Consider the following 52,280-nt stretch of genomic DNA (forward strand, 5'->3'; position numbering starts at 1 on the left):
GTCAGCCAAGTTCGTCATCGTGTAGTTAATCGGACTGCTTAGTAAGTACTGGCAGTAATCCAGTTTGGTGAAGCTCATGCCTCTAGTTTATGTCTGTCTCTGCGTAAGTCCTGAGAATGCTACAACAGCCACAATCCCATTGCGATCGCCACCCCTACCAGCGTGATGTTGTCGATGTCTGAGAATGGTAGAGCTTCTACGAGAGTTGCCACAAACGCGATCGCTGCCACTGCACCTGTGGTACTCGCAAAATTGAGAGGTAGTTGAAAGTGGCCCAAGTGATTGAAGAGCATCAGAAATCCCAAGCCAAAACCAAAACTGCCCAAAAACATGGCTGTTGAGCCTGCCCAGCTTTTATGAGAGCTAAAGGGTAACTTGTGTTTGCCTAGTCGTCGCCCCACAATATCTGCTAAGCCATCACCGCCACACATCAGCATTAAAGCCAGAATTCCGATAGGGGAGTTGCGCCAGAACAACACTGTGCAGAGAATGAAAGCAATGCCGTAATACAGTGGTCCCCGCAAAATTTCGGCGGGCTTGCCCTCACGGGTCATGGCTTGAACAGCAGCAGGATCGGCAATCAATTGGGTGCCAATCGCTAAAAACTGAAGGGTGATTGCGAGGGGTACCAGAGCCGCAAAATACCGAGCGCTCGCCTGCTCGCTGTAGAGATGCCAGCAGAGGACAAACAACGGCCCTGTCCCAATATGAATAATTTTGCGGCTAAGTTTTTGTTCTAGCCAGCCTCGTTGGGCTAGCGTATTGACTAGCTTGAGCCAACTGAGGGCGATCGCAAAGGTGATTGCCGTAGCTGCAATATCTCGAACTAGGAAATTAGCTAATAAAGCACTTAATTCCATTCTTTAAATCAACAAACAACAACAGCACCCAGAATCGTTCCTTACAATAATCTCCTCCAATACGATGAGCTTGCCTAGAGTTGTGCTGAAAAAGATTTAAACTAAATCTTTCTGACAAAGGTGTCAGCAACAAGGCTCTCTTTTAATCCAGAAGGGAGATATGAGAAACAGAATTGGATGCTGTTGTAATTTCGGTCGATAAATTCACAAAGGAACTTACTTGTAATCTGCATCGATCGGAAACTGGACTACTTACGACCCAGAACGATTCTTGTGATTGACTTCCCCAAATAGGTTGAGGTTACTTGGAGTTGGGCTGATGCAAGACTTCATTGAAGCGTAAATTTCAGTGAAACTATCAGCAACAGAGCTCCCGATTAAAGTGGAGAGGAAATACCAAGAACCAGTTTAAATGTAGCGGTAATTTGGTCCAGCAAACAGGATGAGGAATTAATTTTTAACCTCCTCTTGACGTGCAACGTAACGATTTACTCGTCTCAGAAGCTAATTAGCTTCTATTAACAGAGTACTCGGATTTTATCGGTTTCATGACATTGAAACCAAAGTTTACGATCGCGCAATTACACACTCTTAAAACTGGACTAACCTGGGCTGGGTTAACTTGGGCGATCGCCAGTTGAGTTGGTAGCTGTCTCTGGTTTCAGCGGTAAGCCATCCCGAAAGACAAGTAGCTCTCCGGGTTGAAAAGGTGTCCAAACTTCATTATCGGTGAGCGGCACGGTGGCAATAATAGCAACGCGATCGCGGGGGGTAGTCAGTTCCTGAAAATCAACGGTGAGGTCAGCATCAATTAGATGGGCTGCGGCAAAGGGAGCCTGACGCACGATGTAGCAGAGCTTGGTAGAACAGTGGGCAAAGAAGTGTTCGCCATCAGAAAGCAAGTAGTTGAAGCTGCCTTGCTGGGCGATCGCGCGAGTGACTTCGGCCAAGACTGGATAAAGTTGTTCTAGGGGCGGTTTATCTTCTGGGAAGGCTTGCCGCAAAGTATTCATGATCAAGCAAAAAGCTCGTTCACTGTCGGTCTGTCCTACCGGACGGTAAAAGCCATTGCTTTCTGGGTAAAAGTCGGGCAAGTCGCCATTGTGGGCAAAGATCCAGTAGCGCCCCCACAGTTCCCGCCGGAAGGGATGGCAGTTTTCCAGCGCCACTCCCCCAAACGTTGCTTTGCGGATATGGGCAATCACATGAGTAGATTTGATCGGATATTGCCGCACTAGCTCGGCTATGGGGGAGGTGGAGGAGGGTTTTTCATCGAGAAATAAACGGCATCCTAACCCCTCAAAGAAGGCAATTCCCCAGCCATCTTGGTGTTCATCCGTTTTGCCACCCCGTGCCGAGAAGCCTTCAAATGAAAAGCAGATGTCGGTGGGTACGTTGCAGTTCATTCCCAACAGTTGGCACATGGAGGCAGTATCTCGATAGTCCTTCAAACCTTATGCCCATTGATTGTACGTGCGATCGCCCCCATTACTGAAACTGAGCCAGTAACCAAGCCCCTACTTGAGACTGGTCCATCTGCCGACTGCGTTGCAATGCCTCTTCTAAAACGGATATAGCTAAGCTCGGTAAAACTTGCGATTCGCGAATTCGCCGACTTCCTTGCTCAGCCATGCCACCTTGCGGATCGGCGGGCAGCATGGCAAAGGCGAGAATCTGCCCCTGCTGGACATCTACAATCCAGTATTCTTTTACGGCTAAGTCTTCGTAGAGTAAGCGCTTGGCTCCTTGATCGGCGAGTAAGGTAGTGCTCGAAACTTCGATGACTAAATCGGGGGCGGGATAGCGGTCTAGGTCAATGATGTTGGTACCCCAAGGAATTGCTTGAGCTTGTGGCCCAATGTAGTAAGAAATATCAGGCTGGCATTCTTGGTGGTGGGCTTTGCGATAGGTGCAGTTGTTGAGGCTCTTGAGGGCAATGTTTTTGGTAATCCCAAAGAGATTGACTACTAGGGCGATCGCGGAATCAGCAGCAGCGTGATCGTGACCGACTGGCAGCATTTCTATCCTCATGTGGCCGTTGTAGTAGTAACCTCTCCCTGTTGCGTAAGCAGGATCTGCGATCGCCTGCAAATAATCCTCCCAAGAGGCAGCAACCCAGGTATCGGTTGGCAGTTTGGTTTGTAGGTGACTCATCAATTTTCCCTACGTCTCGCGATCAGTACTTATTTTCTATATTCGCTTAATTGAAGAAAGGGCGATCGCTTGATACGGAACAAGGGCGATTGCTTCTTCATATATTCAGCCACTCTCTTCTTAAAAACTTTATCCAGAACCACCAGTTTTTTGAACTGATGAGGGGAACACTTAACTATGGCGCATATTTCTAATCGTGCAGAAATACAGATCGAGCTTCATCATCCAGACTACCAGTGTTATTGCGTAATGTTGGTTTGATTCCTTACAGGAATAAATACAATGGCCAAGAAACAACTCACCAAAAGAGTGGAATCCGAAATTCAACGGTTAGTTGAAAAGTACGGATACAGTGGGGCAGTTCTCAGAGAATTTGCTCTGTTTACACTTGAGAAGGAACCAGCAAAAGGCAAAAAAGAGCCAACTAAAGGCGAGAAAAAAGTCACCAAAACTAAAGGACTTTCTCTACCTGAACTCAAGCAAGCGATTTATCAACACTTCAGCGTTAAGGATACAACGGCTCTGAAGAAGTCTGGCACTTTTCAAATGGCGACAAGTGGTATGGATAAACTCGACCTCAGCAAAAAGGCAGGTTGGGAAGACCTTTACCGTAAGCTAATTGGAGTCTTACCAGGTGAGGAAAACGAGCAGGGATACGGATGTGTTAACGGGATTAATATCCTTAAGTATGACCTGCCGTGGAATGCTTTTGGTTTAGATCCTAAAACAGCCAAGACTGAAGAGATTAAGGCTTCTTATAGAGACCTAAGCAAGATTTACCACCCAGATAACACCAAAACTGGGGATGCTCAAATTTTTAATCGCTTGACTGTTTTTTACAAAAGCCTTACAGAGAAGTTTTAGAAGATGGCAGAAATCTATATTACATCCCAAGACCTGCTTAAAACGCTAAAGATTAGTGATCAAGAACTAATAGATACTGAAAGATTTTTTGATTCGATTCCAGATGACGAGTGGGAGTTGATCGAAGGTAAAGACTACAAAGTAGTCAACAAATCCAATGGCTTGCGAGACTACACTCTATCTGGTGCCTATACCCTAGCTCGCTATCTAGAGTTGACCAGAAAAAAGAGTTTTTGGGATATTCTCAAAGAGTGGTTTACGCATGCTAAAAAAGATTTGCGTAGAGCTTTTATTAGAAAAAAGATTTTAGATAACTGCTCATCCTTAGTTAAGCGTAGAGACCAGTTCTGGGTTTCAAAAGCTGATGTTGTGGCCATCTTCGGCACTCGGTTGGATTATTTGAGCAAGATGGCAGAATATGCCAAGCGTACCGAACACTCTCTAATCGAGGGTCAAGATTTTGATGATTTTCTCGATGGAGGTAGTCAGCATTTCTCCTTGTCAGGCATTTACAAATTAGCTCAAGCCTTCAAAGAGAATTTGTCGAAGAAAAATCGTCAGGAATGGTGTTGGGATGTGGGTGACGTAGTTAAGCCTCAAATAGAGGATATTGTCACTAAAATTCAACAACGGGATAAGCGTATCCAGACAACAATGGATAAGGTCAAAAAGCGGGATTCTCAAACATGTAGAGTCACTGGAGATAAGAAAACTCGTGTTAATAACTTAAAGTTAGCGGCTCATCACCTATATTCACAAAATGAATACCCCCACCTAGCAGATGTTGAGAACAACTTAGTTACTCTAGCCTGTGAAGTTCATGAGCAATTTCATCATAATTTCATGGGGGGGAAGTAATAAGCCTTGTACTATAGACGACTTCATTAACTTCGTACAGCAATATTATCCTAGTAAAACCCAGATTGTGATTGACCTAGAACAGCAGAGGCTAGTGCTTGGCGACCCTCAACCTGTGAACGCACGTAAACCTCATGTACTTTATCTTCCAGTAAACAGAGTTCAGTAACTGCGATCGCCCCCTTAGTAACTTTCCTGAAGCAATCAGCGCTACCCTGTAAGGGATGACATAACATGACGTAGCTTTTAGTCGAAACCTTATGAAATCAGTTTTAGGTTTGCCCTTCCCTTCCCTGATTTGCTTTGGTTTAGCGATCGCCCCCAGCATTTTGTTAGCTCAGTCTGCCAGCGCTCAGCCTCAAGGGATGCAGGGTAGCTACGTTGGTGTGACGGTTGATAGCAGCAAAACCAACGAAATGCTGCAATCCTTCATGGAGCCAGGAACCTGGGATGGTAGCCCTACTTGGTCTCCATCAGAGCTTTGGCAAGAGCCTACTGACAACTCCAACGTCGGGATCGAAAATCAGTTTCAAGGCCGCTTGGATTTGCCCAACAGCAAAATCTCGGCAAGAGGGTCCGTCTTTTTAGTAGATAAAGAAGTCAAGGCCGTGATGCCAATGCTCTCCTACGACCTCGCCGTGAGCGGCAACACCAACGTTTATGCAGGAGCAGGATATACCTTCGTCAAAACGCCAGAACAAGCCACACCTCTAGGCGATCGCAATGGCATCGTCCTGACTACAGGCGTAGAAGCAGCCGTGAGTGATGGCATTGTGATTTACGGAGATGCCAAATTGAGGCTCAACCGCGATCGCGCTGATACCAATCCTCCTGTGAGAGTGCAGGTAGGAGCGGGTTATCGTTTTTAGAGCATGAAACCCTTCCCCGACGCGAAGAGGAGCTGGGGAGGGGTCTCCCAAGTCAGCTAGAAAGCGCCAAATCTGCTTGCAAGAAGTCGATAAATTGTCGAGCGGTACGGCCAGAACGACCATTGTGGCGCGTCGCCCATTGCAAGGCTTGGAACTCCAACTCTTCGCGACTGATGGCAATTCCTGCCTGAACCGCGAGGTGTCGCACCATCTGCAAATACACATCCTGGTTAGCAGGCTCAAAGGTTAGAGTTAGGCCAAAGCGATCGCTAAAAGATAGCTTCTCCTGCACCGTATCCCAATTGTGGATTTCGTCACTATCCTTCGGTCGGGGGCGATCGCCAAAGAACTCGCGCACCAAATGCCGTCGGTTGGATGTGGCATAAACGACAACATTTTGTGCTCGAGCCGTCAAGTTGCCTTCCAGCACGACCTTTAAGGATTTGAAAGCATCATCATCTTCTTCAAACGACAGATCATCCACAAAAACAATGAACTTCTGAGGCAAATTCCGCAGTTGCTCCACGATCACAGGCAGCTCTTTTAGGTCAGACTTGGCGACTTCAATCAAGCGCAACCCCAAGTCACTGTACTCATTCAACAACGCCTTTACTAGGGACGACTTCCCAGAACCACGACTGCCATAGAGCAACACATGCAACGCTGGGTAACCAGACAACAAAAAGGCGGTGTTTTTCATTAAAGCTTCCCGTGCCGCCTCATAGCCCACTAGATCAGTGAGCCGAATGGGGTCAGGGTGAGCAATTCCTGCTAACTTTCCAGCTTGCCAGCGACAGGCGCAATATTCCGCGAAGAAGCCAGTGCCAAAACGTTGGTAATAGGCCGCCAAATCTTCCAAGGCATCCGACCAATCATCCATCGTTTGCAGCTTAGTGATCAGCAGTTGCTCCTGCATGGTTTCATCCGTATGCAGCGCGATCGCGGGGCTAAAGCAGGTCAAGTCATCTACCCAGGAAACTGGAGCCGCAGGCAGTTGGGCTATTACTTGCACCCATTGGCTCAAGCGATAGCTCGTGCAGCCATACAGCGTTTGCAGCACCCGCAAGTCATGCCGCGCCGCTGTGACTAAAGCCGGAGGTAGTTCGGTTAATTCCGTTTGCTGCACGCGCCGCGAGAAGGGATTATCAGCCTTGAGGAGTTGCATCAGCAGGTATTCTTGCCAGCCTTGATTGCTCGCGGCCAAAGATTGAAACCAGCGCCCATAAGCTTGCACGCAAGCCAACCCGTCTACATCCGTGTGGCGTAGGGCTTGCAACAGTTCCACAAACCGCCGACCGACTTCCTCCTCAAATAAAAATTGGTAGAGCAGGAGGGACGCGGCTTGACGTTGGATAAATTGAACTGAAGCAACAGTTTGGGCATCCATGAATGAATCAGGTAGTTTACTTGAGGAATGCGCGATCGTCCGTTAATCTCTGGACTAAGTGTACAAACTTCAGCCCTGATAGCCAGGGAATTGACCTTATGGAATCAGCTGTGATTAACCCAGGTATTTTGGCCGCGATCGCCTACGGAACTTTAGCTATTATCGGGGGAATCGTGGGCTTCCTCCAAGTTCAAAGTAAAGCATCCCTCATTTCTGGTAGCATCAGTGGCCTGTTGCTAATCGGTGCGGCAGTGCTACAACTGCAAGGATACGCTTGGGGCTTGCCTTTAGCCGCTGCGATTACTGCTCTACTCATCATTGTGTTTGTGGGACGCTGGACCAAAACTCGCAAATTTATGCCTGCGGGTCTAATGATTATTTTAGGGGTAGGAGCTTTGGCGGTGATGCTGTACACCCTCCGGGGCCAATAAAAAACCTAGCTTCTCACAGGAAGCTAGGCAAAGCTAGGAGAACGGCTTGATCTGGATTACAGCGATCGCTTACATACAGGCATAGCCACCAGAGATGAACTTTAACGTGGTGCCTGCTGGGCAATCTTGTTGAGTGATGCTGCCCTCCAGTGAATTAGTACTGGTAGTTGATGTGGTTGTTGTAGGGGTCAAATTAGCCATTGGTGAAACATTCAAGAAGTAGGGTAATGGCTTACCACCGTTAGCTCCCACCGCAGGGATATTGAGCAAGCTATCCGTTGCATTGCCAGTGCCATCATTAGTAACAGACTGAGTATCACCGGGATGACCATTGGGAATGAACAGTTGAGGATGATCAAAAGGTGCCTTGCGGTTGCGAACTCGCTCATCTGTCAGCGCTTTCATGAAAGCGACCAAATCATCCTTTTCTGTTTCAGTTAGACCCAGATTCACGATATCGGGATCCAAGTCATTGATATTGGCTTCGTGGAAGTCTCCGCCTCGGTTATAGAATTCTACCACTTGACGTAGAGTGAGCTGACCGCCGTTGTGGAAGTAAGGCCCAGTGAGTTCCACGTTACGCAGCGTTGGAGTTTTGAAGGCTCCATTCACGGCAGTTCGCTCATTCGGGTCTAGCGGTGCTGCCTCAATGTTTTCTTCAGGAATACCCTCCAAGACAGGAGCAGGCGCACCCGCAGCCACTTCTTGCTGAGTCAGCTTGCTAAACGATAGCGGCTTACCAAATGGATCGGTACCACCTACACCCAAGTCTTCCCCAGTGGGTCGCACAGCAATGTTGTAGAAGCCATTGTCATAGACAGCAACGTTGTTGTCGCCCATCCGCATCCGTTCGATTTTCTGGTTTTTGACGTTCGCTACAGAAGCGTTGGTAAACTCTGGACCACTATGACAGTTAATACACTTTGCCTTACCCTCGAAGAGTTCTAAGCCGTGCTTCTGTTGGGCAGTCAGAGCGCTAGTGGTTCCGACAGCATATTTGTCAAAAGGAGTTTGGTCAGAGACCAAAGTCGCTTCATAAGCTTGGACTGCCAAACCAAAGAAGAGGGGGAAGTTGTACTCCATTTGGGTAAATTGATTACTTGCCAAAGGAGTTCCAGGATGAGGTTTTAAGACTGGATTATTGTTGGCATCAAACTCTACGATCGTATTGGTGTTGTTCCACCACACATCTTGAAAGACATTGCGAATCAAGGTGGCGTAGGTAGAGGTCTTGAGGCCAGGTAAAGGATAGCGGCTAGAAGACCCTAGAGCACTATCTGTAGAACTGACTTGCTGCTTAGAGAGCGGACGCAGGGAGAGCATTTTTCGTGCCAATTGAGCGAATCCGCGCTTTTGGAAGGACATCTCAAATCCGCTCAGCGGTGGGCCAACTGCCTGAGAAGCCAAGCTGGAATTCTTAATGCTGATTCTTACCCAATCGGCACTTGATCCTGATGTTTTTAGAACTCGCGCATTGGGATCGCGATCGCCAAATGGATTTTGTCCGTTGAATTCATGCTGCGCTCGACCATCCCAGAAGTTACGGAAGTTAAAAACAGCATTGATGACGGTGGGGCTGTTGCGAGGCTCTACCCGACGTACATTAATGCCCTGTATTTCGAAGGAGTCGTTGTCTGTCTCAACGGTCCCTGCATCGGCTGATTTACGGGGCACCACCTCGGTTAGGAACCCATTGAATGCTCCCTGAGAAGAGGAAACATCGTTGGCATCCGCTAGCACCGTTGAGTTGCGGTCATCGGGGTTTGCCAGTTTGTGAAAGGGAAAGTCACTGACCTGCAATTGGTAGTTAGGTGCGCCACCAATTTGATAGGTTTTGTCCCCAGCAATTAAAGCAGGGTTGATTTGGTTTTTGGAGCGGTTGTCTGCGCCAGCGCTAAAGTGACAAGAGGCACAAGCTAACACGCCATCGCTTCCTACCTGCATATCCCAAAATAGAGATTTTCCTAAAGCGATCGCTGCTTTTTCGTTCTTGATGTATTCACTGATGTTAGGTGGTTTGGGGACTGGAACCGTACTCAGCGAAACTAGTGGTGGCAGCGAGTCAGAAACTGTTTGAGCCGATAAAGTAGATGAAACCGCCTGACCTGCAAAAATTGCCAGAGCAAATAGAATGGCAATCCGCAAGTGCTTAAACGGTTTCCCTTTAAATCTAGGCATCTTGGAAGTTAGCCGAAGGCAACTTCGCCAGATGCCTAGAGGGAAGTTAAACATATTCCTTTCTCTAGTCATATAGATCTGAATGGATGAGGTAAATACTTACGTCTTTAGGTAGAGGTCGATCACTTCTGATTGAAGCACTACGTAGAGGTAATAATGTAAGTACCTACGTAGTTTTCACTAAAACTTTGTACTAGTTGTCACTGAATTGCTTAGGCGATCGCCTGTTCCTCTTGGTATTACTAGGCCTTAGAAGCCCAGTAGCTTTGTGAAGTTACTATTAACACCTGTATCTTCAACGCTTACTGATATTGCTTCTACAGGCGATCGCTCCTTTGACCTAATCACAGTATTAGGTGAAGTTTAAGCAGCTTGGTCTAGACCAGTAGCTTTCTTTCGCTTGTGGATCGCTCTTGCACCTAGAGCACCTACACTGAGAAGCCCCAATCCAGAAGCAGGCTCAGGAACACTTGCAGGCACGTCTTCAGTCCGTAAGGAAACATGCAATGTGTAGTTACCTTCTATTCGGCCTGCTGTAGCGGGAGGAATAAAGTTGACACCTAAGTAGTAAGTGCCTGGGTTACTCAGGTTGAATCCCAAAAAAGAATCACAAGAGAAGTTGGGATCAAAAATTGAGCAACTTGCCTGACTACCCTTAGCTCCTAAACTGGCTAAAGCATCGTCGTTGAAAGCGAGTAAAGTCAAATCTGGTAGGCGATCGAACAAAAAGAGTTGAGTGTCTAGATCTCCAGTTGTGCGATCGATGTCAAAGAAGCTAAAAGTCCGCTTGCCTGTAGGAACTGTGAATGAGTAAAAGTCGAATTCATCTAGGCACTCATCTTGCGTGATGCACTCTGAAAAACCACTACCCCAAATAGAGGCATGGGGGATTTCCAAAGAATTCAAAATGTCTTCATCCCAATCGAGCGAAAACAAGGAATCCAGGCTCTGGGCTTCTGTAAACAAATCATTGTTGGGTTCTTGTTCCGGAGCATAGCTCGCGATCGCAGGTCGTACTACTAGTGGTAAGCCAGCCGAAAAAAGAGCACCAAGAGCTGCAACCGTTCCGGTTTTCCAAAGGTTAGATACGAAGTTCATTGCTCTCATTGGGTGAATGTTGATGATTGAGACCCCTTGAGAGACAGATCAATTTAGGTATCAAAAGTACCTTTTATCTACGTATTTCTCGGCTCATTTTTTTACTCTGAGCACTACTAAAGAGGTCTCTGTATGTAAATTGACATGACTTGTACGGAGGCAGTAGAGCATCTAAGTATGATTTATCAAAAAAATATACTAGGAAATTAATTTTAAAGTACTTATAAATACTTAGGCTTAGCCTAAATCCATCATTATCTAATGCTTGTGGAGCTGATTCCAAAAAGCTTGTATGAGCTACTTTGAAGTTTTAACGAGCCCAAAACTATTTTTTATACGACAATGTTCTGTAATCTAGAGCTGCTACTCTGGAAGTGGTACGACAGTGTTATTAATTATTCAGGCCAAGGTTAAGGAAATTTGGTGTAACTATTGTTATGCGTACCAACTCGTTCTGATGCGATCGCGCTTACCAAACTAGTTGATATCACTGAATAGCTAGAGGAAAATCACCTATCTCGAATTTCATCAAGCTTTGCTGCCAAAGAGATAGGGTTTGGTACTGTCAGGAACAGGAGCAAGTTTAAGGGATTCTAGATGTAGTAGTGCAGAAGATGTATATTCTGGCGCTAAACTCGTACCAATCTACGGCTCATAGATGCGCTAGCAATCGCTACCAGCCAGGCAGCTTGGGGGAAGTACTAATTTGGCTCTAGGCCGAGTGCAAATGAGTGTGCTTGGCCTGGGAAAAATATAAACCAGTCGCTGCATTTACATTGAGGTTACTGATGGTTTACACGACTGCTCGCTTCCCGGATATTCAAACTCATTGGGCCCGCGCTTTTATTGAGAATTTGGCGCACCGTAACATCATTAAAGGGTTTGAGGATGGTACCTTTCGGCCCAACCAATCCATCACGCGGGCCGAGTTTGCCGCATTGATGCAAGCGACCTTTCCAAAGCCCGCCATTCGTCCCTATGTGCCGTTTGTTGATGTGCCTACTACCCACTGGGCGCGAGCAGCCATCCAGAAAACTTACGAAACGGGGTTTCTGTCTGGCTATCCCAATAATCAGTTTCAACCGAACGAAAAGATTATTCGGGCTCAGGTTTTGGTTTCCCTAGTGAATGGCTTAGGCATCAACAAAATGGTTGTGGCCGATCTCAAAGGGGCTCTATCAACGGTGTATCAAGATGCAGCTCAAATTCCTGCCTATGCGACTGAGGCGATCGCAGCGGCTACCAGTGCGGGGATGATCGTCAACTACCCAGACCTGAAGCGGCTGAATCCTGCCCAAGCTGCCACCAGAGCAGAAGTTGCCGCCTTGCTCTATCAGACCCTGGTGTATTTGGGACAAGCACCCGTCATTTCATCCAACTACATTGTGAATTATCAGCGCACCGCCGCTGTGTCTCATACTAGGGAATTTCGCGGCGTGTGGGTAACATCAGTTTGGAACCGCGATTGGCCCTCTTCCTCAAAGCTATCTGTAGAGCAACAAAAGGCAGAGTTTGTCAGATTATTGGATCAGTTCCAAGCGTTGAACATCAATGCGGTGATTCTGCAAGTGCGACCAGAAGGAGATGCCCTATATGCTTCACAGCTAGAGCCTTGGAGTAGCTGGTTGACCGGGACGCAAGGAAAAGCTCCAGAGCCGTTCTACGATCCTTTGGAGTTTGCGATCGCGCAATGCCATCAGCGCAATATGGAGTTTCATGCTTGGTTCAATCCCTACCGCGCTAGAACCGATAGACAAGACAAATCTTTAGCTGCTCCCCATATTGCGGTAACGCATCCAGAAGCCGTTCTACCGTATGGAGATGAGCTGTGGATGGACCCAGGAGCAAAAGTAGTCCAAGATTTGTCTTACAACGTGATTTTGGACGTAGTTCGCCGCTATGACGTAGATGGGATACATTTGGATGACTATTTTTATCCTTATCCGATCGCAAACCAGCCATTTCCAGACGAGAAAACCTATCAGGCGTACCAAGCAAAAGGCGGTACACTCTCCTTGGGAGATTGGCGACGGGAGAATGTCAATCAACTGATTCAGCGCCTTGCCACCGGGATTCGAGCCACGAAACGTCATGTCAAATTTGGCATCAGCCCTTTTGGGATTTATCGCCCTGGACAGCCTCCCAAGGCTCAAGGATTAGATGCCTACGATCGCCTGTACGCCGATGCCTTAAAGTGGATGCAACAAGGTTGGGCCGACTATCTTGCCCCCCAACTGTATTGGCGCATTGATGCTCCCGCCCAGAGTTATCCAATGTTATTGCAGTGGTGGACTGAGCAAAATTCCCAACGTCGGCACATTTATATCGGCAACCACTTAAGTAAATTAGACAGCGTCAAGTGGCCTGTTGCAGAGGTAGAGCAGCAAATCGCCATCACTCGCAGCATGGCAGCTCAATTAGCCTTGGGCAATATCTTTTTCAGCGCTAAACCCTTGCTTGACAATCGTTTAGGCATTACAGACACTTTCAAGAATGCCCTCTATACCAAGCTTGCTTTAGCACCTGCAATGACCTGGTTGAGTAGCGATCGCCCCTCTCTCCCGATTAACCTGAAATTGCAAAACGGTACCCTCACTTGGAGCACCACAGCCAATAGTACAGTGCGATCTTGGACCCTCTATCAACAGTCAGGAGAAACTTGGACATTGCAGCGAATCCTACCTGCTGACACAAAAACTGTCATCCTTACAACTGGCACCTACGCTCTCTGTGCTGTCGATAGATTAGCCAACGAAAGTGCTGGAGTGTTAATTACAGTGAAGTAAATTAGGCAGAGCAATGGCGCTGAGGCAACTCAGGTTCTGTTCAGGTTATGTCTAAGGAGGGTGAACAATCTAAGCTCGGCTGCGACAAGATCAAACAATACTCCAGCTTATTTGATTGTTACAGTGCGAGTTTTATTGGCTTCAAGTGTGAGCTTGAAACAGCCCCTACCTACAACATGAGTGCTTAATATGCCTAGCAATATCAAAGAGAAAATTACCCAAGATTTGCAACAAGTCAAATCTACTGGACAAGTGCGATCGGACCGCATCCGAGACATTGTCAAGTCGGCAGTTTCCCAAGTTAGCTCTGAAGTAAAGCAAGGTTCTGGTGAACTTCGGGATATTGTCAGAGATGCCATTTCTGCGGTTGTGGAAACCTTTCAAGAAAAAGGTGGTGAGCTAAAGGAAGAAGTAACGGCTTCGCTGGAAGGCGCTATTGAGGGCGTGAGTGAGATAAGACGCCGCTCGATCGCTCAAACCCAATCGGAGATGAAGCAATTGGAAACCAGATTAGACAGCGAAGAGGCAGAACTGCAACAAGAAATCGATCGCCTCTTAGTTGATGTGGGTGAAGCAGACCACGGTGAGACTTCACCCAAGGTTAAGACAGCCATTACATCCGCAGTCGATAGCTTGCGAGATAGCGATGAAGTCTCCTTGATGAAAAAACGCTATGCTCAACTCCAAGCACAACTAGCAATTCTTCGAGCTAACTTAGCGGCTCGCTATGGTGGACGCACCGAAGATATCCAAGGATATTTAGACGAAGCCAAAAACTGGTATGACCGCTCTCGTCCTCAAGCTGAAGCGTTGGCCGAGCAAGTGGAGCAGAAGCGATCGCAGCTAGAGGAGCGCTTGGGAGATGCAGGGACAGCCGTAGCCAAAAAAGAGCGCCAAATTCGGCAAATTCTCAGTGAGCTACTGCACTCTGCGGGTGATGCTTTACGCGAGAAAGAGCGTTCTAATAAGCGCTAATTTTGGTTCAATTTCTTTGTTAGAGATTTGTTAGAGATTAGATAAAAAAGAGGGCGATCGCTTTTCTGTTGAACAGAGGCGATCGCCCTCTTTTTTCACACGAAACCCTGTAGGGGCGAACGGCCATTCGCCCCTATGAGTTGCTAACTAGCGTTAATCAACTGGAGCAATCGCTGTAAGGAGATCTCTACTTGGGCAGGGTAGTGGTTGAGGTCGTGGCCGAGGCTGTAGATTGCTTTCTCCAAAAGATACGCATTCAACAGCACCTGTAACTCTTGCTCGGTTTGAGGCACGAAAGGATGATGGGCCGCAGTTTCAAGGTAGGTGTTGAGGAATGTAGCACTGACAGAACCGTGCCAAAACTCCGTCCACTGCTCCATAAGAGCTAGGTTGTCGGCATGAATCAAGCCACCTTCAATTTCATTGCGGAGAGCTTGGTTAGCGGCGTAATAGAAGGACTGGAGTATCCCTGCCACATCTCGTAAAGGCGATCGCTTCATCCGGCGTTCGCTCAGAGTTCGATTCGGTTCTCCCTCAAAATCAATAATGATGAAATCCTTCCCGGTATACAGCACCTGCCCCAGATGATAATCTCCGTGGCAGCGAGTCCGCATCGCGGTAATTTTTTGGTTCAGAATGAGTTGGAAGCTATCCAGCGCTTTCTCCTGGAGATCACAAACAGACTGAGCCAGCGGTTGAACATCAGCGGATAAAGTGCCTAAGTTCTGCTTCAGCAACCGGAACACTTTCCCGGTCAAATTGCGCGCATATTGATAAATAGAGCGCTGATAGAATGTGGAGAAGGGTTCTGGTGCAAAGCTAGCATTTTCCAGATCGGAAGCTAAAGCACTGTGCAGTTCCGCGGTCCGCTGAGCCAAGAGCTGGACATTAGCCAGATAAGAACCAATCTTGCTGAGGTGAGAGTCAGGCACCGTAGCTTTTTGCCAATCAAACAGCGTTCCTGAAGGAATTGAAATTTCCGTGATTGCTTCTGGCTGAATCAGAGCATGATCGAAATAGTCCCGTAAGCTATCGAGGGTGTAATCCCAACCGCTTCTGGTATCCAGAACAAATTCTTGCAACCTGCCCAGAGTCATGGGTTCTTTATTGGGTTGGCGATACTCTAGAGCACCTGCAACCGAAGCAAAATGCTCTAGACATTTCTTTTCTTCCAAAAAGATCCCAATTTCTAAATCCGGGTTAATACCCTCTTCAACTTTACGGAATAGCTTCAGAATCAAGCGATCGCCATAAATGATCGAGGTATTGTTGTGCTCTCCTTTCATCAGCGTCGGCTCTAGGGGAGCAGCCTCAGCCGTTAAAGGAGAGAAGATATCGGTTGGTGTAGCCGCCAGTTCTCCGGCTGTCCCCTGATAGCGATGATTTTTTGCTACTGCATCTAAGAGAGCCGTGAGGAAGTTTTTGTCGGCTGTGGCATCAAATAAAACGCCAATGTCGTCTTTGCCAGTAATATGCAGGCGGGCTACCACTAGTTGCGGATTATCGGCCAATAAATGGATTGCTTGGTCTCCTTCTGCATAGCCCAGAGGAAGTAAGTAGGTTTCTGACTCTCCTTGGATATACTGCACTTGCAAGCAAAGGAGATGGGCTTCTCGGTCTTGGAAAGGAATCGCGATCGCCTCTTTAATGTGAACCGATTGCACCGTTTGTGCTTTACCAACAAACCAGCGGCAGGTATAGAGATAATTTGCTAGCACCGATTCCAAATAATCCCGTGAGTCGCGTTGGGATAACACCATCCGCCACTCACCCTGAACCGTCAATGTCGGTAGATCAGCTTGAGATTTTGGTGCTTGTAAGGCGCTGGGTTGGGGTTGCAAGGTGAACCAGTAGAAAGCGTAAGGCCCGACGCTGAGGAAGTAGGAGGACTCCGTAATTGGGGGGAACTGTGTGCGACCAAAGATCTCTACAGGCATCATGCCTTGAAAGGCAGAGAGATCGATTTCTACAGTTTGCACAAAGCGGGATAAATTGGCAATCACCAAAATTGATTCGTCTTCGTAGGTACGAATGAAAGCCAACACCTTCCGATTATCTGGGTGCAGCAGCTCAAAACCACCCCGCCCTAAGGCTTGGTAGCGCTTGCGAGTGGCAATTAAGCGCTTCATCCAATGCCAGAGGGAATTAGGGTTAGCCCGCTGAGCCTCAACGTTGATAGCTTCGTAGTGGTACTCCGATTCGACAATAATCGGCAAATACATCCGATGCGGATTGGCACGGCTAAAACCAGCATTGCGATCGGCGCTCCATTGCATCGGAGTTCGCACGCCATTGCGATCGCCTACATAGACGTTATCCCCCATGCCAATTTCGTCTCCGTAATATAGCACCGGAGTTCCGGGGAGGGCCAGAAGCAAGCTGTTGAGCAATTCGATTTGACGGCGATCGTTCCCCAGCAAAGGAGCCAAGCGGCGGCGAATGCCCAAATTCACTCGCATATCTCGATCTTGGGCATAGACGCGATACATATAGTCGCGATCTTCGTCCGTCACCATTTCCAGGGTTAGTTCATCATGGTTACGGAGAAATAATCCCCACTGACAGTTATCTGGAATCGGCGGCGTCTGATGCAAGATGTCGATAATTGGGAAGCTATCTTCCATCCGCAATGACATAAACAAGCGCGGCATCAGGGGGAAGTGGAAGTTCATATGGCACTCGTCCCCGTCGCCATAGTAAGCCGCCGCATCTTCTGGCCATTGATTGGCTTCCGCTAGCAGCATCCGGTTCGGATGTCTTTCGTCCACATACTGCCGCATTTGCTTCAGAAAGTCATGGGTTTCTGGCAAATTCTCACAGTTGGTACCTTCACGCTCGTAGAGATAGGGTACCGCATCCATCCGGAGGCCATCCACCCCCATACTGAGCCAGAAATCCAGCACCTCGAAAACGGCTTGCCGTACTGCTGGATTGTCGTAGTTTAAGTCAGGCTGGTGGGAGTAGAAACGATGCCAATAGTAAGATTTCGCGATCGGGTCCCAAGCCCAGTTAGAAGTTTCAAAATCCTGGAAAATAATCCGAGCTTCCTGGTATTTTTCTGGAGTATCGCTCCATACATAAAAGTCTCGCTCTACGCTACCTTTTGGAGAGCGACGCGCCCGCTGAAACCAAGGATGCTGATCAGAAGTATGATTAACAATTAGCTCAATAATGACCCGAATGCCCCGCTGATGGGCTGCGGCCAGAAACTCCTGAAAGTCTTCTAGCGTGCCATAAATCGGATTGACGTTGGTGTAGTCGGCAATGTCGTAGCCATCGTCTTTGAGTGGCGAGGGAAAGAACGGCAGCACCCAAAGGGCAGTAGTGCCCAAATCTTGTAAATAGTCTAATTTCTCCGTCAGACCTCGAAAGTCCCCGATGCCATCCCCGTTACTGTCAGCAAAAGCCCGAACTGGCACCTCATAGATGATCGCGTTCTTAAACCATAAAGGTTCATCTTTGATCACTGAACGTTGCATCTTTTCCACAGTTCAATTCCCTATCGCCACTGTAATAAGGTAGAGAGTCTATCCCTAGCTTGCCAATAGCCTACAGGCTGAAACTTAAGGGGTATACAGTGTCTTGCCCATCACTATTTGGCTTCAGCCTCCCCTGCTCTTGCTATGGTCGGCATACGATTACTCCTGAAGAAACAGATAGGTCTATGCCAGAAGAAATAAATTCACAAAAAAATGGGCGATCGCTAAGGACCACCCATTTCTATGACTCCCGGGTTACGTTGGTATTAGGCGGGATAAATGCGTAAGCGACGATGCGGTTCTGAGCCAAAGCTGCTGGACTGGAGTTGGTAATGCTCCACCAGCTCATGTTGCATCTTACGGATATGGGCTGCGCGAGGCAGCAACTCCACAGGCTGACCTTTCGGTAGCACAATTTGCTCTACTGCTAATCTGGCTTCCTCCAGCGCATCCATTTCATCGCCCTCATCATTTCTGTCAGCCGCTAGATCAAAATCCGGTTCAGCGATCGCTTCTAGCCCTGGCATCCCCAACACTTGGCGTAACGTGCGGGTAATTTGAGGAGTTGTGTTGGACTTAATGGCATAGATTGGGATGTCGTGCGCTTGGGCTAGGTGACGTAGGTTGGCATGCTTTCTCAGGTGCGATCGCAACGCTAAGATCGCTTCGGCTTCTGCCAACCCTTCAACCAGAACAACTGGTAAGTTCAGCATGCTGATCACCTGTTCCAACTGCTGACGACCTGTCCCGTAAAGGTAAAGCCGTAGCGGTTGAGGGCCCGATAGCTCTAGAGCCTCTGTTGGCGACAACTCACGATCAACTTCTGCTAAGTTCCTGCTTCTAGATAGATTTTGCGGAAAAGGCAGAAGCTGTCCTGTGCTTTGACGACTGGTTTTGCTAAATGAGTCATTTGCCGCAGGCGCATTGGGTCGTCTTACAGGCGATAGGCTGGGCACTTCTCGGGTAATGGTGACCTGACCTTCGTCACTGATAGTTCTGACTTGCGGGCTCGGTTGACGACCTCTGAGTAAAGCATCTACCGTATCTGCCACCGTTTCATGCACAACCCAACGCTGCCGCTCTAGCATCTCCACGGCAATGTCGAAAGTCGGGGGAGCTTTGCGCTCCAAGACGCTCTTTTGACTACCTCGACGCCTAGCTTCTTCATCTCCCAGCGTCACGGACTGAATCCCACCCACCAGATCGGAAAGGGTTGGGTTTTTGATCAAGTTCTCGATCTGATTACCGTGAGCAGTCCCTACGAGTTGCACGCCTCTTTCCGCGATCGTACGAGCAGCCAAAGCTTCGAGTTCTGTACCAATTTCATCAATGACGATCACCTCTGGCATGTGGTTTTCCACCGCCTCGATCATTACTTGATGTTGCAGTTCAGGACGAGCCACCTGCATGCGTCTAGCGCGACCGATCGCAGGGTGAGGAATATCTCCGTCTCCAGCAATCTCATTGGAGCTATCAATGATCACCACCCGCTTATTCAAGTCATCTGCCAGAACTCGCGCAATTTCTCGCAAGGCTGTGGTTTTGCCCACGCCTGGACGACCCAACATCAGAATTGACTGGCCTGTTTCCACCAGATCTCGAATCATCGCGATCGTACCGAAAATGGCACGACCTACCCGACAAGTGAGGCCAACAATCTCACCAGAGCGGTTTCTGATGGCGCTGATCCGGTGCAAGGTTTGCTCAATTCCGGCGCGGTTATCTCCCCCAAAGTCGCCTACGCGATCGATGCAGTCCTGAATTTGAGCCCGAGTCACTACCTGCTCAGAAAGATACTCGGCTTGGTGCGGAAACCGGGCTTCTGGTCGCCGCCCTAAGTCTAAAACGACTTCAACTAAGCGATCGCACTCTGAATGTTGTTCTAAAACCTGTTGAATCTCCGAAGGCAAAATATTTAACAGTTTCTGGAGATCATCTGTAGTTTGCATGCTTCTATGTCAGCGTTGCTAGACGCAAATAAAAGAGTTAGTAAAACCTGCTTGCCATCTCATCTAACATTGTGGCGATCGTCCACTTTATTATCAGCCAGAGAGTACGACTACCTAAGTAGGGATTCCACCCCTGAGTCTCAGTTCTACCAATCTACCTCCCCAGATCTAGGGTTAGCCTCTACCGCTAAGTAGACGAGTAGACGGCAGATAATCATTAGGATGGCACATACTCAATTGCGGAGAGCTAAATGCTCGCACGTTTAATCAGATCCCTTAAGAAACGGCTTGGTATGACCAAAACTCAACCTCTTGGTCGAGCCAACTTGTCTGAAACAGATTCGTTTGACACCTTACCTACCCCTTGGCCGATCGCCCAAGTTGAAGAGGAAGAAGATCCTAAGGTTGTATAGTTTCGCTCTAATAGTTTTTCTCTAAGCGGTAGGGTGACTGCTCAAATAAATCCTCTCCATCAGCCTGACGCTTCAAAGGCTAGGGAGATTGTGTTAATTTTCTACAAAGAAATAAAAGTAATTACCTAAAATTGATGAATCTGCTTCTAGGCGATTGCCTAGGGCACAAACTCTCTATTTCCCCACGACGGAGCGGAGTAAGCTGGGGTCGGTAAGAGCTTTGGGCTAGCCCCCTAGCGTACATTCCACGCAATACTTCCGGACCATCACGTAGTAGAGAATTGCGATAAATGCCTATTTTGTTACCGAGAAATAACAGTAGTAGGGGTATAATCGCGTTAAATTAACAAAACTACACACGTAAAATCCGGTTGTTCGGGTGAAGGAAAGGTGATAGAAGGAGTGGAACAATCTACCAGCAATTCCAAATTGCAACAACCCGATGGCACGGAAGAATCGGTAGGTTTCTCTCCGCCAGTCACTCCATTTGAATCGCCCATGTCCAACCCGGTCGTAACTGCACCTTTGTCCCAACGTACTACCCTGGCCAAACGCCTCTTTTGGAGTTTTGCCTTCGTTTTAACGACCACCGTCTCTGCGTCGATTGGTGCAAGTGTGGCTTTGCTGACTCCTTTAGCGCCGTCTTCGTCTCCAGAAGAGCAAAACGTATCTCTGAATAACCTGTGGCAGAAAGGGCTACAGTACAAAGTGTCTCGGCCAGTCAACATCTTGGTGATGGGGGTCGATCGCGTTCCTGGGGTGACGGGTAATTCCTCAGAAGTGTTTGACGGTCGTAGCGACACCATGCTGCTGCTGCATGTTGACCCCAAAGCTCAATCAGTCAGCATGCTCTCGATTCCCAGAGATACCCAGGTGGAGATTCCGGGAATTGGGATCACCAAAGTTAACCAAGCCAATGCTAGTGGTGGACCTGCTCTAACTGCGCGGGTGGTTAGTCGCACCTTAAATGATGTCCCAATTGATCGCTACGTTCGCGTCAGCACCGATGCTTTCCGCGAGATTGTGGATTTGCTGGGCGGTGTTGATGTCTTCGTGCCTACGCCAATGGCTTATGTAGACCAAACCCAAAAGCTAAAAATCGACTTGGCGCAGGGCTGGCAAACCTTAAATGGGGAACAAGCCGAGGGCTTTGCGCGTTTTCGCAACGATGCATATGGTGACATTGGCCGAGTTCAACGCCAGCAAGCCTTAATCAAAGCTCTACGCGATCGCCTCACCAGTCCTAGTGTGCTGCCGCGCCTCCCCAAGGCGATTCGCATCATGCGGAAGTACATTGACACCAACCTCAGCCTAGAGGAAATGCTATCTCTCATCGGCTTTGGTCTCAACTTAGAGCGCGACCAACTCAAGATGGTGATGCTACCCGGTCGCTTTAGCCAAGCCGATGAATACATTGCCAGCTACTGGCTCATGGACGATCGGGGGCGCGATCGCGTCATGCGAGAGTTTTTCAAAATCGACTCCAGCGGGTTAGCCCTAGACAACCAATATCGCTTGGCTTCCGATAGCGCTCCCCAAGGCCTAAGAATTGCTATCCAAAATGCCTCTGGCCAGCCCGACCTAGGTAGCCGTGTAGCTCAGCTGCTAGAAAACCAGGGTTTCCCTAACGTTTACATTGTGCAAGACTGGCCTGATCATCAACGCCAAACCCAAATCATTGTGCAGCAAGGTGACTTAGAAGGGGCAGCAGTCCTCAAAAAAGCGATCGGACTCGGTAATATTGAAGCCACTTCCACCGGAGATTTAGAATCTGACCTCACTATTCGCATCGGAGAAGATTGGCTGCAAAAGGGAATCTAGAACCGTGGGCTAGATTAGTCTAGATTAGTTTGGGTAGAGCTTCGCCTGAATTAATATCCAAGCGGTCTCGTGCTAGGTTGGGTGCAGAATGTCGGTGGCTGAAGTGGGATGAAAGTTGCAGATTTAATTACCTGGTTTGAAGCTTGGGCCAATCCAAGTTGGCAGGAAAGTTGGGATAACTGTGGCTGGCAAGTAGAGCCAGGAGTTCTCGATCAACCCGCCTACGTTTTAGTCTGCCTCACCCCCACGCTCAGCGTCATGCATGAGGCGATCGCCCTCCAACATGCCGGAATTCCAGTCAGCTTAATCTTTGCCCACCATCCGTTAATCTTTGGCCCCCTGAAATCGCTAAAAAAAGGCGACCCCATCGGGGATATGGCCCGCTTAGCCTTCACCCACCAAATTGGCATTTACACGGCCCATACTAACTTTGACCAAGTGAATCATGGTACGGCAGATGTCCTAGCCGAAGTTTTGGATTTGGCTCAGGTTGTCCCGATTGTGCCGACGCAAAATGGCTTTGGTTACGGACGAGTCGGCTTACTTGAACCAGCATTTTCCTTACAAGATTTGCTCGCCCGGATTCAAACTCAGCTTGCGCCCCCTGAGTTGATTTTTTCGCCCACGGCTGATCTGCATCAATCAATTCAAAAGGTAGCCGTTTTGGGAGGTTCTGGCGCGAGCTATATTTCCGCTGTGGTCAAGACGGGAGCGCAAGCCTACCTGACTTCGGACTGCAAGTTTCACCAGTTTCAAGAAAGTCGCGATCGCGGCCTAATTTTGATTGACGCTGGGCACTACGCCACCGAACGCCCTGCCTGTGCTCGCTTAGTCGAAAAATTGCGGGTACTAGGGCTGGAATGGGTGCAGCTCAGCAGCGAAGACGAAGACTTTCGGCAGTTTTACCATCATTAAATTAGTAATAATTTTGATGGTTGTGGGTTTTGCCTCCACTACTACAGCTCGTTAATTTACTTGCCAAACAACTTGTCAGCAGCTCGGCCAGTGGCATACTGTAACGGATACTCTGGTTATGAGGCTGTTTGGGAGAATTGTATTCATGGCTTATTTCTGGTTTAAAGCATTTCATATTATTGGCGTCGTAGTTTGGTTCGCCGGACTTTTCTATTTAGTGCGTTTATTCATCTACCACGTAGAAGCCGAAGAAAAGCCAGAACCCGCTCGTTCCATCTTGCAGGAGCAGTATGCCTTGATGGAAAAGCGCCTATATAACATCATCACCACGCCGGGAATGGCGGTGACAGTGGCAATGGCGCTCGGCATGCTCTATACCCAACCGGATCTGTTACACGATCGCTGGCTGCACTTCAAGTTGGGATTCGTCGCCATTCTGTTGGTCTATCACCATTACTGTGGTCGCTTGCTCAAACAATTGGGTAAGGGGGAATGCAAGTGGAACAGTCGGCAGTTGCGAGCCTTAAATGAAGCCCCAACGCTGCTGCTAGTCGTGATTGTGATGCTGGCAGTGTTCAAAAACAGCTTACCCACCGATGCTACAGCCTGGGTAGTGGTCGGCTTAGTGGTTACAATGGCTGCCACAATCCAGCTTTATGCCAAGATCCGCCGCAAAAACGAAGAGAAACTAGCTGCCGCTGCTACCCAAACAACGGACAACTCTTTACCCGCTAATTCTTAAAGAGAACGAAGCAAATACTTATCACAGTTTCCAACTTGAGTTGATCTCTCCGGTCCCTCTCCGCAACGGAGGGGGATTTTGAGTTTTGCTCCCCTTCTGTATGGCTCCCCTTCTTTACCAAAGAAGGGGAGCTATAGCTCTTTATTCTTGATCTACTTCGATTCGGGCGAGTCCTGTGCCTGGGTAGTAGGTGCCTAAAATTTGGCGATAATCATATCCTTCTTCCGCCAACTTCAAGGCTCCTAATTGGCTCATTCCTCGGCCCCCATGTGCATCAATCACAATGTCATCAGAAGCGGCATAGAGCGACTCTACAATCCCACCGCGATAACTAATAAATTCTCCCGCAGTTTCGTTCACCGCTTGATAAGTCCTGTTCGCTTCTTTTTCGGCACCCGCATAGACTTGGTACTGTTCATCATCTCCTATGTGATAGAAGTCGGTTGCAGGCTTGAAATAATAAGTCAAAGCATAGGAGCGGGCCGCGATCGCTTGAGCTTTCAGAGCCGCCATCGGCCAACTCGGAGAAACCTCAGCGCCAACCACACTGTAGAGATAATCTCGCAATAGAACATGGTTCACGGCTAACAAACCGCTAGGTCGCACCATCAGCAGCAAACGGCCCCGGTACCAGCGATCGCCAACATAAACCAAACCTCCTTCTGTGGGTTCAATATAAACCGCACTGGGAAGCTGCCATGAATTTAAGGTGATGCCTGATCCATCGAGCTGAGCAGTATAAGCAGATTCGGCAGGTAGCTCCCGGAGCACTTGACCATTGGTGTCTAGAATAACTCCAGGTGTTGAGGTGCCGACAGCTAAAGAGTTAGCTTCTACTGCGATCGCCACCTGGATCTCCAGCACACTATCGATTGCTGTGGAGGACTTAGCGGCTGCCAATCTCTCTGCGGCACTAGCACTGATGGGTGCTGCACTAGCCTGGCTAGAAGTGTTCTGTTGCTTGGCAGGAGCCGTAGACTTAGCTTTAGCTTGTGGTTTGGGATTTTTAGCGGCAGAGGCAGGACTAGTTTTGGCGGCTGACTTGGCAGGACTTACAGATTTCTGAGTAGGTTTTTTGGGAGAGGCAGTCGGCGTTTTTACGACACTCTTAGCAACAGTTGGCGTTGTAGTGGGAGATGGAACTGCAAGATTGGCAGTCGCTGAAGCCGAAACGACTGTTGAAGTTTCTTGAGCGACTGGGGCACTTTGGCGACTTTGGCTGATCAACAAAATGCTCACGAGCGGCACCATACCTAGCACAGGAATTAGGGGCCAAGGGCGGCGTTGGATCAAGCTAAAGATAGGCTTTACCATAGAACGGCTCAAGGTCTGGACTCCTATTTAACTGTTGGGCCTATAGCTATTTATTCCTACGGTTTTCAACTATAACTCGGCTTTTGAATCAGTTACACTAAGGCTCCGCCACAGCTAGATCCACTTCCAGCGGTACAACCATAACAGAAATTGGCAGTACGGACAGCTTCAATTACATCTAGAGTCCCAGCTTCCAGTAGCTTTGCGACGGTCAACATTTCTCCAGCGCCAGTTCTAGCAGGCAGGTTTTCCATTTGGTTAAAATCGCAGTCGTAAATATTGCCTAAATAATCAATTGAGAGTTCGTTGCGACACATTAAATTGGCTAAAGTAGCAGGGTTGAAGTTGTCTTCTAAAAACTGCAAATAAGGCTGATGCAGATGACGATGCTCTAGGTGAAACTTAGTTCGACCAATGGGCAGGTTGGTGATTGTGAATAGTTGGTTGAATTGAATTCCAAACTGCTCTTTGAGATAGGTTTTATAATCCTGCTCTAGTTTCTGTTGATTAGGTGTGAGCGAGAACTTCTCAGTGGTCGGAATTGGCGGGTTATAAACTAAATCCAGAATTAAGTTGGGGTTGTCGCCATATCCCAATTGATTGAGCTTTTGTAGAGCTTGAATAGAACGATCGAAAACCCCATTGCCCCGCATTTTATCTACGTTGTCTGCTTGATAGCAGGGTAGGGAAGCCACTATTCTGACTTGATGTTGAGCAAAATATTCAGGCAAATCTTCAAATCCTGGCTCAAAACAGATGGTCAGGTTAGAGCGCACAATCACCTCTTTGCCTGTCGCTCTTGCCGCTTCGACTAGAGGCCGAAAGCCATAGTTCATCTCTGGAGCCCCACCCGTCAGGTCAACGGTTTTAATTTGAGGGAAGCAGTGAATCACTTCAATTAATTGCTGACAAACTTCTGCTGTCAGTTCCTCTGTGCGTTTTGGCCCCGCTTCTACATGGCAATGACTACAAGCTAGATTGCAACGCCTGCCTAAATTAATTTGGAGGACGTTGATCGGTTGCTTAGTGAGGGGAGCACCCAGCTTTTGCGCGAAAGGAGTCACGGTTTTAGAACTTGATTGTGATTGAATCATCCTCTCTTCCTGTAAAGTTTCCTGAGCTAAGCGATCGCAACAGTAGACATACTCACAACCCGTCATTAGGGAGTGATTCGTCAAGCTATCGATGGAGCAGCAAATAACTTCCTGCACTAATAGAGGCTGCGATCGGTAAAGTTAAAATCCAAGACAGCAGAATTTGATAAAACACCCGCCAGTTCGCTTGGCGAGAAATTAAACCACCGCCAAAAATTGAACCCACTGAAACATGCGTCGTTGATACAGGTAAGCCATAGCGACTCGCAGCAATCACTAGGGCGGCTGTAACCAAATTGGCAGAGAAACCTTGTCCCGCATTCATGTTGGTAATTTTTTGGCTCATTGTGATGGCAACTTTTTTAGCGTTGATTAAGCCACCGATTGCCATTCCTAAGCCAACTGCCAGCATGCCCCATTGCACAGAGAAGGCTTGCCCGACCAACAGCAAGGAGACGATTTTAGGTGTATCATTCAAGCCCCTAGCAAAGCTAACCGTCCCAGCACTGACAAAGTGGAGGGCATTAATCAGTTGTTGACTTCTTACCCCTAGAAACTTACCTGTATAACGCTGCGTACAACGGTCCAAAGAATCTACCGCAATGTCGGTGGTTGTCACACACTTGAGCAGATTCGTGGCATCTGGTTGCGGAATCGGAATCACCTGCTGAGTCTCTCCCACGCACAAACACCATTCTTTTTTAATGCCAAGGGTTACTCGCAAAGTCCGAAACAGCCCGTATAATAAACTTCCCAGCACGATCGCCAAGACAGGACTGACCAATAAAGGCAGCAAAAACGAGCTTCCTAGGGCACCAAAATTTACCTGGCTACCGATCGCGACTAACCCAGCACCTACTAAGGCACCCGTTAACCCATGAGTGGTAGAAATAGGAAATCCGGTGAGAGTGGCTAGGATGACCGTGATTCCTGCCCCTAAAGCTACAGCTAAGTGAAAGTCAGCGGCACTGGCGATCGCATCAGGCACTAGCCCCTTACCAGAAAAGTTTTTGAGTAGGGTCGCCGCTAAAAAAATTGAGCAGATTGATCCTAAAAATGTCGTTAGGGTAGCCCAAGCGATCGCGACTTTGTAGCTGGTGGTTTTGCTGCCAAATAGAGTAGCAACTCCTTTGAAGTTGTCATTGGCTCCATTGGAATACGCAAGAAAGCAAGTAGCTAGAAATAGTACAAACAAAAGCATGAGGCTTGTCCCTAACAATCCACCTAACAGCAACCACCACCGTCATAGTGCCAAGTGGATGAAGTCACAATCACATCCGGAATGGTAGCTGCAAGTTTGGCAGCGGTTTTGTCGCATACGGCTGCGGGAAGACCGCGTTGTAATACGTGCCCTGCTTGGTCATCAAAAAAGGGTTCTAACCCCGTATAGATGGCGGTTTTCCCTGTAAAAATGCAGGCTCCATCATCCGGAATTGACACTTTAAAGGAAACTGAATCGAGACTTTCTAATAAGAGATGTTCCTCTAAGCCATAGCTTTGGCGATCGAGCAGACGGTAAGGACGACGCGCCCGAATTTCTACCTGCCCAAAGCCAGCCTGGACAAGATGCTGAACATAGCGTTCATAAGTTAAGGCTCCAGATAAGCACATAGCCCGTAGACGCTCATCTTGCTGTAGATGCTCTGGAATGGACCGCGTGGCGATCGGATCACTCATCAAGAGACGACCACCCGGTTTCAGGACTCGATAAACTTCTTGAAGTGCTTTAGCTAGATCGGCAGGTTCAAAAATATTAAACAGACAGTTTTGGGCCACTACATCTACAGAAGTATCGGCAACGGGTAGATGAAAAGCATCTCCTTCCCGAATTTCCACGAAGCTAGGGTCAAACCAGTCATTTTCTTGGGCAGCCATCTGTAGATTTTGGCGAGCCGCTTCCCGCATCATCTCAACCGGATCGACCGCGATCACCGCTCCGGGCTGGCGAGAGAAGTAGGCAAATTGCAGTGCCTCTAAACCACCCCCCACCCCGACATAAAGAACAGTGGGGTTACCTGCTAGTTCTGTTGCATGTACGGTGGTCCCACAACCGTAGTTCATCTCCTGCATCTTGCCAGGAATGTTTAGACCAGGCAGTTGCAAGGGGCTACTTTGCACACAGCAAAGCCCCACCTGTGGCGTTTCTGCAACTTCACTATAAAACTGTGCAACTGATTCAAGATAACTCACAGAAACCCTCTCTCGTGATCTGACCTCAGTAGCTCATGGCTACGATTTCACCCGGTTAATTTTGTTGGTTAGATGGACTTTCTCAGCCCTACCTGAACCCACAAATTCGCTGTGGTGAATGACTACTTCTGGTCAGTGTAACGTCAGAAATACGTTTAGCGTGCGGTTAGATTAGCTTTATGCTTTGACTTAATGGGAGCGATACCACCGAGCTAAGCGATCGCGCGGTACTCCCAAAAAGTAAGCCAAAATTATCAGTTGATTGAGCAGTGTGGTTCGGAGCACGCCGAGTCTTGCCCAACGGCGACCAGAGGTGATAACTGGCTCAGGAACGATCGCGATCGCCCCCTTTTGCTTCAACCGTTGCATCAGCTCAAAATCTTCCATAATTGGCAGATCAGCAAAACCACCCATTTGCTGAAACGTCTTGGCTCGGAGAAACATAGCTTGATCGCCGTAAGGCATTTGTCCGTAGCGCGATCGCCAATTCACTAACCGCTCAATCAGCCGTATTCCTGGTAATGCACTATTAATACTGAGGGCAAACGCTCCAGCGATCACTCCTGGGGAAATTAAAGCTTGCTGAATTTGAGTAGCAAAATCAGCAGGTAAAAGCGTGTCTCCATGCAGAAACAGCAACACTTCTCCTGTTGCAACCTTTGCCCCAGCATTCATCTGCTGAGCGCGGCCTGGGGCAGTCGTGATTACCTTGGCTCCCAGTGATTGCGCGATCGCTACTGTCTCATCTTGACTCCCACCATCCACCACAATAATTTCTGCATTTGTCGCCCGCTGAGCCGCCGTTAAAGTTTGGGCGATCGCGGCGGCTTCGTTGAGTACCGGAATAATAATCGAGATTTTCTCGTTACCGAGCTGAGCAATAGATGATTGGCTGACTCGCTCCCAAATCGCTAAATCTTCAGGGCGATCAATATCATCTAGAGGCGGTAAAGAGCCAACCGATAAACTGTGCTGCCGGGCGATCGCGATCGTTTGCTCCCAGACGCGATCGGTGCTCCAGGTAATGCCTTGAAATAATTTTGGAACAAATTGCCGCAAACCAATCAAGTAATAGCCGCCATCGGTAGCAGGGCCTAATACTAGATCATGCTGCTGTAATTCCTGAAATGCTTTGCCGAGAATGATCGCATCTAAATCGGGGCAGTCAATTCCCACAATCACCACGCGCTGCATCCCGGCTCGAAAAGCAGATTGAAAAGCCTGGGCCATCCGTTGTCCTAAGTCTCCTTTACCTTGCGATCGGTAAGCCAAATCGTGTCCTAACCAGGATCGCATCAGGCCGACATTACCGCCTGTGAATCGCACCTCTAAATCAATGGGTGAACTTACCTGGCGCAGTTGGGCTTGCGCCAATGTATGTTCTGTCATGCGCTGTTGCAAAATCGCCGCTCTCTCTGGCCCTAACGCCGGAATCAGTCGCGTTTTTGTTTTGCCAGGTTCAGGGTAACGCGTAAAAATAATCAGGCGTCCTCTCACTGCTGTCGCCACTGAGTACAGCTACTTATCCTACACTGGCGCAATTGATTAAGTTTCTCCAGCCAAAACTCTCTGTTAGCTGGAAATGTAATAGAGCAATTCTTAAATAGAGTGTGCCTCTCACAACTCGCCAACTTCATAAATCATTTAGAACTGCTCTGTGCCTAATACTAATCGCTTTGATCCTTTCTACAATCACCTAGTCAGGTAGTTCAGTCGGATGAGGCACCATTTGTTGTCCATTTGTAGGATAATGGCCACAACTATTTTTTGAGGAACAATAGCGCTACATCATTAACTTTTAAGATAATTTTGCAAACTGTAAAATTTCAGTAGAGAATAGTCGGCTTACTGTTCTATTGTCTTCACCTGTTTTAAGATATCAACTTGCGATCGCTCAATCAGTAATCGGTATTTCATCAAGATTGCTCATTACTATAAAGCTTCAACATAGAGTTTAAAGACAAGTGATCTGTTTGGCACCAAAAGTGATAACTTGTCCTAACAGCAAGCGCTTAGATACAGCTTGATTCAAAATTACTCAACCAAAACTGTTGCCAGGAAAGGAGGTGAATATTCCATGATTGAAACCGGACGCAGTAAAGCTCAACTCATTAACTTTCTGCAAGACGAACTCGCAGTTTCTGCTGCTTCCATGTCGCTGGCTCTACGACGATGTGAGCAGGAATCTGGTTCGCTGCCCATTATCCTTTGGCAATACGGCCTCATTTCCCTGGAGCAACTAGAACAAGTTTTTGACTGGCTAGCTAGTGCGCCTGTCTGAAGTCTCTTGGAGATGATCAGGTCGCTAGATTAGTACGGCCGCGATCGCACTTTATGCCTGCCCAAATTAGATCTGGCCAGACTTAACTTGACCGAACTCAAGAATATATTGGGCAGTAAGCTGAGGCTTTTCTAAATGTGGCACATGACCACATTCGGGAATCCAAACAAGCTTACTGTTAGCGATCGTCTGCTGGAATTGAGTGGCGTCCTTAGTTCCCAGGATTTTGTCAGCCTCTCCCCACAAAATCAGCGTCTGCTGCTGAATATGCGCTATTTTGTTGCTGAAAGAACCATAACCGCCACTTTGAGTAAAAGCAGCAAGTGCCTCACGCCAACCAGGTACTTCGAGGTGTAGGGCTGCACAGAGTTGAGCGTCTGGAGAAGCAAAGGTGGGGTCGTAGTAGGCGGTGCGGCTAATGCGATCGCGAACTTTAGGACTGCGGAGAATTCCTGCGGCCAGATGGGCTATGGGTGCTACTAAAAACTTGCTCAAGGCTGGCCCACTTCTAAAGCCTGCACTATCAATCAGTACCAGCTTTTGCACGCATTCGGGGTAGGCGAGCGTGAAATCTATAGCAGCGGCTCCTCCCATCGAAGCGCCTACTAAAATCACAGGCTGATTGATCAGAGTTTTCCAGAAGGAATAGAGGTGAGTCTTGATGGCCGTGGGGCTAAAGGGGTGGCCTGCCGTGCGATCGGTAAATCCAAATCCTAATAAATCCACAGCCCAGGTTTCAGATTGGGCCGTTAGAAGGGGCAGAAGCCGACGAAACTCAAAAACAGAGCTGTCAAAGCCGTGCAGTAACAAAATCGGAGTGCCACCACTGCCCTGATGAACATAGGCTGTCGCGATCGCCTGTAAGCATAGGGGGGTAGGAATACCTTGGCATTCGATGCTTTGGGCTAGAGCAATCGAAGCGGGTTCAGTCAGGTTTTTAGCTAGGGGTGGAAGAAAACTGGTGAGCATAAGCTCCAGTTTACCTCGCAACCTGGTCAATTTTGGTAAATTTCAGCCGAAGTAAGAGTTTAAGAATGGTATAGAGCTTAAAAGCTCAAAGGCCAAGTTTGCAGGTAGCGACTACAGATCCAAATGTGCACTAAGGGCCGTTTAGTTAGTGGGAGCTGGGCAGGGAATTGGTTCTGGGGCAGCTAACGCCAAGATGTGATAGCAAGAAGGAGTTTCTTCACCTAAAACTTCGTTCAGTCTGTCTCTGATTAGAGTATGCAGGTCACGAATCGAATCACCAAAATCATGCTTGATATGCAGCAAACCTGTCCGTTGTTGGTAGTCCCGGCCATATAACGCAATGAAGTAGGTGTAGCGTTCTTGGTTGGGAGCGTCCAAAACAAAATCTCTCATTGGTTTCTCCTGCGGATTAGGTAAATCCAGTTGTTGCGGCTGAGATACTTGGATAGCGGGGGCAGCCTGGTTATAGAGTGTTGCGGTTCTTTTTCTTGGCTCTAGAAGCGATTGCTGCGCGGTTCCTTGACTGTCTTGAGATTAAAACGATCTGGCTTGAACCTCTACTGTATTTCTACCCTGGTAAGCAGTAAGTCTCTAGTCTCTTTGTGTAGAATTCGGTAGTTTTACGCCCTCATCTTTAGAGATACCTGAGTAAGGCCTTGATTAAATCCACACCTGCATTAATGTGTTTTCCGGAGGATTTGCAGCGCGATCGCTCTTTATTTAAGCCTCAAACTGCTGTGCTGGCTAATTTTGAGCAATTGTCCACCTTGAAGCGGTTAGCAAGACGGACACCAAAAGAGATCTCCTTCAACTTTATTTCTGCCGCCGGGTACATGGTATCGCATTTAGCAGTTTTGGAGAACTTCAAAATACTGAACTATAGGGACTCTTTACACTAGCTAGCCAATTATGACAGCCAGTGGATCGGTGTACTGCAACTTTATCGCCGCAGCCGTGATTTGGTAGAAATTAGGCACTGCTTGGGGTACAACTGCGATCGCTACTATATGTCTTCTTTATGATTTATCTCGCGCAACTAGCTGAATTTCTAGATCAATTCTTGCGAGTTCATCAATTTGAGCTTGATCCCGGTGGTATTTATCGACCTTCAAATCGCCCAATTCAGCGCTTAGGCTTAGCTTTAGAGCCTTGGTCCGATTTAGCAGAATGGGCAACTGAAACAGAGATAGATGCGTTATTTTTGCATCGGCCTTGGAAGCTTGAAGGAGATCAACTGCCTGCGCATGTAGGAGTAGTAGCCTACCACTTAGCCTTCGATGAGCAGATAACTCTTGGCTTCAATCCTTTGCTCGCCAACACTTTGGGCCTCTTTGAGCTAGAAGTTTTGGGCCCAAAAGCTGGACGACCGATCGGCATGCTGGGTAGTACTTCATCTCAGCGTTTTGAGAGTTTTTGCGATCGCGTACAACGAGCATTTGGCGGCTGCGAAGCAGTAGAAAGAGGTTTACCTCAGATAGTCACTAAAGTCGCGGTTGTGGGAGCTATGACAGAGGCTTTAGTGCGAGATGCCAAAACACGTGGCGCAGAGATTTACATTACAGGGCAGTTTCGCCAGCCAGCCCGCTCTGCTGTTTTAGAAACGGGGATCAATGTCATTGTGGTAGGGCATCGTCGTAGTGAAGAGTGGGGATTGCAAGCGTTAGCTGGAGTTCTACGCGATCGCTGGCCAGAGTTGCAGGTCATTTTACCCCCATCTTAAGCAGTATTTTTGTACTATCAAGATCACCTTCTTCTGGAAGACGGCTGTTCTTCTTAAACCCTTTATAAAAGAAGTGGCCAAGTCGCTAGGTGAGCCTTAGCCGAGGCACCAAGTAGCGATCTCAACCAAAATTGATCTCCCAGGGAATTTGAATTTATGCCAGTTGAAGAACTCCGTAAAAGCAAGATGATGGTGCATCTCTTAGATGCTTTAGATGCAGGCCAAGATATTGGTCACTATGGCAAGTTGACGTTCGCCATGATCGCGCGTCACTTTATGGAAGAAGACGAACTGATCAGTTATTTGCAAAAAGCGCCTGATTGCAGCGAAACCGATGCCAAAGCGTTGTTTCAGCAAGTGCAGGGTAAAGACTACAATCCACCCAAACGCGATCGCATTTTGGAATGGCAACAGCAGCAAGACTTCCCCATTTGCCCAGATGCCAGTGATCCCGACGCTTGCAATGTGTATAAGGAGCTAGAGTTTCCAGAGCATGTCTATGAGCATATTTCCAGCTACTACGCGCACAAGTCAGAAACTTGATGGGAGTTGCATTAGCTGGGGAGCTCATGAAAAAACAAATTCTCTAGGTTGCAACGTTTACTATTGAAGCTGGGGCAATTTAATTCTTGCCAAGAGTTCTTTCGGTAAGATTTAATTGCTCCACCTAGTCTTCAATTTTGCTTGGTCCAGCAGCTCCATGAGTATCTTCACACTACAGTCGGTTCAGAAAGACTTTGGCATTAAGGAAATCCTCAAAGATGCCAGCTTCAGCCTTAATGCTGACGATAAAGTTGGTCTGATTGGCACTAATGGCTCTGGCAAATCTACTCTCCTAAAGATGATTGCGGGGCTAGAACCGATTGATGCTGGACAAATTCTGGTCAATTCTAGTATCAAAATTGTTTACTTACCCCAGCAGCCTGACCTGAATGAAGAGTACACCGTTCTAGAGCAAGTTTTTGCTGACAGCGGAGAAGGAATGGCGCTGGTACGAGAGTATGAGGAGCTTTCGGACAAATTAGCGCATGGTCACGGTGATGCGAATCAGTTGATGGCTCAGTTATCCGTTGTTTCGCAGCGCATGGATACGGTAGGCGCTTGGGAACTAGAAACCCAAGCCAAAATTATTTTGACCAAACTGGGAATTGAAGACTTTGAAGCTAAAATTGGCTCTCTTTCGGGCGGATACCGGAAGCGAATTGCCTTAGCGGCTGCTTTGATGGCTGGTCCCGACGTGTTGCTGATGGATGAACCTACCAACCACTTAGATGCGCTCTCTGTGGAATGGTTGCAAAGCTATCTCAATCGCTTTCGGGGTGCGTTACTCTTGATTACTCACGATCGCTACTTTCTCGATCGCGTGACTAATCGCATTATTGAGATTGATCGAGGGGATCTGTATAGTTACTCCGGTAATTATTCTTACTACTTAGAGAAAAAAGCCCTAGCTGAGGAATCTGCTGTTAGCACTCAGCGGAAGCACCAAGGAGTTTTGCGTCGAGAACTAGAGTGGTTGAAGCGTGGCCCCAAAGCTCGCAGTACCAAGCAAAAAGCTCGGATTCAGCGCATTCAAGATATGCGATCGCAGGAATTCAAGCAAGGCCCAGGCAAAGTGGAAATATCCACCCCAGGCCGTCGCATTGGCAAAAAAGTGATTGACTTAGTAAATATCTCTAAAGCCTATGATGACCGCACCTTAATCAAGGACTTTACCTACAACTTCAATCCCGAAGATCGCGTGGGCATCATTGGCGGCAATGGGGCAGGAAAGTCTACGCTGATGAACATTATCACTGGGCGGGTGCAGCCAGACGTAGGTACCGTCGAAATCGGTTCTACCATTCACATTGGCTATTTTGACCAACATTCAGAAGAGTTGTTGACCGCTCTCAACGAAGATCAGCGAGTAATCGATTACATCAAGGAAGTGGGGGAGTTCGTTAAAGTCGCTGATGGCAGCCAAATTAGCGCCTCCCAGATGCTGGAGCGCTTTCTGTTTCCTGGCAATCAACAATATGCCCCGATTCACAAACTTTCTGGGGGAGAAAAACGTCGGTTATTTCTACTGCGGATATTGATGAGTGCGCCCAATGTGTTGATTCTCGATGAACCAACCAATGACTTGGATGTACAAACATTGGCAGTTTTAGAAGAATATTTAGAGGACTTTAATGGTTGTGTGATTGCTGTTTCTCACGATCGCTATTTCCTCGATCGCGCCATAGACACAATTTTTGCCTTGGAACCGGGCGGAAATTTACGTCAATACCCCGGTAACTACTCAGTTTATCTAGACTTCAAGAAAAAGGAAGAAGAAGAGGAAGCCAGGCAAGTTACGGTTGCAAAGCCAGACCAGCCGGCAGCGTCAACTACCTCAGAGCCAACTGCTAAATCGGCAAATGGCGATAAATCACGAAAAATCTCTTATAAAGAAAAGCGTGAATTTGAGCTGCTAGAAACTAAAATTCCTGAGATGGAAGCGGAGAAGGAAGCGATCGAAAAAACGCTCTATAATAACCCACCTTCTGGTTTTAGTGAGGTGCAACAACTCTCAGAGCGCTTAGCAGAACTGACCCGAGCGATCGATCAGGCGACTGAGCGCTGGATGGAGTTAGCAGAGTTAGTTGCTTAAGCCAATAAGGTGTGATCGCCGATTGAAAGCGCGGATGAGAGGCGAAGAATGAAAGGCGATCGCTGAGCTATTGAAAAATTGCTTCAGGCTCAGGTTCAAATACATATTCGTAATCGAAACAGAAAGATTTCAGGTGACGAATAATCGAGAAGCCAAAGTTAGTTACCACGTCGGTTGTGAAAGTAGCCATTACCAACTCAATGAGCTTCCTGTCAGAAACCTTGGGCTTTTGAATAAAGTGATCGCGCTTGGCAAAGAAAACATCTATATCTCTAGGGACAATAATGCCGTTAATTTCGTGCGCTCTTTGAATCGGCTTGATATAGGTTTTGATGAATGCTTCTTGGTTGCGTTGCAGTCGATATAGTTTCTCGTGCTCCCACCAACTCATACGAAACATCATTTTAAGGAGTTCAAAGCCCAAGATATAGTTGAAGACGTTATTTCTTTCTTCTATATTGGTGACCAACTTAAGAGCAGATTCTAGATAGAGATCTGGTTGGCGATGAGCATCCTGAGCAGAATGGATATAGAACTGTCTAATATAATTTCTTAAAACTAATTCGCTCAATTCTGTATAAATATGAAACCCGTTTAGATACCCTTTTACTCTTTCTTTGTTGTCTCGATCCTGCAAAACCCTAGAAACTAAACCATCAGCGGTGTAATCATCCAAAAACTCAGCTTGCTTTTCCGGAGGCGTAGCACAGATCAAATGGCATAAAGATAGGACATAACGGCGTTGTTCCCAGGGTAAGCTCTCTGCCCATTTTTGTGCTTCTAAGGGCAGCTTAGCCAGAATACCCTCTGCTATGGGGGAACTCGCAATGGAGTCCTTTCTAGACTTTCGCTGAGGCATAAGCTGAGGCATTTGTATGATTTGAGCTCTGAAATAAGGTATATGGTTTGGCTATAGATAAAGTTGCGAGATTTCTCGGGTCCTTCAAAAAAGCACGTTACGGTAGGTAACCAATCTTGATGAATCTAATTAATTTTCTTAATGGAATTAAGTAATCAAAACTTTAATAATGATCTATTCATCTAACAGTTAGTTGCGTAGGGTGAACCTGAGAAATACCTGAAATATCAACTTGTCTTTGCGAGCATCTTAGTTTTTATCAGTGAAAGTTCGGTTGACGATCGCCTGGCCGAGACTAGCTATGAGTTAGCGGCTATATCAATAGCTTCGGAGCAACTTCTTAGCAAGTTCACCTTTAGTAATCACTCGGAGAAGTACTGCCTCTAAAGCCAAAGTCAGGCAAAAGGAGCTGTCCATTTATGCCAATTGGTGACGAAGCCTCGTACAATTGATTGCACGTATTCTGTGACTCAGGAGCTTAGCCATGCCAGCGGCAGTTGGCGTTATTCAAACACTAGGGTTTCCAGGGGTTCTAGCAGCAGCAGATGCCATGGTCAAGGCGGCATCAGTCACTCTGGTGTATTACGGTCTGGCCGAAAGAGGCGAGTTTCTGGTGGCTGTCCGGGGGCCAGTTTCAGAAGTAAAGCGGTCTGTAGAGGCTGGCATTGTATCCGTAGAACAGGTATTTGGGGCTGAGGTTGTTAGCCACTACATTATTCCCAATCCTCCGGAGAATGTAGAACAGGTGCTCCCCATCCATTACACCGAGCAAGATGAACCGTTCCGCATGTTTTAATCAGGACAGGGATCTAGCTCAATCATTTCCATAGCGGTTTTTAGCTCTCTTACTTAACTTTTTAATTCAGGAGATTGGCAATGCCTCCACAGGCGGGTAGTTCAGCACAAGCTGTTGGCTCAATTGAGACGAAAGGTTTTCCGGCGGTGTTGGCTGCCGCCGATGCGATGGTCAAAGCAGGCCGCGTGACGTTAGTGGGCTATATCCGAGCGGGTAGCGCTCGTTTTACCGTTAACATTCGTGGGGATGTATCAGAAGTTAAAACTGCTATGGCAGCTGGTATTGAAGCCGTAGAAACTGTTTATGGCGGTGCCTTAGAGACTTGGGTGATTATTCCTCGCCCTCATGAAAACGTGGAAGCAGTGCTACCCATCGGGTACACCAACGAAGTGCAACAGTACCGCGATGCCGTTAATCGCCCCATCGCGCCACGGGGTTAAGCTTTTACTAGCTTTGCCAATTCGTTATCTTAGTTTTTATCAGCGACTGCCATCTGAGCTATTTTGCTGTTGGGTTCCAGGGTTTGAGAAACTTGCAGCGACCTCTACGGCTTGTCGCTGTTTTTTTCTTTGCGATCGCAACACCGCATGCCTCAGCAACCCAGACAATCCCACTCACAGCACCCGCTACAGCGCCTGATTCAGTATGGGCATCAGTATCACTCACAAATTCGCTGGGCGATCGCCTGCTCCATCCTGAACAAAATCTTTGATTTAGCTCCACCTGCTCTGATCGGGGCGGCGGTTGATGTGGTGGTACAAAAACAAAATTCTTGGCTGGCCCAGTTTGGCGTCCGAGATGTCTTTGGGCAGTTAGTAATTTTATCGGTTCTCAGCGCTGTGATTTGGGGTTTGGAATCAGCGTTTGAGTACGCCTATGCTCGGCTGTGGCGCAACTTGGCGCAAAACATTCAACACGATCTGCGCCTAGATGCCTACGGCCACCTCCAGAACCTAGAGCTAGCCTTTTTTGAGGAACGTAGCACTGGCGGCTTAATGTCGATTCTCAGCGATGACATTAACCAACTAGAGCGGTTCTTGGATTTTGGCGCTAACGAAGTGCTCCAAGTTGCTACCACAGTTGTGATTATTGGAGGAGCTTTTTTTATCCTGGCTCCTAGTGTGGCTTGGCTTGCCATGTTGCCCATGCCGTTTATTCTGTGGGGATCGATCGCCTTTCAGAAACGTTTGGCCCCCCGCTATGCCGAGGTGCGTGAGAAAGTTGGCTTGCTCAACGGTCAGCTCTCTAACAACCTCAGCGGCATTACGACGATTAAAAGCTTTACGACCGAGCAGTATGAGCGATCGCGCATTGCAACGGAAAGTGAAGGCTATCGTCGCAGCAACTACCGGGCCATTCGGCTCAGTGCCGCCTTTGTGCCGCTAATTCGCATCATCATCTTGTTTGGCTTTATTGCCATTCTTTTGTTGGGTGGGATGGAGGCGGTGGCTGGCAGACTCTCGGTGGGGAGTTACAGCGTTATGGTGTTTTTGACGCAACGCTTACTCTGGCCCCTGACTCGCTTGGGTGAAACTCTAGACCAGTATCAGCGGGCAATGGCTTCGACCAACCGCGTGATGAATCTGCTCGATACCCCAATTGAAATTCATTCAGGCCATTTATCTCTGCCCGTGAAGTCGGTGCGCGGTGAAGTGGATTTGCAACACGTCACGTTTGCTTATCGCGATCGCCAACCTGTAATTGAGGATTTGTCCCTACACATCCCCGCCGGAAAAACGATTGCCATTGTCGGTTCTACAGGGTCTGGTAAAAGTACCCTGGTTAAATTGCTGCTGCGTCTGTACGAAATTCAATCGGGGACGATCACGTTAGATGGCATTCCTTTACAGGATTTGCAACTCCAGGACTTACGAGGCGCGATCGGCTTAGTGAGCCAAGACGTATTTCTCTTTCACGGCACGGTCAGAGAAAACATTGCCTATGGCAGCCCTGAAGCAAATTGGGACGAAATTATTGCAGCAGCCAGAGTCGCCGAAGCTCACGACTTCATCATGCAATTACCTCAGGGTTACGACACGATTGTGGGTGAACGCGGCCAAAAGTTATCCGGAGGGCAGCGGCAACGTCTCGCGATCGCCCGTGCTGTGCTCAAAGACCCGCCGATTTTGATTCTGGACGAAGCCACCTCTGCGGTGGACAACGAAACCGAAGCCGCGATCCAGAAATCCTTAGAAACCATTACTCAAAACCGCACTACTATTGCGATCGCGCATCGTCTCTCCACGGTGCGGAATGCTGACTGCATTTACGTCATGGAGCAAGGTCGCTTAGTTGAAAAAGGGCGACACGACCAACTGTTAGACCGCTCAGGCATTTACGCTAGCTTATGGCGCGTCCAGACGGGCTTAAGAGCGTAAGATTGAGATTGTCAATCTTAAGTTAATACAAGCCTTAAGTTAATCCAGTAGTTCATCCATTAGAAATTGACGCATGGAACTCGAAGTTGGAATGGCTCAGCCTGAGTTGATGGATGTGGAAGCAGTACAGAAAGCGTTGAATCGATCACGAGCCTCTGTGTATCGATATGCCAATACTGATCCACAGGAATTGAACTCTCCTTACGATCCCAAGCGTCTCAATCCGGAATTGCGCTTAAATCCTAACGATCCGCTCTTGTTTCACCCCAACGAAGTGGCTCGGTTTGCTAAAGATGTTTTAGGAATTCGGCAGGTCACCATTGAGGTGCAAGAGTCAGCCCAGAACGCTAGTCTCGAAGTCTTGCGGGCAATCTTAGTAGAACTCAAGAGTATCCATCAGTTGTTGAAATCTCAAAGCTCTAACGTAAATTCTTGAGACTGTAGGCTGCAAGACAGTCCACTCTGCGGGAATAGCTAAAATTATATCTAGAGGGGCTGACGACCCAGCCCTTACGCAAGTTAACCTATCAGAGTTAGTTAAAAACTAAGCCTTTTATGGAATCAGGTGGCCAATCCGCCAACCCTCCTGGCCGATCTAGTCATAGATTGGCAGATGTCGTTGGCACTGCAATTGCCTTGTTGACCTTGACTTTACCAATTTACGTAATTGCTCATTATTCGCCTAACAGAACAGAACCCTTGCAGCCGCAGCAGACCTACTCATTACCGGGGCCAAGGGATTAGGAGAACTAATGTAAGTAGTAGAAGCCCAAATTGGGACGATTTTAAGCCGCAGACATCATGGTGAGCTTGAACCAGATCGAGCCGAGAGTAATGCCCTTAATTTCCGATTCAGCAGCGATTCTCTGTCCTAGCTGTAGCCATTATGGCTGTGAGTACCGGATTGTCAGTTCGGCGTTAACCGTATTCCCCTAAAATGCTAGTAACTAGTACGAACTGGCTAGACACCACATTGTGATGGCTGAGCCAAGTCTAGGGTACTTAGTTGAGTCGCAGTAAAGTGAAGAGTTTTCTAGCAAAACTTTTCGCTCTGCTTGCATTTGTTTGGTTTGGCTAATTCAGTCAATGCCAAGATGTCTGCTGACATCTGCTTTCAATAGACCGTCATCTTGTTAACTTGGAGAAATACTGTGGACTTATCGCGCATTCCTGCACAACCTAAAGCAGGTTTGATCAACGTCCTAATCGAAATTCCTGCGGGCAGCAAAAACAAGTACGAGTTCGATAAAGACCTGCAAGCCATGGCGCTCGATCGCGTCCTCTACGCCTCTGTCCAGTATCCATACGACTACGGCTTTGTGCCCAATACCTTGGCAGATGATGGCGACCCTCTCGATGGCATGGTGATCATGGATCAGCCCACTTTTCCAGGGTGCGTCATTACTGCTCGTCCGATTGGAATGTTAGAAATGATTGATGGGGGCGATCGCGACGAAAAAATTCTTTGCGTTCCTGACAAAGACCCACGTTACGCCCATGTGAAATCTCTCAAAGACGTTGCTCAACACCGCCTAGACGAGATTGCGGAGTTCTTTAGAACCTACAAGAATTTGGAGAAAAAAGTCACCGAAATCTTGGGTTGGAAAGATGTAGACCAAGTGATGCCTCTAGTTGAGGAGTGCATCAAAGCTGGAAGTGAAAAAGGCTAAGATTCTGGCTCTAGAACTCACTGAGGCTCTAGTACTTATTAAGAGTCATGGAGCTAAGGCTGAGATATTAACTTGAGCTAATCTCTTCCTTGCCCCTCTCCTCTAGGAGGGGGGTGCTGCAGGTAAATGAGGGTTGAGCTGTGAACACAATTACTAAGGATATTGGCTCAGCCAGTAAAGCCAGCGAAGTGCCAACTCTTAATATCTGCCTACTAGTATTTACCTAGTTGATCCCAAAGTCTTCCCGACCTTAATAACTTGTGCCAGTATAGACGAAACGAGAGGGTTCATAATTAATTAAGGTGTTTGGGTGACCTAAGGCTTTAAACTTTTTCCTTTAGAAGACTTTCCTCTACTATGCATCGGACGCTCCTCTTAGCCAAAATTCACAGTTGCACACTCACTGCTGCCAACCTCAATTATGTGGGTAGCATCAGTATTGATGAGGTTTTATTGGATGCAGCGGGAATTTTCCCTTATGAGCAAGTGCAAGTGGTCAACGTGGCTAACGGCGAGCGACTCATTACCTATGCAATTCCAGCCCCAGCTAATTCTGGAGCAGTTGAACTAAATGGTGCCGCTGCGCGTCTGGGCATGAAAGGCGATCGCGTCATTATTATGACTTACGCACAGTTTGATGCTGTCGAAGTCCAAACTCACTGTCCTACGGTGATTTTGGTGGACGAGCACAATCGGCTAGCGGAAGTGCTCCGATACAATCACATGCTACCAAGGCCTGGTTTGATCGAAGATGTCAGAGTCTAATTCAGTCCCTCAGAACTCACCGTCTGCCTACGAGTCAGACACCCAGACCACAAGCGTTGGCTCTCAGGAGTTTCTAGTGCAATTCTGGGGTGTCCGTGGCAGCATCCCAGCTCCTGGAGCTGAAACGGTTCGCTATGGCGGCAACACGTCCTGTGTTGAAATGCGGGTGGGCGGTAAGCGGCTAATCTTTGATGGTGGCACTGGCCTAAGGGTTTTAGGTCGCGAACTGCTCAAGGAGATGCCAGTAGAAGCTTATATGCTGTTTACTCACTCTCACTGGGATCATATTCAAGGGTTTCCTTTCTTTACCCCCGCTTTCGTTCCCGGTAATTGCTTTCACATCTACGGGGCGATCGCGCCGAACGGGGCGACGATGAAGCAGCGTCTGAGCGATCAAATGCTGCATCCTAACTTTCCGGTGCCAATTCAGGTAATGCAGTCAGACCTCAAGTTTTATGACTTAACCCCTGGAGATGCATTCAGGCTAGATGACATCGCGATCGAAACAGGTTCGTTGAATCATCCGAATACCGCAATGGGTTATCGAGTGACTTGGCAAGGTCGAACAGTGGTTTATGCCACTGATACGGAGCATTTCCCCGATCACTTAGATGAAAATCTGCTCCACTTGGCTCGTGATGCTGATTTATTAATTTACGATGCTTGCTACACCGACCAAGAGTATCACGACGCTAAGACTCCCAAGGTAGGCTGGGGGCATTCTACTTGGCAGGCTGGAGTCGCGGTAGCCCAAGCAGCGGGTGTAAAGCGCGTTGCGATGTTTCACCATGACCCCACTCATGACGATAACTTTTTAGACCAAGTGGGTGAGCAACTAAAAGTAGCATTTCCCAGCGGATTATTAGCCCGCGAAGGCATGATCCTGGAGATCTGACGCTAGCCCTGCTATTGCCTGTTGCACTTTTTGTAGTTGGGCTACTGCTTGTCCTTGGGTGAGTAGTGCTTCGGCTTGGGTTAAGCCTGTGGCTAAGTCTGCACAAGCGCCACAGCGCCAGAGATAAAATCCCCCATTCCAAATTGCCGATCGCGCCAGTTCAGAGCGATCGCCTTGCAAAACTGCCTGCATCTCAGCTATGAGCTGAGTCGTTTCCCCTAGAGGCACATCTATGCCAGCAAAATCGTAATCGCGGGGAGCTAGCAGCAAGCGCTCTAAGGAAAAATCAGCTCCGCCCTGTCCCAAACCGATGATCGCTGTGCGATCGCGCGGTAAGTCACAACTGCCTTCTAATCCTTTGACTGTCGTGAAATAAGCGGGAAACCCTCGCAACTGAAAGGCATCTTGGAGCATGACTTCAGTGGGCGGATGGACAAAACCAGACACAATATTAGCACTTCCAGCATAAGGCCCCCAAAGCAGCTCTAGCGTAGCGAAGGGCGGGCGTTTGCCAATCTGGTCGCGGTAAGGCACCAGCCCATGCGCCTGAGGAAAATGTTGGGGCAGGTAAACAAAACCGAGTTGAGTAGCAGCTAACACTTGCTGCACTTGCTCTAGGGTCAACCGAGTCCAATCAATTCCTAACCCTTGCCAAACTTCAACTAGCGGCAATCCTTGCTTGGTGGGCATGCGATCGCCCCCATGCATAATCACAGGGTAGCCTGCTGCCGCCACAATCAACACGGTGAGAGGGCTAATGGGAGCAGTGCGCGATCGCCCGTCGTAAGGGGAGCTAAGTACAAGTACAGTCTGCTTTGAGCCTAAAGGCTGCAACTGGGGGCCTAGTTCTGCATAGGCATCGAGCATGCCTGCCAGCTCTTCTCCGGTCGGTCGCTTGATGCGGTGAGCGATCATAAAGGCTCCAATTTGGGCTGGAGTCGCCTCTTGGAGCAACATCATGCGGGTGGCTGCGGCTGCTTCTAAGCGATCCAAATTCTTCCCCGTATGGGGGCCACTGCCAACTTTCCGCAGTAGTTCTCTAAATGCATCGCTCATGGTCGCAGCTCAAGTAAAACGGTCTTTAGATGTTTTCTCAGGTGTTTGGCTCGAAATTGGGCAGAAACACCGCTAAAGGATCATACAGCCTGCAGTGAGCCTGTGGCATCTAGAGCCAAAGTGCTCTCAGAAAGTCCAGAAATTTGATCTCGAATCAATTGATAAACTAACTCGCGAAATCGCTGAATCGGAGGAATTTGCAGGCGATCGCGGGTCGTGACTAACACCACTTGACGCAACAACAGAGGTTCATCGGTGGGTCGTATCGCCAAGGTGGGGTCAATATGAGCATCAAAAATTGCTGCTTTGGGCAGTAAGGCAATTAGCTTACCCTGACGAACAATGCCTCGAAATGCATCTAGTGTGTTTAATTCTAAGGCGGCGTTTAAGGTTGCCCCTTGACGTTGAAACTGCTCTTGGACAAGGCGCTGCATACCATAGCCATCCTTAAAGACCACTTGAGGATACCGCACCAATTCTGCCCAAGGCACTCGGTCGTATTGGGTCAAGGGGTGGTTTGCTCCCATCAAAATTTCGATGGATTCGTTATAGAGCGGGTCAACGACTACTTCTGGCCCCGTCGTCAGCAAACGATTGTTCATCACAATGGCTAAGTCAACTAAGCCGTCTTTCAAAACTTTAAGGGCGCGATCGCTACCCAAGGCAGTCACACGCAATTGAATGTCTGGGTAATCCTGACAAAAATGCTGAAGGACAGGTGGTAGGTAATGGGCACAGACCGAATGGATAGCCGCAATACACAACTCTGGCTGCTTTCCTGCCATCAAATCAGCTAATTCGGTCGCAGCTAATTCCCACTCCTGGCAAATTTTGCGAGCCCGTGGCAACAGCCGCTCCCCCCCCAAAGTCAGACGAGCTTGGGCTGTGCGGTGAAACAGTAACAAGCCCAAATCTCCCTCCAGCGCCTGAATTTGGCGGCTGATGGTAGATTGGGTGACTCCACATCGACGGGCCGCCTGCTGAAAACTGGTGGTCTCAGCAACGGCCAAAAAAGCTTGCAACTGTTCCAGGCGCATAATCATGTAGCCTAAGTTACATGTAGAGATTTAGCTGATCTGCCTAATCAGTTTGGTAGAGCTTGATACAGACTGAGGGCGATCGCTCAACTAAAAGCCAGATCTCTCTAAATCAAATTTTGAATTAACCAAAATCCTACGCTTCAACGTGGTCTGGTGATGCTACGAAATATGTTGTGCAAAAAATACAATGGCAAGACTTGTGCGTTTAATCTTGCCATTGGTTTTGTGATTTGTAGTTTTGTTTAATCTGGGGATAATTGCTCTACGTTTAGGTGTTTAGGCGATCGCTCTAGCAGCGGGTAGAGATTGAGCACTTGAGCCATAGAGGGACACAAACCGTCCAAATAGCCACATCGTCTCATGACTGGGCAGGCGGCTAGAGTTAACCAAGCGATCGAGGTTCCTCTGAGCCAGTTTGTGCAAATAAGGTAAATCTTCAAACAAAGTCAAACAAGCAGAAACATGCAACACAGCTTGCAAGACTGGTTTCGGCCAAGGCAGATCGCTATAGATGTCGATGAGAAATTTATGTTCTGTCTCGCTCAGCGGAATGGCATTGAACAAAACTGTAATTCGTTTTTCGTTATAAACCGGAATGCTCAACTCAACGGTGTAAGGACTGTGCAAGATCAAATCAACTTCTACAATTGGCTGCCGCCAAATTCTTAAAACGTTAAATGGAGATTCTAAAATGGTTTGAAACTTGATGTGGCCACCGATAGAAGTAGCGTTTACTTGACTAACCTTAACGATTCTCAAGTTATTTAAGCTAAAACTGTGCACATTTTCTAAATGCTTCAGGTTTAGCAAGTGGTAAATCTGACACAGTTGAGGAAACGGTAGGTCATATTCCTGCCGAATCATATGCCGATCTTCTAGCTCTGTCATTCTCGCTTGAGCCATTTGAAGAAAAAGTTCATGCTCAGATAACTCAGAACCGGGTGCAGGTTCCCAGACAGCCCCGACAGTATCCCTCTGTGAGGACTCTTCTGGCTTGAGACATAACCAGCTGATAAAAAACAAAGAGGCCATGCTCAAATGGAGAATTTCAACCGCTGAAAAGCAGCTATCCGCTAAGGCAGAAAAGCTTCTATCAATAATTGCAAATAACCAAGCAGGGATACCAAAAAGCCAAACACCATGCCTGACGTTGGCTAAAACCAATGAGAATTCTGTCGTTTTACTGTTTGTCAGGATACTGATTGGGTCTTTAAGAGAGAGAGATTCAGACATGGCGATAACTTCAAGCAAGAGAGAGTTTTGATGTCGCAGAGCACGCAAACTTGCTTGTAAAGCTTTATCAGCTAGATGAAATAAAATCAGAGGTTGAATGATACAATTTGAACAACAATTAAAACCGTAAGCTAAGATACTAATTGTTATTTTTATTGGCAGCAAACCTGCGAAAATTATTCATCTAGAAATTAAGTTGTGCGCTTAATTATTAAGCTAACACCTCTAATTTGAGGTACCCTCTACCTCAAGTTGAGACTATTTTTCTACTACTTTCTATCCAAGTAAGTGGACACTTTTTAACTTAAGCAGACTCAGCTTTTAGAGAATTTCGGTTTAGTAACCTGCTTGAAATTCTCCAGGAGTCTAGGTTTTAGATGGTGTTGGAGCTTCATCCTTAGCGATCGCTTCACGTAATGCGGTATAGCACCATACAACTCAGCAAAAGTTTAGCCTTTAGCTAGCAAGCACAGGAGCACTCAACGCTCCTAGCTAAATGCTAGGCGATGGCCTAATTAGAAATGGCTTAAATTATTTGAGCATCCACATTTTGCAGGGTAATGCCCAAGCGGCTTTGAAGGGCTGCAATGACTTCTTCAGCAGCAGTAGGATCTAGAATTCTCAAGTCTTCTTCGGTGTAGTTGATCAAGTCGGCGAGCGAATGGATTTGAGTGCGCTTCAAAAAACCGTAAGCTTGCATTGAAAGCTGCAACTCTTCAATCGGAGTTTGAGATAAAGGATTTTTGTGATGGCTCATTGCTTTAATCAGGTGTCAGCGTTTACGAGATGGAACAGCCTTGATCATCATGCCATACCCTACTAATACAGGATTCGATTAGCAGTGAGCCATCCCAGGTCTAATTAGGCAATTTGATGACCAGTTGCAGAAATTAACTGCTTGATGGTTTCTTCTGATGCGCCAGATTCTACCGTGACCGTTTTGGCTTCTACATCTACTTCAACTTTGGCATCGGGCTCAGTAGTTTTGATGGTTCTCTTGATATCTTCTACCGAATCAGGGCCAGAGATGGTTGGGACATTAAGTTTGAGGACCATGTTTTTTCACGGGTTATTAATTACACAATTGATATTTTCTGATTTTGCTTTGCCCCTTTACTACTCCCCTGAGGGCTTATTTCTCTGGCGACGATTTGCTCGTTGGGTGAACTATATGCCTATACTTTTTTACAGAGTGAGGAACTTAACCAATTCGCTAGAGTGACCAATACGTAAAACTCTTTTCCTTCTAGCAAAATCAGTTAAACCACTCATGCAACTGCAACGTCAGCGTTCCAAGCGATCGCAGCGGCGAAAATTTTTAGCCTCGCTCATTACCGATCCTGTCCAGTCGGCTCAAGTAGCTGGTTTACGCTATGTCAATGATGACAGCCCAGGTATTCAACGCCAACCTAGAGGAAAAGGGTTTGTTTATCTGAACATAGACGGTAAAATCATCCGCGATCGCCAGGAGATTCAACGGATTGAGTCATTAGCCATTCCGCCTGCTTACAAAGATGTCTGGATCTGTCCGTTTGCCAACGGTCATATTCAGGCCACAGGTCGAGATGCTAAAGGACGCAAACAGTATCGCTACCATTCGTTGTGGCGGCAGGTACGAGATCAAACCAAATTTACCCGACTGATTGCCTTTAGCGATGCCTTACCCACCCTGCGAGAGCGGGTAGATCATGACCTGGGGTTGCGCGGATTGTCTCGTGAAAAGGTTCTGGCTACAGTGGTGCGGCTTTTAGAAACAACTTGCATCCGGGTGGGCAATGAAACTTATGCCCGGACTAACCGCTCTTTTGGCCTCACAACTATGCGCTGCCAGCATGTAGATATTTCTGGCACTACGTTACGGTTTAAGTTTCGAGGCAAGAGTGGCGTTGATCATGATATTCAAATTAGCGATCGCCGTTTGGCTCGCATCATCAAACGTTGCCAAGAAATTCCGGGCTACGAGTTGTTTCAATATCTCGATGACGCAGGCCAAAGCCAGTGCATTGATTCTGGTGCAGTCAATACTTATTTGCAAGAAATAACCAAGCAAGACTTCACTGCTAAGGATTTTCGAACTTGGTCGGGTACAGTTATGGCGGCTTTAGAGTTAGATGCAATGGGTCCGTTTCAGTCGCAAACTCAGGCCAAGAAAAATATCAATCAGGCGATTAAAAACGTAGCAGCACATCTTGGTAATCGACCTGCTACATGTCGCAAGTATTATGTGCATCCCGCTATTCTGGATGCTTATCTAGACGGATCACTCATATCCACTTTGGAAAAAGCGATGCAGCAACCCGCCTCAGATTCTGCTTACGCTTTAAACCCCGAAGAAATGGCGGTGGTAGCGATTTTGGAACAACAATTGGAAGCTCGGCAACCTGTAGCTAGTTAGGAGTTAAAGCAAATAGCTTAAAGCTGGCAAGCAAATTGGAGCCACTCAGCTTCATCAGGGTTAAGCGTGGATGCTAGTTTCTCCACGACTTGGACGTGATAATGCTCTAGCCACTCTCGTTGTTGCGGATTGAGGCGATCGCAGTCGATCAGGTGCTTGTCAAACGGAATGTAGGTCAGCGATTCAAACTCATACCAGGTGCCTTTGGGAGATGCACCGTTATTTTCTGTCGCGACCTCTTTGACCACGTAGAGGTTTTCGATGCGGATACCGCCCCAACCAGGTTCATAGTAGCCAGGTTCGACACTCGTTACCATGCCTGGTTCAAAAGGTTCTTGCGATCGCTTATTAATGCCATTCGGCCCTTCATGCACATTCAAAAAGGCTCCCACGCCGTGGCCTGTGCCATGTCCGTAATCAAGTCCCGCTTGCCACATGGCCGATCGCGCAATGCCATCTAGTTGGCATCCCGGTGTGCCTTTAGGAAAGCGCTGCATGGCACAGTTGATATGGGCTTTCAAGACTTCCGTATAGCGAGCAATTTGCTCTGGGGTGGGTTCTCCGACCACAAAGGTGCGGGTGTCGTCGGTAGTGCCAGAGAGAAACTGCGCTCCCGAATCGAGCAGTAACAACTGACCCGATTGCAGGTCTACATCAAGGTTGGGAGTGCCATAGTGGACGATAGAGCTGTTGGCTCCCGCACCGGAGATGGTGTTGAAGCTCAGTCCTTGGAATCCCGGTTCAGCTTGATAAAATCGATTGATCGCCTCTGCCACATCAAACTCAGTGACGCGATCGCCTGCTGTCCAGCGATCGGAAAACCACTTCCAGGCTCGCACCTTTGCCCGACTGGCTTTGAGGTTGGCTTGTTGCATCTGCTCGATTTCGATTGCATTTTTACGAGCTTTCATCCCCTCCACAGGATTCGGGGCTTCCACAATCTGGACTTTGCCAGTCTTAGAGCTTTCCTGAACCAGCTCGTAGGTACCCATTGTGGTATGTTTGGCATCGATCCAAACCCGCAGGGGTCGCGGCTGATTAAGCAAAGACTGCAACGTCTCAGCGTACTGCTCGTAGGACAGCAAGGTGAGATGGAGTTGGAGTGATTGCTGGATCTCGGTGTCAATGCGCTCTAGATTGGTGAAGAGGAACGCTTGATCAGCGGCGACAATGGTGTAGGCAATAAACACGGGATTGTAGGGAACATCCCAACCTCGGAGGTTCAACAACCAAGCAATTTGATCGAGTTTGGTGAGCGGCAGGATATCGGCTTGGGCCTTCTGCATGGCTTGCCGTAACCGCTCTAGCTTTTGCGCGACGGTTTCTCCGGTTAAGGTTTCTGGCACCGCAAACAACCGAGAGGCGGCATAACTGGCAGGAGTTTGACCATCTGCCCAAGCGGCTGATTCCCGCACGCGATCGACTAAATTTTCGGGAAGGCTCACCAGCACCACGCCCGCTGGAGCCAGCCGTTTTTGTAACTCGCGGCATTGATCCACCGCCACCGTGAAGGGATCAACCCCTAAACGAAAAGGTTGCTGAGTGGCGATCGCGGCTTGTCCGAGAGCTTCCAGAGTTTCGACTAGAGTTTTGTGACCTTCCAAGCCCAACTTAGACACTTGGATGGCTGCGGGATCCACCTGTAAATCGGCTTGTTCGTAGTAACGAGAGTCCACAAACAGCCAGCTTTGCTCAGTCCCAACTAAGAAGTCTCCTGCTGACCCTGTAAAATCGCTGATCCAAGTCCGACGCTGTTTGGCTTCTGGCAAATACTCGTTTAAATGCTCATCTGCCGAGGGAATCAGGTAGCCATCCAGTTGATAGGCTGCCATCCATGCCCGCAAATCGGCTAATTTGGCTTCTGTCAGAGCTTGCTGAGCTTGTTGCTGGACGAAGTCTAGGGGTGACATAGACAAAACTTTGAGATGCTAAAAAACGCGAGGCAACTGATAGCTCTATGGTACAGCCCTCAACTCGTCTGCCTTAAACATTTTCGGTTTTACCCGCTGCATTTATATCCGGAGTTGAAACTGTGGGCATGTAGGGCGATCGCTTGGCCTACACCTCATCGTGACTTCGTCAAGCAGCTTTCGGGGATAAGGCTCAAGCATGACCAAGTTTGACACTTTTGTAGAAAACATACTTAAATAGTGCAAGCTTTCTGCTAAGGAAACCTGAGCAGGCCTGCGGAAACTCATATAGCAATCCTAATTAGGATATAAGGTCAGCCGTACATGAATGCTTTCTCAAACGTAAAGCGTTGCTGATGCGTCACTAACTCAAACAGATACTTCACTGCCGCAAACGACTGCCCCATATAAAGAACTTACGAATAAACTGTTTAGCTTGTAGCCAAATGTCTTCGACGGGATTTTGCTCCGGGGCGTGAGGCGCGAACTGAATACAGGTGATGTTCCATTCTGAGGCAGATAGCCCTGTGTTCACTTGAGCTAAATATTCTCGTAACTGATGAGAGCGATGGTAGCTGACTCCATCCCAGATAATGAGCAACCGGGCCGGCTCATCAAGAGCACGCAAGTACTTCAGGAAAGCAATTGTGTTGTCCGTATTGCCTGCATCGTAAGCTTGCACATAAAACTGCTTACTGTGGTAGTCGAAGGCTCCATAGTAGGTCTGTCTTTGCCGCTCAGAGGGAATGGACACCTCAAGGCGCTGGTCCGTTTTGCCCCAAACGTAACCACAGATATCTCCCCACAGCAAATGGCACTCGTCGAGCAACAGCACCCGCACTTGTCCACGGGCGATCGCTGAGCGCCACTTCACGAGTAGCTCCATAATCTCGTGTTTTTTTGGGCGACTTGCGCTTCATCTTTCTGGGGACGTCGGGCTTGCATTTTCTTCCAGGACAATCCCGCTTGGTGCAGCAAGTCGTAGTAGCTCTGTTTCGATTGAAAAACGACTCCGTAGGTCGCCTCAATGTGAGTGACCAACTGCTCGAGTTGACAGGTTTGCTGCTGCTGTAACCACTCCATCACGGCTTGCTGCTCCTTTGGCTTCAGGTAGCCTTGAGTGCCCCAATAGCCTAGCTTCAGTCCCTCCGCACCTTGAATTTGGTAAAGCCGTTGCCACTTGACAATAAACCTTATCGGAAATAGAAAGGGATGTTGATTAAGTCACTCCTTGCCCTCTGGATCTGCAACTAAACCGCTTGGAGCTTCTGCTTCGCTTTTTGAGAGCGGTAGGTGAGTCG

At 47.9% G+C, this 52,280-nt stretch carries 46 protein-coding genes; 22 read left to right on the top strand and 24 right to left on the bottom strand.

Features of this window, described 5'->3' with window-relative positions; all coding sequences use genetic code 11:
• Positions 1-119 precede the first annotated feature (119 nt).
• The 3 genes from H6F90_RS04900 to H6F90_RS04910 all read right to left on the bottom strand — a co-directional run bounded on the left by H6F90_RS04900 (position 120) and on the right by H6F90_RS04910 (position 3,014).
• Positions 120-860 (bottom strand): diacylglycerol/polyprenol kinase family protein, encoded by a 741-nt coding sequence (locus H6F90_RS04900; RefSeq protein WP_190550752.1) that lies wholly within the window; start codon positions 858-860, stop codon positions 120-122.
• A gap of 617 nt (positions 861-1,477) precedes the next feature.
• Positions 1,478-2,311, bottom strand: coding sequence for a class II glutamine amidotransferase (locus H6F90_RS04905; protein WP_242024337.1), 834 nt, complete (start codon positions 2,309-2,311; stop codon positions 1,478-1,480).
• A gap of 37 nt (positions 2,312-2,348) precedes the next feature.
• A complete protein-coding gene (locus H6F90_RS04910; RefSeq protein WP_190550754.1) occupies positions 2,349-3,014 on the bottom strand; it encodes a Uma2 family endonuclease in 666 nt (221 codons plus the stop codon).
• A 282-nt stretch (positions 3,015-3,296) separates the two neighbouring features.
• On the opposite strand from H6F90_RS04910, the gene H6F90_RS04915 reads away from it, so the two are divergent.
• From H6F90_RS04915 to H6F90_RS04925, 3 genes are all read left to right on the top strand, one after another.
• Complete coding sequence (locus H6F90_RS04915) at positions 3,297-3,878, top strand: J domain-containing protein (protein ID WP_190550757.1); 582 nt, start codon at positions 3,297-3,299, stop codon at positions 3,876-3,878.
• A gap of 3 nt (positions 3,879-3,881) precedes the next feature.
• Positions 3,882-4,736, top strand: a complete 855-nt coding sequence (locus H6F90_RS04920; RefSeq protein WP_199295731.1) for a hypothetical protein — start codon at positions 3,882-3,884, stop codon at positions 4,734-4,736.
• A 260-nt stretch (positions 4,737-4,996) separates the two neighbouring features.
• The gene (locus H6F90_RS04925) at positions 4,997-5,605 is read left to right on the top strand and encodes an outer membrane beta-barrel protein (RefSeq protein ID WP_190550759.1); all 609 of its coding nucleotides are present in this window, start codon (positions 4,997-4,999) and stop codon (positions 5,603-5,605) included.
• A gap of 52 nt (positions 5,606-5,657) precedes the next feature.
• Here H6F90_RS04925 and H6F90_RS04930 read toward each other — a convergent pair whose 3' ends face one another.
• Positions 5,658-6,992 (bottom strand): ATP-binding protein, encoded by a 1,335-nt coding sequence (locus H6F90_RS04930; RefSeq protein WP_190550761.1) that lies wholly within the window; start codon positions 6,990-6,992, stop codon positions 5,658-5,660.
• Between the two features lie 98 nt (positions 6,993-7,090).
• On the opposite strand from H6F90_RS04930, the gene H6F90_RS04935 reads away from it, so the two are divergent.
• Positions 7,091-7,423: a TMEM14 family protein gene (locus H6F90_RS04935; RefSeq protein ID WP_199295732.1), complete on the top strand. Its 333-nt coding sequence runs from the start codon at positions 7,091-7,093 to the stop codon at positions 7,421-7,423.
• Positions 7,424-7,492: 69 nt separating this feature from the next.
• Here the strand turns inward: H6F90_RS04935 and H6F90_RS04940 are convergent, their stop codons facing one another.
• Together H6F90_RS04940 and H6F90_RS04945 are read right to left on the bottom strand one after the other, a co-directional pair.
• Positions 7,493-9,601: a cytochrome-c peroxidase gene (locus H6F90_RS04940; protein WP_242024338.1), complete on the bottom strand. Its 2,109-nt coding sequence runs from the start codon at positions 9,599-9,601 to the stop codon at positions 7,493-7,495.
• Between the two features lie 363 nt (positions 9,602-9,964).
• Complete coding sequence (locus tag H6F90_RS04945; RefSeq protein WP_190550764.1) at positions 9,965-10,699, bottom strand: PPC domain-containing protein; 735 nt, start codon at positions 10,697-10,699, stop codon at positions 9,965-9,967.
• Between the two features lie 788 nt (positions 10,700-11,487).
• Here H6F90_RS04945 and H6F90_RS04950 point away from each other — a divergent pair.
• Entirely contained in the window at positions 11,488-13,485 is a 1,998-nt protein-coding gene (locus H6F90_RS04950; RefSeq protein ID WP_190550766.1) for a family 10 glycosylhydrolase, read from the top strand.
• Positions 13,486-13,674: 189 nt separating this feature from the next.
• Positions 13,675-14,460 carry a histidine kinase gene (locus tag H6F90_RS04955; RefSeq protein WP_190437483.1) on the top strand — a complete coding sequence of 262 codons (786 nt, stop codon included), beginning with the start codon at positions 13,675-13,677 and terminating at the stop codon, positions 14,458-14,460.
• A gap of 143 nt (positions 14,461-14,603) precedes the next feature.
• Here H6F90_RS04955 and treS read toward each other — a convergent pair whose 3' ends face one another.
• Positions 14,604-17,939, bottom strand: a complete 3,336-nt coding sequence (gene treS, locus H6F90_RS04960; RefSeq protein ID WP_190550768.1) for a maltose alpha-D-glucosyltransferase — start codon at positions 17,937-17,939, stop codon at positions 14,604-14,606.
• Positions 17,940-18,205: 266 nt separating this feature from the next.
• A complete protein-coding gene (locus H6F90_RS04965) occupies positions 18,206-19,888 on the bottom strand; it encodes a R3H domain-containing nucleic acid-binding protein (RefSeq protein ID WP_190550770.1) in 1,683 nt (560 codons plus the stop codon).
• Between the two features lie 803 nt (positions 19,889-20,691).
• Between H6F90_RS04965 and H6F90_RS04970 the strand changes: the two genes are divergently transcribed.
• From H6F90_RS04970 to hemJ, 3 genes are all read left to right on the top strand, one after another.
• Positions 20,692-22,122 (top strand): LCP family protein, encoded by a 1,431-nt coding sequence (locus H6F90_RS04970; protein ID WP_370587948.1) that lies wholly within the window; start codon positions 20,692-20,694, stop codon positions 22,120-22,122.
• Positions 22,123-22,230: 108 nt separating this feature from the next.
• Positions 22,231-23,037 carry a Nif3-like dinuclear metal center hexameric protein gene (locus H6F90_RS04975; protein WP_190550772.1) on the top strand — a complete coding sequence of 269 codons (807 nt, stop codon included), beginning with the start codon at positions 22,231-22,233 and terminating at the stop codon, positions 23,035-23,037.
• Positions 23,038-23,182: 145 nt separating this feature from the next.
• On the top strand, positions 23,183-23,779 hold the full coding sequence (gene hemJ, locus H6F90_RS04980) for a protoporphyrinogen oxidase HemJ (RefSeq protein WP_190550774.1): 597 nt from the start codon (positions 23,183-23,185) through the stop codon (positions 23,777-23,779).
• Positions 23,780-23,920: 141 nt separating this feature from the next.
• Here the strand turns inward: hemJ and H6F90_RS04985 are convergent, their stop codons facing one another.
• The 5 genes from H6F90_RS04985 to H6F90_RS05005 form a co-directional block, all read right to left on the bottom strand.
• The gene (locus H6F90_RS04985; RefSeq protein WP_190550776.1) at positions 23,921-25,093 is read right to left on the bottom strand and encodes a SpoIID/LytB domain-containing protein; all 1,173 of its coding nucleotides are present in this window, start codon (positions 25,091-25,093) and stop codon (positions 23,921-23,923) included.
• Between the two features lie 92 nt (positions 25,094-25,185).
• Complete coding sequence (arsS, locus tag H6F90_RS04990) at positions 25,186-26,304, bottom strand: arsenosugar biosynthesis radical SAM (seleno)protein ArsS (RefSeq protein WP_370587949.1); 1,119 nt, start codon at positions 26,302-26,304, stop codon at positions 25,186-25,188.
• Positions 26,273-27,388: an inorganic phosphate transporter gene (locus H6F90_RS04995; protein WP_190550778.1), complete on the bottom strand. Its 1,116-nt coding sequence runs from the start codon at positions 27,386-27,388 to the stop codon at positions 26,273-26,275. Before H6F90_RS04995 ends, arsS begins: the two co-directional genes overlap by 32 nt.
• 23 nt (positions 27,389-27,411) lie before the next feature.
• Positions 27,412-28,377 (bottom strand): arsenosugar biosynthesis arsenite methyltransferase ArsM, encoded by a 966-nt coding sequence (arsM, locus tag H6F90_RS05000; RefSeq protein WP_190550780.1) that lies wholly within the window; start codon positions 28,375-28,377, stop codon positions 27,412-27,414.
• Positions 28,378-28,566: 189 nt separating this feature from the next.
• Positions 28,567-29,886 (bottom strand): TIGR04283 family arsenosugar biosynthesis glycosyltransferase, encoded by a 1,320-nt coding sequence (locus H6F90_RS05005; protein WP_370587950.1) that lies wholly within the window; start codon positions 29,884-29,886, stop codon positions 28,567-28,569.
• A gap of 568 nt (positions 29,887-30,454) precedes the next feature.
• On the opposite strand from H6F90_RS05005, the gene H6F90_RS05010 reads away from it, so the two are divergent.
• Positions 30,455-30,658, top strand: coding sequence for a DUF2949 domain-containing protein (locus tag H6F90_RS05010; RefSeq protein WP_190437468.1), 204 nt, complete (start codon positions 30,455-30,457; stop codon positions 30,656-30,658).
• Between the two features lie 66 nt (positions 30,659-30,724).
• Here H6F90_RS05010 and H6F90_RS05015 read toward each other — a convergent pair whose 3' ends face one another.
• Positions 30,725-31,627, bottom strand: a complete 903-nt coding sequence (locus tag H6F90_RS05015; RefSeq protein WP_190550782.1) for an alpha/beta fold hydrolase — start codon at positions 31,625-31,627, stop codon at positions 30,725-30,727.
• A 141-nt stretch (positions 31,628-31,768) separates the two neighbouring features.
• Complete coding sequence (locus H6F90_RS05020) at positions 31,769-32,020, bottom strand: hypothetical protein (protein ID WP_190437465.1); 252 nt, start codon at positions 32,018-32,020, stop codon at positions 31,769-31,771.
• Between the two features lie 263 nt (positions 32,021-32,283).
• Between H6F90_RS05020 and H6F90_RS05025 the strand changes: the two genes are divergently transcribed.
• From H6F90_RS05025 to H6F90_RS05040, 4 genes are all read left to right on the top strand, one after another.
• Positions 32,284-32,526: a hypothetical protein gene (locus tag H6F90_RS05025; RefSeq protein ID WP_190550784.1), complete on the top strand. Its 243-nt coding sequence runs from the start codon at positions 32,284-32,286 to the stop codon at positions 32,524-32,526.
• A gap of 119 nt (positions 32,527-32,645) precedes the next feature.
• Positions 32,646-33,347, top strand: coding sequence for a Nif3-like dinuclear metal center hexameric protein (locus H6F90_RS05030; RefSeq protein WP_190550786.1), 702 nt, complete (start codon positions 32,646-32,648; stop codon positions 33,345-33,347).
• A 156-nt stretch (positions 33,348-33,503) separates the two neighbouring features.
• The gene (locus H6F90_RS05035; RefSeq protein WP_190550788.1) at positions 33,504-33,890 is read left to right on the top strand and encodes a hypothetical protein; all 387 of its coding nucleotides are present in this window, start codon (positions 33,504-33,506) and stop codon (positions 33,888-33,890) included.
• A 157-nt stretch (positions 33,891-34,047) separates the two neighbouring features.
• Positions 34,048-35,982, top strand: a complete 1,935-nt coding sequence (locus tag H6F90_RS05040; protein WP_190550790.1) for an ABC-F family ATP-binding cassette domain-containing protein — start codon at positions 34,048-34,050, stop codon at positions 35,980-35,982.
• A 67-nt stretch (positions 35,983-36,049) separates the two neighbouring features.
• Here H6F90_RS05040 and H6F90_RS05045 read toward each other — a convergent pair whose 3' ends face one another.
• A complete protein-coding gene (locus H6F90_RS05045; RefSeq protein ID WP_190550792.1) occupies positions 36,050-36,841 on the bottom strand; it encodes a cobyrinic acid a,c-diamide synthase in 792 nt (263 codons plus the stop codon).
• A gap of 484 nt (positions 36,842-37,325) precedes the next feature.
• Here H6F90_RS05045 and H6F90_RS05050 point away from each other — a divergent pair, with 484 nt between their 5' ends.
• The 7 genes from H6F90_RS05050 to H6F90_RS05080 all read left to right on the top strand — a co-directional run bounded on the left by H6F90_RS05050 (position 37,326) and on the right by H6F90_RS05080 (position 43,345).
• Positions 37,326-37,637, top strand: coding sequence for a BMC domain-containing protein (locus H6F90_RS05050; protein ID WP_190437449.1), 312 nt, complete (start codon positions 37,326-37,328; stop codon positions 37,635-37,637).
• Between the two features lie 80 nt (positions 37,638-37,717).
• On the top strand, positions 37,718-38,077 hold the full coding sequence (locus H6F90_RS05055) for a carbon dioxide-concentrating mechanism protein CcmK (protein WP_190437446.1): 360 nt from the start codon (positions 37,718-37,720) through the stop codon (positions 38,075-38,077).
• Between the two features lie 111 nt (positions 38,078-38,188).
• On the top strand, positions 38,189-40,015 hold the full coding sequence (locus H6F90_RS05060; protein ID WP_370587951.1) for an ABC transporter ATP-binding protein: 1,827 nt from the start codon (positions 38,189-38,191) through the stop codon (positions 40,013-40,015).
• Between the two features lie 73 nt (positions 40,016-40,088).
• A complete protein-coding gene (locus tag H6F90_RS05065) occupies positions 40,089-40,451 on the top strand; it encodes a resolvase (protein ID WP_190550793.1) in 363 nt (120 codons plus the stop codon).
• Positions 40,452-41,166: 715 nt separating this feature from the next.
• The gene (locus tag H6F90_RS05070; RefSeq protein ID WP_190550795.1) at positions 41,167-41,685 is read left to right on the top strand and encodes an inorganic diphosphatase; all 519 of its coding nucleotides are present in this window, start codon (positions 41,167-41,169) and stop codon (positions 41,683-41,685) included.
• Between the two features lie 357 nt (positions 41,686-42,042).
• On the top strand, positions 42,043-42,450 hold the full coding sequence (gene panD / locus H6F90_RS05075) for an aspartate 1-decarboxylase (protein ID WP_190437438.1): 408 nt from the start codon (positions 42,043-42,045) through the stop codon (positions 42,448-42,450).
• Positions 42,437-43,345 (top strand): MBL fold metallo-hydrolase, encoded by a 909-nt coding sequence (locus H6F90_RS05080; RefSeq protein ID WP_190550797.1) that lies wholly within the window; start codon positions 42,437-42,439, stop codon positions 43,343-43,345. Before panD ends, H6F90_RS05080 begins: the two co-directional genes overlap by 14 nt.
• On the opposite strand, the gene H6F90_RS05085 is transcribed toward H6F90_RS05080, so the two are convergent.
• The 5 genes from H6F90_RS05085 to H6F90_RS05105 form a co-directional block, all read right to left on the bottom strand.
• Complete coding sequence (locus tag H6F90_RS05085; protein WP_190550799.1) at positions 43,313-44,401, bottom strand: anthranilate phosphoribosyltransferase family protein; 1,089 nt, start codon at positions 44,399-44,401, stop codon at positions 43,313-43,315. The two genes, H6F90_RS05080 and H6F90_RS05085, sit on opposite strands and share 33 nt — an antisense overlap.
• 80 nt (positions 44,402-44,481) lie before the next feature.
• Positions 44,482-45,444: a LysR family transcriptional regulator gene (locus tag H6F90_RS05090; RefSeq protein ID WP_370587952.1), complete on the bottom strand. Its 963-nt coding sequence runs from the start codon at positions 45,442-45,444 to the stop codon at positions 44,482-44,484.
• Between the two features lie 273 nt (positions 45,445-45,717).
• Complete coding sequence (locus H6F90_RS05095; RefSeq protein WP_190550801.1) at positions 45,718-46,674, bottom strand: hypothetical protein; 957 nt, start codon at positions 46,672-46,674, stop codon at positions 45,718-45,720.
• Positions 46,675-47,200: 526 nt separating this feature from the next.
• Positions 47,201-47,431 carry a DNA-directed RNA polymerase subunit alpha C-terminal domain-containing protein gene (locus H6F90_RS05100; RefSeq protein WP_190550803.1) on the bottom strand — a complete coding sequence of 77 codons (231 nt, stop codon included), beginning with the start codon at positions 47,429-47,431 and terminating at the stop codon, positions 47,201-47,203.
• A gap of 104 nt (positions 47,432-47,535) precedes the next feature.
• A complete protein-coding gene (locus tag H6F90_RS05105) occupies positions 47,536-47,730 on the bottom strand; it encodes a cation transporter (protein ID WP_190437425.1) in 195 nt (64 codons plus the stop codon).
• 214 nt (positions 47,731-47,944) lie between these two features.
• Here H6F90_RS05105 and H6F90_RS05110 point away from each other — a divergent pair, with 214 nt between their 5' ends.
• Positions 47,945-49,069 carry a DNA topoisomerase IB gene (locus H6F90_RS05110; protein WP_190550805.1) on the top strand — a complete coding sequence of 375 codons (1,125 nt, stop codon included), beginning with the start codon at positions 47,945-47,947 and terminating at the stop codon, positions 49,067-49,069.
• A 17-nt stretch (positions 49,070-49,086) separates the two neighbouring features.
• Here the strand turns inward: H6F90_RS05110 and H6F90_RS05115 are convergent, their stop codons facing one another.
• From H6F90_RS05115 to H6F90_RS05125, 3 genes are all read right to left on the bottom strand, one after another.
• The gene (locus tag H6F90_RS05115; RefSeq protein WP_190550807.1) at positions 49,087-50,979 is read right to left on the bottom strand and encodes an aminopeptidase P family protein; all 1,893 of its coding nucleotides are present in this window, start codon (positions 50,977-50,979) and stop codon (positions 49,087-49,089) included.
• Positions 50,980-51,361: 382 nt separating this feature from the next.
• Complete coding sequence (locus H6F90_RS05120) at positions 51,362-51,853, bottom strand: transposase (RefSeq protein ID WP_190550808.1); 492 nt, start codon at positions 51,851-51,853, stop codon at positions 51,362-51,364.
• On the bottom strand, positions 51,850-52,062 hold the full coding sequence (locus H6F90_RS05125) for a winged helix-turn-helix domain-containing protein (RefSeq protein ID WP_190550809.1): 213 nt from the start codon (positions 52,060-52,062) through the stop codon (positions 51,850-51,852). The genes H6F90_RS05120 and H6F90_RS05125 overlap by 4 nt, the downstream gene beginning before the upstream one ends.
• Between the last annotated feature and the right edge of the window lie 218 nt (positions 52,063-52,280).

This window comes from Trichocoleus sp. FACHB-591 (assembly GCF_014695845.1).
Lineage (GTDB): Bacteria > Cyanobacteriota > Cyanobacteriia > FACHB-46 > FACHB-46 > Trichocoleus.

Coding starts and splice junctions, on each gene's coding strand:
- H6F90_RS04930 (WP_190550761.1), bottom strand. CDS start 6,992: ATGGATGCCCAAACTGTTGCTTCAGTTCAATTTATCCAACGTCAAGCC.
- H6F90_RS04925 (WP_190550759.1), top strand. CDS start 4,997: ATGAAATCAGTTTTAGGTTTGCCCTTCCCTTCCCTGATTTGCTTTGGT.
- H6F90_RS04910 (WP_190550754.1), bottom strand. CDS start 3,014: ATGAGTCACCTACAAACCAAACTGCCAACCGATACCTGGGTTGCTGCC.
- H6F90_RS05105 (WP_190437425.1), bottom strand. CDS start 47,730: ATGGTCCTCAAACTTAATGTCCCAACCATCTCTGGCCCTGATTCGGTA.
- H6F90_RS04940 (WP_242024338.1), bottom strand. CDS start 9,601: ATGCCTAGATTTAAAGGGAAACCGTTTAAGCACTTGCGGATTGCCATT.
- H6F90_RS05050 (WP_190437449.1), top strand. CDS start 37,326: ATGCCAGCGGCAGTTGGCGTTATTCAAACACTAGGGTTTCCAGGGGTT.
- H6F90_RS04935 (WP_199295732.1), top strand. CDS start 7,091: ATGGAATCAGCTGTGATTAACCCAGGTATTTTGGCCGCGATCGCCTAC.
- H6F90_RS04945 (WP_190550764.1), bottom strand. CDS start 10,699: ATGAACTTCGTATCTAACCTTTGGAAAACCGGAACGGTTGCAGCTCTT.
- treS (WP_190550768.1), bottom strand. CDS start 17,939: ATGCAACGTTCAGTGATCAAAGATGAACCTTTATGGTTTAAGAACGCG.
- H6F90_RS05125 (WP_190550809.1), bottom strand. CDS start 52,062: ATGGAGTGGTTACAGCAGCAGCAAACCTGTCAACTCGAGCAGTTGGTC.
- panD (WP_190437438.1), top strand. CDS start 42,043: ATGCATCGGACGCTCCTCTTAGCCAAAATTCACAGTTGCACACTCACT.
- H6F90_RS04915 (WP_190550757.1), top strand. CDS start 3,297: ATGGCCAAGAAACAACTCACCAAAAGAGTGGAATCCGAAATTCAACGG.
- H6F90_RS05115 (WP_190550807.1), bottom strand. CDS start 50,979: ATGTCACCCCTAGACTTCGTCCAGCAACAAGCTCAGCAAGCTCTGACA.
- H6F90_RS05045 (WP_190550792.1), bottom strand. CDS start 36,841: ATGCCTCAGCGAAAGTCTAGAAAGGACTCCATTGCGAGTTCCCCCATA.
- H6F90_RS04965 (WP_190550770.1), bottom strand. CDS start 19,888: ATGCAAACTACAGATGATCTCCAGAAACTGTTAAATATTTTGCCTTCG.
- H6F90_RS05100 (WP_190550803.1), bottom strand. CDS start 47,431: ATGAGCCATCACAAAAATCCTTTATCTCAAACTCCGATTGAAGAGTTG.
- H6F90_RS05020 (WP_190437465.1), bottom strand. CDS start 32,020: ATGAGAGATTTTGTTTTGGACGCTCCCAACCAAGAACGCTACACCTAC.
- H6F90_RS05035 (WP_190550788.1), top strand. CDS start 33,504: ATGCCAGTTGAAGAACTCCGTAAAAGCAAGATGATGGTGCATCTCTTA.
- H6F90_RS04995 (WP_190550778.1), bottom strand. CDS start 27,388: ATGCTTTTGTTTGTACTATTTCTAGCTACTTGCTTTCTTGCGTATTCC.
- H6F90_RS04950 (WP_190550766.1), top strand. CDS start 11,488: ATGGTTTACACGACTGCTCGCTTCCCGGATATTCAAACTCATTGGGCC.
- H6F90_RS05095 (WP_190550801.1), bottom strand. CDS start 46,674: ATGTCTGAATCTCTCTCTCTTAAAGACCCAATCAGTATCCTGACAAAC.
- H6F90_RS05030 (WP_190550786.1), top strand. CDS start 32,646: ATGATTTATCTCGCGCAACTAGCTGAATTTCTAGATCAATTCTTGCGA.
- H6F90_RS04900 (WP_190550752.1), bottom strand. CDS start 860: ATGGAATTAAGTGCTTTATTAGCTAATTTCCTAGTTCGAGATATTGCA.
- H6F90_RS05055 (WP_190437446.1), top strand. CDS start 37,718: ATGCCTCCACAGGCGGGTAGTTCAGCACAAGCTGTTGGCTCAATTGAG.
- H6F90_RS05085 (WP_190550799.1), bottom strand. CDS start 44,401: ATGAGCGATGCATTTAGAGAACTACTGCGGAAAGTTGGCAGTGGCCCC.
- H6F90_RS04975 (WP_190550772.1), top strand. CDS start 22,231: ATGAAAGTTGCAGATTTAATTACCTGGTTTGAAGCTTGGGCCAATCCA.
- H6F90_RS05090 (WP_370587952.1), bottom strand. CDS start 45,444: ATGATTATGCGCCTGGAACAGTTGCAAGCTTTTTTGGCCGTTGCTGAG.
- hemJ (WP_190550774.1), top strand. CDS start 23,183: ATGGCTTATTTCTGGTTTAAAGCATTTCATATTATTGGCGTCGTAGTT.
- H6F90_RS05110 (WP_190550805.1), top strand. CDS start 47,945: ATGCAACTGCAACGTCAGCGTTCCAAGCGATCGCAGCGGCGAAAATTT.
- H6F90_RS04920 (WP_199295731.1), top strand. CDS start 3,882: ATGGCAGAAATCTATATTACATCCCAAGACCTGCTTAAAACGCTAAAG.
- H6F90_RS04955 (WP_190437483.1), top strand. CDS start 13,675: ATGCCTAGCAATATCAAAGAGAAAATTACCCAAGATTTGCAACAAGTC.
- H6F90_RS05040 (WP_190550790.1), top strand. CDS start 34,048: ATGAGTATCTTCACACTACAGTCGGTTCAGAAAGACTTTGGCATTAAG.
- H6F90_RS05065 (WP_190550793.1), top strand. CDS start 40,089: ATGGAACTCGAAGTTGGAATGGCTCAGCCTGAGTTGATGGATGTGGAA.
- H6F90_RS05010 (WP_190437468.1), top strand. CDS start 30,455: ATGATTGAAACCGGACGCAGTAAAGCTCAACTCATTAACTTTCTGCAA.
- H6F90_RS04985 (WP_190550776.1), bottom strand. CDS start 25,093: ATGGTAAAGCCTATCTTTAGCTTGATCCAACGCCGCCCTTGGCCCCTA.
- H6F90_RS05080 (WP_190550797.1), top strand. CDS start 42,437: ATGTCAGAGTCTAATTCAGTCCCTCAGAACTCACCGTCTGCCTACGAG.
- H6F90_RS05015 (WP_190550782.1), bottom strand. CDS start 31,627: ATGCTCACCAGTTTTCTTCCACCCCTAGCTAAAAACCTGACTGAACCC.